General features: G+C 50.5%; 60 protein-coding genes (1 of these 60 cut by a window edge). 40 read left to right on the top strand and 20 right to left on the bottom strand.

The genetic code is table 11. The annotated features are described in order from the left end of the window. The 6 genes from KQX66_RS30085 to KQX66_RS30110 all read left to right on the top strand — a co-directional run. Positions 1–1,495 (top strand): serine hydrolase domain-containing protein (locus KQX66_RS30085; protein ID WP_216796924.1); only part of this gene is annotated, 1,495 nt, incomplete at its 5' end. A gap of 298 nt (positions 1,496–1,793) precedes the next feature. Continuing rightward, positions 1,794–2,483 (top strand): response regulator transcription factor, encoded by a 690-nt coding sequence (locus KQX66_RS30090; RefSeq protein ID WP_157261554.1) that lies wholly within the window; start codon positions 1,794–1,796, stop codon positions 2,481–2,483. A gap of 1 nt (position 2,484) precedes the next feature. Continuing rightward, entirely contained in the window at positions 2,485–3,420 is a 936-nt protein-coding gene (locus KQX66_RS30095; protein WP_216796932.1) for a HAMP domain-containing histidine kinase, read from the top strand. 155 nt (positions 3,421–3,575) lie between these two features. After that, entirely contained in the window at positions 3,576–4,499 is a 924-nt protein-coding gene (locus KQX66_RS30100; RefSeq protein WP_054973046.1) for an ABC transporter ATP-binding protein, read from the top strand. Next, positions 4,492–5,184 (top strand): ABC transporter permease, encoded by a 693-nt coding sequence (locus KQX66_RS30105; protein WP_216796934.1) that lies wholly within the window; start codon positions 4,492–4,494, stop codon positions 5,182–5,184. Before KQX66_RS30100 ends, KQX66_RS30105 begins: the two co-directional genes overlap by 8 nt. A gap of 53 nt (positions 5,185–5,237) precedes the next feature. Continuing rightward, positions 5,238–5,990, top strand: a complete 753-nt coding sequence (locus KQX66_RS30110; protein ID WP_216796936.1) for a DUF4097 family beta strand repeat-containing protein — start codon at positions 5,238–5,240, stop codon at positions 5,988–5,990. A 137-nt stretch (positions 5,991–6,127) separates the two neighbouring features. On the opposite strand, the gene KQX66_RS30115 is transcribed toward KQX66_RS30110, so the two are convergent. The 6 genes from KQX66_RS30115 to KQX66_RS30140 all read right to left on the bottom strand — a co-directional run bounded on the left by KQX66_RS30115 (position 6,128) and on the right by KQX66_RS30140 (position 9,902). Next, entirely contained in the window at positions 6,128–6,382 is a 255-nt protein-coding gene (locus tag KQX66_RS30115; RefSeq protein ID WP_216796945.1) for a hypothetical protein, read from the bottom strand. A 279-nt stretch (positions 6,383–6,661) separates the two neighbouring features. Continuing rightward, entirely contained in the window at positions 6,662–7,174 is a 513-nt protein-coding gene (locus tag KQX66_RS30120; protein ID WP_216796947.1) for a hypothetical protein, read from the bottom strand. A gap of 309 nt (positions 7,175–7,483) precedes the next feature. After that, complete coding sequence (locus KQX66_RS30125; RefSeq protein WP_063185423.1) at positions 7,484–7,723, bottom strand: hypothetical protein; 240 nt, start codon at positions 7,721–7,723, stop codon at positions 7,484–7,486. A gap of 50 nt (positions 7,724–7,773) precedes the next feature. Continuing rightward, positions 7,774–7,977 carry a hypothetical protein gene (locus KQX66_RS30130; RefSeq protein WP_216796949.1) on the bottom strand — a complete coding sequence of 68 codons (204 nt, stop codon included), beginning with the start codon at positions 7,975–7,977 and terminating at the stop codon, positions 7,774–7,776. Positions 7,978–8,256: 279 nt separating this feature from the next. After that, positions 8,257–8,709: a hypothetical protein gene (locus tag KQX66_RS30135; RefSeq protein ID WP_216796951.1), complete on the bottom strand. Its 453-nt coding sequence runs from the start codon at positions 8,707–8,709 to the stop codon at positions 8,257–8,259. A gap of 527 nt (positions 8,710–9,236) precedes the next feature. Then, the gene (locus KQX66_RS30140) at positions 9,237–9,902 is read right to left on the bottom strand and encodes a hypothetical protein (RefSeq protein WP_216796964.1); all 666 of its coding nucleotides are present in this window, start codon (positions 9,900–9,902) and stop codon (positions 9,237–9,239) included. Positions 9,903–10,208: 306 nt separating this feature from the next. Here KQX66_RS30140 and KQX66_RS30145 point away from each other — a divergent pair, with 306 nt between their 5' ends. From KQX66_RS30145 to KQX66_RS30165, 4 genes are all read left to right on the top strand, one after another. Further along, positions 10,209–11,510 (top strand): helix-turn-helix domain-containing protein, encoded by a 1,302-nt coding sequence (locus tag KQX66_RS30145; RefSeq protein WP_216796966.1) that lies wholly within the window; start codon positions 10,209–10,211, stop codon positions 11,508–11,510. Positions 11,511–11,992: 482 nt separating this feature from the next. Beyond that, positions 11,993–12,280, top strand: a complete 288-nt coding sequence (locus tag KQX66_RS37585) for a hypothetical protein (protein WP_253957543.1) — start codon at positions 11,993–11,995, stop codon at positions 12,278–12,280. A 309-nt stretch (positions 12,281–12,589) separates the two neighbouring features. Beyond that, on the top strand, positions 12,590–13,168 hold the full coding sequence (locus tag KQX66_RS30160) for a TetR/AcrR family transcriptional regulator (RefSeq protein WP_216796968.1): 579 nt from the start codon (positions 12,590–12,592) through the stop codon (positions 13,166–13,168). After that, positions 13,165–14,580, top strand: coding sequence for a serine hydrolase domain-containing protein (locus KQX66_RS30165; protein ID WP_216796970.1), 1,416 nt, complete (start codon positions 13,165–13,167; stop codon positions 14,578–14,580). Before KQX66_RS30160 ends, KQX66_RS30165 begins: the two co-directional genes overlap by 4 nt. A gap of 39 nt (positions 14,581–14,619) precedes the next feature. On the opposite strand, the gene KQX66_RS30170 is transcribed toward KQX66_RS30165, so the two are convergent. The 3 genes from KQX66_RS30170 to uraA all read right to left on the bottom strand — a co-directional run bounded on the left by KQX66_RS30170 (position 14,620) and on the right by uraA (position 17,658). After that, positions 14,620–15,627 carry a hypothetical protein gene (locus tag KQX66_RS30170; protein WP_216796972.1) on the bottom strand — a complete coding sequence of 336 codons (1,008 nt, stop codon included), beginning with the start codon at positions 15,625–15,627 and terminating at the stop codon, positions 14,620–14,622. Positions 15,628–15,712: 85 nt separating this feature from the next. Then, positions 15,713–16,201 (bottom strand): hypothetical protein, encoded by a 489-nt coding sequence (locus KQX66_RS30175; protein WP_216796974.1) that lies wholly within the window; start codon positions 16,199–16,201, stop codon positions 15,713–15,715. A gap of 182 nt (positions 16,202–16,383) precedes the next feature. After that, complete coding sequence (gene uraA / locus KQX66_RS30180; RefSeq protein WP_216796976.1) at positions 16,384–17,658, bottom strand: uracil permease; 1,275 nt, start codon at positions 17,656–17,658, stop codon at positions 16,384–16,386. A 200-nt stretch (positions 17,659–17,858) separates the two neighbouring features. On the opposite strand from uraA, the gene KQX66_RS30185 reads away from it, so the two are divergent. After that, the gene (locus KQX66_RS30185; RefSeq protein ID WP_308647301.1) at positions 17,859–18,479 is read left to right on the top strand and encodes a TetR/AcrR family transcriptional regulator; all 621 of its coding nucleotides are present in this window, start codon (positions 17,859–17,861) and stop codon (positions 18,477–18,479) included. Positions 18,480–18,497: 18 nt separating this feature from the next. Beyond that, a complete protein-coding gene (locus tag KQX66_RS30190; protein ID WP_216796978.1) occupies positions 18,498–19,730 on the top strand; it encodes a cytochrome P450 family protein in 1,233 nt (410 codons plus the stop codon). A gap of 73 nt (positions 19,731–19,803) precedes the next feature. Here KQX66_RS30190 and KQX66_RS30195 read toward each other — a convergent pair whose 3' ends face one another. Genes KQX66_RS30195 through KQX66_RS30205 form a run of 3 tightly spaced genes read right to left on the bottom strand, consistent with a single transcriptional unit; the run spans position 19,804 to position 21,157 of the window. Beyond that, positions 19,804–20,208, bottom strand: coding sequence for an ester cyclase (locus KQX66_RS30195; protein WP_438804217.1), 405 nt, complete (start codon positions 20,206–20,208; stop codon positions 19,804–19,806). A 22-nt stretch (positions 20,209–20,230) separates the two neighbouring features. Beyond that, the gene (locus tag KQX66_RS30200) at positions 20,231–20,578 is read right to left on the bottom strand and encodes an ester cyclase (protein WP_216796980.1); all 348 of its coding nucleotides are present in this window, start codon (positions 20,576–20,578) and stop codon (positions 20,231–20,233) included. 27 nt (positions 20,579–20,605) lie between these two features. Continuing rightward, positions 20,606–21,157, bottom strand: coding sequence for an NADPH-dependent FMN reductase (locus tag KQX66_RS30205; protein ID WP_216796983.1), 552 nt, complete (start codon positions 21,155–21,157; stop codon positions 20,606–20,608). 163 nt (positions 21,158–21,320) lie between these two features. On the opposite strand from KQX66_RS30205, the gene KQX66_RS30210 reads away from it, so the two are divergent. After that, a complete protein-coding gene (locus tag KQX66_RS30210) occupies positions 21,321–22,088 on the top strand; it encodes an ArsR/SmtB family transcription factor (RefSeq protein WP_216796985.1) in 768 nt (255 codons plus the stop codon). Positions 22,089–22,171: 83 nt separating this feature from the next. On the opposite strand, the gene glpT is transcribed toward KQX66_RS30210, so the two are convergent. Then, positions 22,172–23,539 carry a glycerol-3-phosphate transporter gene (glpT, locus tag KQX66_RS30215; RefSeq protein ID WP_216796987.1) on the bottom strand — a complete coding sequence of 456 codons (1,368 nt, stop codon included), beginning with the start codon at positions 23,537–23,539 and terminating at the stop codon, positions 22,172–22,174. Positions 23,540–23,877: 338 nt separating this feature from the next. Here glpT and KQX66_RS30220 point away from each other — a divergent pair, with 338 nt between their 5' ends. The 12 genes from KQX66_RS30220 to KQX66_RS30275 all read left to right on the top strand — a co-directional run bounded on the left by KQX66_RS30220 (position 23,878) and on the right by KQX66_RS30275 (position 36,115). Continuing rightward, positions 23,878–24,219, top strand: a complete 342-nt coding sequence (locus KQX66_RS30220) for a zinc ribbon domain-containing protein YjdM (protein WP_216797135.1) — start codon at positions 23,878–23,880, stop codon at positions 24,217–24,219. A 173-nt stretch (positions 24,220–24,392) separates the two neighbouring features. Beyond that, positions 24,393–25,850 carry a HAMP domain-containing sensor histidine kinase gene (locus KQX66_RS30225; protein WP_253957535.1) on the top strand — a complete coding sequence of 486 codons (1,458 nt, stop codon included), beginning with the start codon at positions 24,393–24,395 and terminating at the stop codon, positions 25,848–25,850. Positions 25,851–25,887: 37 nt separating this feature from the next. Continuing rightward, positions 25,888–26,553: a response regulator gene (locus KQX66_RS30230; RefSeq protein ID WP_216796995.1), complete on the top strand. Its 666-nt coding sequence runs from the start codon at positions 25,888–25,890 to the stop codon at positions 26,551–26,553. Positions 26,554–26,804: 251 nt separating this feature from the next. Next, on the top strand, positions 26,805–27,896 hold the full coding sequence (locus KQX66_RS30235; RefSeq protein ID WP_216796997.1) for a hypothetical protein: 1,092 nt from the start codon (positions 26,805–26,807) through the stop codon (positions 27,894–27,896). 167 nt (positions 27,897–28,063) lie between these two features. Further along, a complete protein-coding gene (gene vanY, locus KQX66_RS30240; RefSeq protein ID WP_216796999.1) occupies positions 28,064–28,963 on the top strand; it encodes a VanY-A/VanY-F/VanY-M family D-Ala-D-Ala carboxypeptidase in 900 nt (299 codons plus the stop codon). 52 nt (positions 28,964–29,015) lie between these two features. Next, on the top strand, positions 29,016–29,711 hold the full coding sequence (locus KQX66_RS30245) for a response regulator transcription factor (protein ID WP_216797001.1): 696 nt from the start codon (positions 29,016–29,018) through the stop codon (positions 29,709–29,711). Next, positions 29,704–30,798: a sensor histidine kinase gene (locus KQX66_RS30250; RefSeq protein WP_216797003.1), complete on the top strand. Its 1,095-nt coding sequence runs from the start codon at positions 29,704–29,706 to the stop codon at positions 30,796–30,798. Before KQX66_RS30245 ends, KQX66_RS30250 begins: the two co-directional genes overlap by 8 nt. A gap of 183 nt (positions 30,799–30,981) precedes the next feature. After that, a complete protein-coding gene (locus KQX66_RS30255; RefSeq protein WP_216797138.1) occupies positions 30,982–31,848 on the top strand; it encodes a carbohydrate ABC transporter permease in 867 nt (288 codons plus the stop codon). Between the two features lie 60 nt (positions 31,849–31,908). Then, the gene (locus KQX66_RS30260) at positions 31,909–32,742 is read left to right on the top strand and encodes a carbohydrate ABC transporter permease (RefSeq protein ID WP_216797005.1); all 834 of its coding nucleotides are present in this window, start codon (positions 31,909–31,911) and stop codon (positions 32,740–32,742) included. A gap of 31 nt (positions 32,743–32,773) precedes the next feature. Beyond that, on the top strand, positions 32,774–33,937 hold the full coding sequence (locus tag KQX66_RS30265) for an efflux RND transporter periplasmic adaptor subunit (protein ID WP_216797008.1): 1,164 nt from the start codon (positions 32,774–32,776) through the stop codon (positions 33,935–33,937). 43 nt (positions 33,938–33,980) lie between these two features. Beyond that, positions 33,981–35,312, top strand: coding sequence for an ABC transporter substrate-binding protein (locus tag KQX66_RS30270; RefSeq protein ID WP_216797010.1), 1,332 nt, complete (start codon positions 33,981–33,983; stop codon positions 35,310–35,312). 125 nt (positions 35,313–35,437) lie between these two features. Continuing rightward, positions 35,438–36,115, top strand: a complete 678-nt coding sequence (locus KQX66_RS30275; protein ID WP_216797012.1) for a stalk domain-containing protein — start codon at positions 35,438–35,440, stop codon at positions 36,113–36,115. Positions 36,116–36,117: 2 nt separating this feature from the next. On the opposite strand, the gene KQX66_RS30280 is transcribed toward KQX66_RS30275, so the two are convergent. The 3 genes from KQX66_RS30280 to KQX66_RS30290 form a co-directional block, all read right to left on the bottom strand. Beyond that, on the bottom strand, positions 36,118–36,717 hold the full coding sequence (locus KQX66_RS30280) for a short chain dehydrogenase (RefSeq protein ID WP_216797014.1): 600 nt from the start codon (positions 36,715–36,717) through the stop codon (positions 36,118–36,120). Positions 36,718–36,839: 122 nt separating this feature from the next. Then, positions 36,840–38,969, bottom strand: a complete 2,130-nt coding sequence (locus tag KQX66_RS30285) for a cadherin-like beta sandwich domain-containing protein (RefSeq protein ID WP_216797017.1) — start codon at positions 38,967–38,969, stop codon at positions 36,840–36,842. A 110-nt stretch (positions 38,970–39,079) separates the two neighbouring features. Continuing rightward, positions 39,080–39,646 carry a beta-class carbonic anhydrase gene (locus tag KQX66_RS30290; RefSeq protein WP_010502386.1) on the bottom strand — a complete coding sequence of 189 codons (567 nt, stop codon included), beginning with the start codon at positions 39,644–39,646 and terminating at the stop codon, positions 39,080–39,082. A gap of 220 nt (positions 39,647–39,866) precedes the next feature. Here KQX66_RS30290 and KQX66_RS30295 point away from each other — a divergent pair, with 220 nt between their 5' ends. From KQX66_RS30295 to KQX66_RS30305, 3 genes are all read left to right on the top strand, one after another. Further along, positions 39,867–40,814, top strand: a complete 948-nt coding sequence (locus KQX66_RS30295) for a helix-turn-helix transcriptional regulator (RefSeq protein WP_216797019.1) — start codon at positions 39,867–39,869, stop codon at positions 40,812–40,814. 65 nt (positions 40,815–40,879) lie between these two features. Beyond that, the gene (locus KQX66_RS30300; RefSeq protein ID WP_216797021.1) at positions 40,880–41,419 is read left to right on the top strand and encodes a DinB family protein; all 540 of its coding nucleotides are present in this window, start codon (positions 40,880–40,882) and stop codon (positions 41,417–41,419) included. 32 nt (positions 41,420–41,451) lie between these two features. Then, positions 41,452–41,937: an EVE domain-containing protein gene (locus KQX66_RS30305; RefSeq protein WP_216797023.1), complete on the top strand. Its 486-nt coding sequence runs from the start codon at positions 41,452–41,454 to the stop codon at positions 41,935–41,937. A 345-nt stretch (positions 41,938–42,282) separates the two neighbouring features. Here the strand turns inward: KQX66_RS30305 and KQX66_RS30310 are convergent, their stop codons facing one another. Next, positions 42,283–42,474: a hypothetical protein gene (locus tag KQX66_RS30310; protein ID WP_036684566.1), complete on the bottom strand. Its 192-nt coding sequence runs from the start codon at positions 42,472–42,474 to the stop codon at positions 42,283–42,285. A 426-nt stretch (positions 42,475–42,900) separates the two neighbouring features. Here KQX66_RS30310 and KQX66_RS30315 point away from each other — a divergent pair, with 426 nt between their 5' ends. Both KQX66_RS30315 and KQX66_RS30320 read left to right on the top strand, forming a co-directional pair. Continuing rightward, on the top strand, positions 42,901–43,620 hold the full coding sequence (locus tag KQX66_RS30315; protein WP_216797025.1) for a hypothetical protein: 720 nt from the start codon (positions 42,901–42,903) through the stop codon (positions 43,618–43,620). An 81-nt stretch (positions 43,621–43,701) separates the two neighbouring features. Continuing rightward, complete coding sequence (locus tag KQX66_RS30320) at positions 43,702–43,992, top strand: hypothetical protein (protein WP_216797027.1); 291 nt, start codon at positions 43,702–43,704, stop codon at positions 43,990–43,992. A 320-nt stretch (positions 43,993–44,312) separates the two neighbouring features. On the opposite strand, the gene KQX66_RS30325 is transcribed toward KQX66_RS30320, so the two are convergent. After that, on the bottom strand, positions 44,313–45,053 hold the full coding sequence (locus KQX66_RS30325; protein WP_216797029.1) for an SDR family NAD(P)-dependent oxidoreductase: 741 nt from the start codon (positions 45,051–45,053) through the stop codon (positions 44,313–44,315). Positions 45,054–45,182: 129 nt separating this feature from the next. On the opposite strand from KQX66_RS30325, the gene KQX66_RS30330 reads away from it, so the two are divergent. Both KQX66_RS30330 and KQX66_RS30335 read left to right on the top strand, forming a co-directional pair. Beyond that, positions 45,183–46,061 (top strand): LysR family transcriptional regulator, encoded by an 879-nt coding sequence (locus KQX66_RS30330; RefSeq protein WP_216797031.1) that lies wholly within the window; start codon positions 45,183–45,185, stop codon positions 46,059–46,061. 140 nt (positions 46,062–46,201) lie between these two features. Next, a complete protein-coding gene (locus tag KQX66_RS30335) occupies positions 46,202–47,032 on the top strand; it encodes an undecaprenyl-diphosphate phosphatase (RefSeq protein WP_216797033.1) in 831 nt (276 codons plus the stop codon). 43 nt (positions 47,033–47,075) lie between these two features. On the opposite strand, the gene KQX66_RS30340 is transcribed toward KQX66_RS30335, so the two are convergent. After that, positions 47,076–47,423 (bottom strand): spore coat protein, encoded by a 348-nt coding sequence (locus KQX66_RS30340; RefSeq protein ID WP_216797035.1) that lies wholly within the window; start codon positions 47,421–47,423, stop codon positions 47,076–47,078. A 24-nt stretch (positions 47,424–47,447) separates the two neighbouring features. After that, complete coding sequence (locus KQX66_RS30345) at positions 47,448–47,753, bottom strand: ferritin-like domain-containing protein (RefSeq protein ID WP_216797037.1); 306 nt, start codon at positions 47,751–47,753, stop codon at positions 47,448–47,450. A gap of 437 nt (positions 47,754–48,190) precedes the next feature. On the opposite strand from KQX66_RS30345, the gene KQX66_RS30350 reads away from it, so the two are divergent. From KQX66_RS30350 to KQX66_RS30385, 8 genes are all read left to right on the top strand, one after another. After that, positions 48,191–49,201: an ABC transporter permease gene (locus KQX66_RS30350; RefSeq protein ID WP_216797039.1), complete on the top strand. Its 1,011-nt coding sequence runs from the start codon at positions 48,191–48,193 to the stop codon at positions 49,199–49,201. 47 nt (positions 49,202–49,248) lie between these two features. After that, positions 49,249–50,127: an ABC transporter permease gene (locus KQX66_RS30355; protein ID WP_308647303.1), complete on the top strand. Its 879-nt coding sequence runs from the start codon at positions 49,249–49,251 to the stop codon at positions 50,125–50,127. A gap of 44 nt (positions 50,128–50,171) precedes the next feature. Next, positions 50,172–51,761: an ABC transporter substrate-binding protein gene (locus KQX66_RS30360; protein ID WP_216797044.1), complete on the top strand. Its 1,590-nt coding sequence runs from the start codon at positions 50,172–50,174 to the stop codon at positions 51,759–51,761. A 30-nt stretch (positions 51,762–51,791) separates the two neighbouring features. Continuing rightward, complete coding sequence (locus KQX66_RS30365) at positions 51,792–53,051, top strand: M20 family metallopeptidase (RefSeq protein ID WP_216797046.1); 1,260 nt, start codon at positions 51,792–51,794, stop codon at positions 53,049–53,051. A gap of 33 nt (positions 53,052–53,084) precedes the next feature. After that, positions 53,085–54,062 carry an ABC transporter ATP-binding protein gene (locus tag KQX66_RS30370; protein ID WP_216797048.1) on the top strand — a complete coding sequence of 326 codons (978 nt, stop codon included), beginning with the start codon at positions 53,085–53,087 and terminating at the stop codon, positions 54,060–54,062. Then, positions 54,059–55,024 (top strand): ABC transporter ATP-binding protein, encoded by a 966-nt coding sequence (locus tag KQX66_RS30375; RefSeq protein ID WP_216797050.1) that lies wholly within the window; start codon positions 54,059–54,061, stop codon positions 55,022–55,024. Before KQX66_RS30370 ends, KQX66_RS30375 begins: the two co-directional genes overlap by 4 nt. Before the next feature lie 47 nt (positions 55,025–55,071). Beyond that, entirely contained in the window at positions 55,072–55,860 is a 789-nt protein-coding gene (locus KQX66_RS30380; RefSeq protein ID WP_216797053.1) for an IclR family transcriptional regulator, read from the top strand. A 97-nt stretch (positions 55,861–55,957) separates the two neighbouring features. Further along, positions 55,958–56,533, top strand: partial view of a DUF1177 domain-containing protein gene (locus tag KQX66_RS30385; protein WP_216797055.1) — the 5' portion only. It continues 372 nt past the right edge of the window; 576 of the gene's 948 nt are visible here — the first part of the coding sequence; it begins with the start codon at positions 55,958–55,960; its stop codon lies off the right edge, out of view.

Below are 56,533 nucleotides of genomic sequence, written 5' to 3' on the forward strand. Positions count from 1 at the left end.
GTTTGGTCTGCTTGAAATCATGATTGAACGAGTGAGCGGTATGAGCTATACCGAATTCCTTGCGAAATATGTGAGCACGCCTCTGAATTTAAGCTCAACTAAAACACCACGTGATCAATTTGATAGAGAAAGGTTAGCCAAAATTTACTTCCCTACGATGAATCAGGCTTTACCCATTGAGAATGTTAACACCCTTGGGGCAGGCGGGCTCTACTCAACTGCAGAAGACGTAACTAAGTTTGCAGAAATATTAATGGGTGATCGAACAGACGTTCTATCTAAACAATCAGCCAAAGCCATGCAAAGTCCTGAATATAAAAGAGGAATATGGGTTCCTGAAAAAACGAACGCCTTTAACTATGGTCTTGGTTGGGACACGGTTAGCTTGCCAGAGTTTGATGATTACGGAATAACGGCATTATCCAAAGGTGGAGACACCACTAATTATCACGGTTTCTTGATTGCACTACCAGAACATCATATTTCTATGGCTGTGCTTTCTTCAGGAGGGTCTTCAGGATTCAATGCTACATTTGTAACTAAAGTTTTATTAGAATACTTAAAAGACCAGGGGCATATTAAGGAAATTCTACCCGAGAAAACATTTAAACCTGCCTTGAAGGTGAACATGCCGTCTGAATTGCTTTCTTATGCTGGCTTTTATGGTACAAAGGATTCAACCATTAATATAGAGATTAAGGACGGAGAGATTGAGTTACCTGCACAATTCGGAGGGTTGATACCCGCACAAACCTATGTGTATACGGGCGATGGACAATTCAAAAACAAAGATGGCAGTGTAACAGTAAGCTTTGACAAACAAACAAATGGAAAAACATATGTGAAGCTTAAAGCCTATACGAATGAAGGATTAGGTCAGTCCATGATGGTGTTCTATGCCTATCAAAAGCTGGATTCCAATCCACTCCAACAAACAACTAAAAAGGTATGGGAAAATAGAAACGGAAAAAGTTATTATGCGGTGGATGAAAAGATAAATTCTATATTTTATCTGGCCGCGCCACTGATATCTAAGAAAATATCCGTTGATATGGATCATGGATACGCAAATGGAACTAAAATTGTTAATGAGAATCAAGCAGTAAATGCTGTCCAAATTCCGATTATGATGGGAAGAGATTTATTTGATCTCAACTTTTATAAAGAGGGGCATACGGAGTATTTAAAGATTGATGGATTCTCTTATATCGATGAAGATGCTATTCAACCCATTTATGAAGGGAATGATTCATTCTGCATCATACCATCCAATGGTCAGGCTATATGGTATAAAATTGATGAAAAATCAGCCAATCGAGTCATGAACGTTAAGACTCCGGTAAGTGGGGGATTTGCCGTTTACGACAAGAATGGAATGTCTGTAAACCTCTCAAAGGTAACTAACAATCATTCGGTAGTACTGCCTGAAGGTGGGATGATCGTTTTTGGCGGAAAAGCGGGTGATGTATTTAAAATTGAATTGAAGAATAAATAGATTTGGAGCCCTGAATTTCATGGCTTAATAGGGTCCTCCGTACATTTAAAAAAACAATCCTTAGACAATATATTGTTTAGGGATTGTTTTTTTCGTTTCAGGGCGTTTTTTAATACAGCAGCCCTCTTCCATGTATGATGAATTCAGTAAGTCTGTGAATGATGTTTTTTTTAATGTAATCGGTTCAGTTTTGGGATGATCGGATTATAATGAGCTTGCTTTTTTGTTATACTAATGAAATAAAAAGTCATAGCAAGCGTAGAGAGGATTGTTCGTTATAAATCATTCGATATTCATTATGGAAGATGATCAAGCCATTGTAGAAATGGTTGAGACTTATTTAACGAAAGAAGGATATGCGGTGACCGTTGCCGGGGATGGCGACGAGGGACTTCGGAAATTCGAGCAGGCGCAGGGGCAATTTGATCTGTTACTCGTCGATCTTATGATGCCCAAGATCGATGGAATGGAAGTCATCCGCCGCATTCGGGCTTACAGCCATGTGCCGATCTTGATTATGTCCGCGAAGGACAGCGACATCGACAAGGCGTTAGGCCTCGGGTTCGGTGCAGACGACTACATTGAGAAACCTTTCTCGATGATCGAATTGTCTGCGAGACTGAAGGCGATCATCCGGCGGGCGACGCAATACGCGAGCGTTGAGACGAAGGTTGCGCCGAAGCATAACATCCTGAGCATGGGCGATTTACGGATCGATTTCGATAATTTCGCCGTCTTCAAGCACGAGGAGCCGATAAAATTGACATCCAAAGAGTTCGAGATTCTGCGACTATTCGCAGCGCATCCCAATCGCGTCTTTACGAAAGCCCAAATTTACGCGAAGGTATGGAACGATGAGTATTACGGCGACGAGAACGTCATTAATGTTCATATGAGCAGGCTGCGGGACAAGATAGAAGATAACCCGTCAGAGCCGCGGTATATTAAGACGCTATGGGGTATTGGCTACAAGTGGGAAGGTCGCTAAGATGACGCTCATTCTATTGATGATAATCGCGATTCTTATCTGTTTAGTCATATATCTGGCTGTTAATCGCGCGGGCCACCGCAAGCAATTGCGCCGGTTGCGATCAGAGATCGAACGCATATCATCCCTCGCTACCCATGAGAAGTTATTGCTCATGACGAACGACCGGGAGTTCAAAGCGCTGCTGATGGAGATCAACCGGCTCTTGGAGGCGCAGCATCAGATGTACTCTAACTATGCCAAAATGGAAATATCGATGAAAAAGATGGTATCGAATATTTCGCACGATCTGAGGACCCCCTTGACCGTCATACTGGGTTATATTGAGATGCTCCATCTCGATCCGGCGATGCTTGCAGAGGAGCGCGAACGTTTGCTGGGCAAAGTGTATGTCAAAACCCAAGAGACGTTGGTGCTCATTCATGATTTCTTCGATTTGGCTAAGCTGGAGTCCGGGGATCAAGATATGCCGATGACCCGAATTCTCATGAATGAACGTTGCGGCACGACGATTCTGGCTTATTACGACATTCTTGCGGAGCAAGATTACCTCGTCCATATCGAGATCCCGGATCACCCGATTTATGGCTTCGGTAATGATGAGGCGCTGCACCGCGTGCTGAACAATCTGATCTCGAACAGCATTCAATATGGCAATCACGGCAAGCAGCTCGGTTTGACGCTCCGGGAAGATGAATCTTCTGTCTATGTGGATATATGGGACCGGGGAAAGGGCATTGATGCGATGCATATCGATCATGTGTTTGAACGGATGTATACGCTGGAAGATTCGCGGAATAAGTTCTATCAAGGCAGCGGATTGGGTCTTACCATTACGAAGCGGTTGGTGGAGAGTATGGGCGGGTCCATCCACCTCCGCAGCAAGCCTTATGAGTTAACAGTGTTTACCGTTCAATTGAAAAAAGTACAATACTAGCTCATGAATTGAGGAGGGTTAACTCATTTCATGAGTTTTTTCATGAGCATCATCGCACATAGAGTTCGCTTAAGAAATTCGTAAGAGTGAAGTAAGAAAAAAGAAGATTACGTCCTGTAAGATATAGTTATGAGAGAGCGAGAGGAGAAAAGAATATGGAGCATATCGTACGAACGAATCGATTGACAAAGGACTTTCAAGGGCAGGAAGTCGTCTCGAATGTCAATATGAATATGAAGAAAGGCGAAATCTACGGATTCTTGGGTCCCAACGGCGCAGGAAAAACGACAGTGATGAAGATGATTACGAATCTCGTCAAGCCGACGAGTGGGGAGATCGAAATATTTGGAGAGAAGCTAATGCCGAATTCCTATCATCTTCTGGGACGCATGGGAACAATTATTGAATACCCGGTGTTCTATGATAAGCTGACAGCCCGCGAGAATCTGGAACTGCATTGCGATTATATGGGGTACTACAACAAGAAGGCGATTGATGAAGCGCTGGAACTTGTGAATCTGGTCGATACGGGCAAGAAGAAAGTAAAGACCTTCTCGCTCGGGATGAAACAACGCCTGGGGATCGCCCGCGCTATTACGACCAAACCGGAGCTGCTTATTTTCGACGAACCGATCAATGGACTCGATCCGCTAGGGATCAAAGAGTTAAGAGACGTATTCCGCATGTTGTGCAAGGAATATGGCACGACGCTATTGATCTCCAGTCACATTCTAGGCGAGATCGAGCAAATTGCGGATACAATTGGCGTCATTCAAGGCGGTCGGTTACTGCAAGAGATTGCGATGGACGAAATTCGCCACGAGACGACGAATTACATCGAGATCATGACGACGGATTGCAGCCGAGCTGCTTATGTCTTAACGGATAAACTTCAATTGAACAATATCCGAGTCATCGACAATCAATTCATACGAATCTATGACCAGCATATGGCGCAAAGCGAAATTACTAAAATCTTGATCATGAACGAAGTGGTTATTGATTCGATTCATAAACGAAGCGGCTCGTTAGAGGATTACTTTTTGCAAGTGTTGAATGGAGGTGGAGTACATGCTTAATTTGATGAAGCTGGAGCTAAGAAAATTTAAGATTATGGGGTATATTCGCAGCGCTGTGATCGCTACTCTGATCATTTTCGGATTCATGATATTGGTAAGCTATTCGCCGAAGATGCACGGCATAAACGTATTTGAAGATTATAGCAGCGTGCTTTCTAAGATAGGTGTACTTGTGAGAGGGACATTTACTATTTTCGCGGCCGTCTTGCTGGGGCGATTCGTCATCGATGAGTTCAATCATAAGACGATTACCGTCTTGTTCATGTACCCGATCAAACGTCATAAAATCATTGCGGCTAAGCTTATGGTCGTGATCGCGTTCACCTTTCTATGTATCGTGGCTTCCACGATTATTTTAAGTACGTTGTATTTTGTCGTCAACTCATTCACACATTTCGTATCGGATGAACTGACGCTGACGCTCGTGTTGCAGCATGCTGCGAAATCAGGCTTCTATGCGCTGGCAGCAAGCTTCACGGCGCTGATTCCGCTCTACTTCGGGATGCGCAAATATTCTATTCCGACGACCATTGTATCCTCCGTCATCATGGTATTGCTGACCAGCTCGGACGGTGGCGGATTCAGCTTGAATGACATTATTATTGTTCCAATTCTGCTAGCCGCGATTGGCATAGCGGTCGGATACATGGCGATTCGCAAAATTGATCAAATCGATATTCGTTAACTTGGGAGAGTATATTCAACACATCTCATGCAGAAGAAAGGAAGATAAACATTTTGAATAACAACATGAAGTTAGCTATGGTTCTCCTGGCCGCTGCCAGTATCGTACTCGCCGGATGTACGAAAGAATCCTCCGTCACTAGTACACCAAGTTCGTCCCAGCAAAACTCTTCAGTAAAAGGGGATAATTCTCAAATTGATGTAAATAACATTCATTCCCTAAAAATCAAGAGTGACGTTGCTACAGTTACAGTCATAGGCGACAAACAAATCAATCAAGCAGAATGGGAACTATCCAAGGACAATTCAAAAGATACCGACGTGACTACGTCGATCCAAGATGGAACATTACTGATTATGCTTAAACAGAAACAAAAGATAAGCATAAATACGGGGCCATTGCCATCGTTAACAATCCGTCTTCCTTATAAAGACTTCAACTCCCTTGAGATAGATAACGGACTTGGCAACATATCCGTTGAATCAGAACTGTCGGTCCAACACTTAAATGTGAGCTCCAGTACCTCCGGCGACATCACTGTAAAGGATGTAATTGGCAAGAAAAGCAGTAACATATCTACTAACCTTGGTAAAGTCGAATTCGATCTACCTAATCAACTAGCACCTCTAAATGTAAGTCTATCAGCAAAACTAGGGAATATTGATAATCAGGTTTCTCTTGAAAAAGCAACAAATACCAAAACGGTTGTTTCCAATGAACTTCATGGATATGTGGGTGAGGCTCAATCCGAGAGTGCAACGCTCAACATTTCCACAGAGACGGGCGAAATTCTGTTCAAAAAATGAAAAGAGGCCTCACCCGACCTTACCATGCAGGATATATTTTGTACTTGGTGTCCAAATTATCGGAACCGCTACTAGAACAATAGAACAGCCTGGGGAAAGCAGACCAAAGTCTGCCTTCCTTTTTTCTTTTTCATTCATTACTTCGATTTTTGTTTATAAGTTCTTGTTCCAATCACAATTAACGCAATTGAGAGTAGGAAAATTGGAATTCCTGTATTGAGTTTCTCATAAAAAGAAGAAATTGCAGCCGCAATTATGAAAAGGAATGTTATGCCTAACAATACCAAGTCAGCTTTCTTTGGACTACTTCTTAGCACAAGCTTTACACCAAGTACGATAACCAATGCAGACAATAAAAGAAATCCGATGATTAGCGCTGTTGGTCCAAACATGTTCCATCCCTCCTTTTATTGTCATTATATTACATTAATTGTTTGGTGTCGCTTCATAGTAAACAAATGGAAACCAATGGAGGTTTAGTGTTACTCCTCTCCCTTGATTCCAATATGACATGGAGTTTGCCATCATGAGCACTCCGGCTGAAATAACAGCGGCGGCGATTGCTCCAGCCTGAGCACCGGGAACAAAGGCTAAGAGTGCCGTAAGAAAGGAATCGGATGCAAAGCGACAAGAAGCAGAGCAGGCTTTTCCTTCGATTTTGATCCAAGGTACTAGGGCAGTGTTTTATAAACGATGTTCCCGTCTTTATCTTTGGCTTGAATATCAATCGGTTCTCTAATATCCTCCGACAAACTGTAGAACATTTTCTCATGATTATATTGTATTATTTTTAGGTCTTGTGGTTTAGATCCATTTACCTCAAGAGATTCGATCGCATCGTTCAATCTCCCGGATAATAGCAAATAATTTAACTGCGGGTTCTTAGAAATTTGCCAATCGACCTTCTTTTCATTCAAGGGTGCATTTACAAACGAAGTGGAAGTAAGAACTTTATTGTTTTTTAGTAGAAAAATGTGAGTTTTTTGCGTTTTATCAGTACAGAAAACAACTTCAAGTTTATCTTCCGGATACGTCTGAAGAGAGTCTTTGTCAAAGGTTACGTTATTGTTAACATAGGTGGAAATGATATTGAATTTATCGTTCTCGTTGAATTTTAAATACAGTATGGTGACAATGCTCAGGATTAAAAGGCCCAAAATAATCCATGTTCTTCTTTTATTCATGTGCCCTCCTTAAACTTGATTTTTATAGTTGTAGCTTACATTCCTAAGTCCTGTGTCAAAAATCGTAAACAAAAGACCGCTCGACCAGAGCAGTCTTTTGTTTACTTTTGTTTACTTTGGTTCACCTAGAAGCTTTTATTTACAGTCCCTGGTTTTTCCCAATGATCCGATCCAGTTGTCCATTGGAAACCAATAGACCATTGGATTTGTACAAAAAACCATTTATTATTTTTAAGGTTTTCAATGGGAAATAACCTAATAAGTTGAGATGAAAATTTTAAAAACGCGCGCATTACTCAACGAATAAGCTTATTTTTTGTCGAAATCATAAATCTCAGCAAGAATCAGGTAAATAATTCCGACGATTAGAGTGATTATACTGTAAGTGGTTAAATTCCCCCCTACATAATCTAACCATTGTTTGAAAGAATCTGGGCCATAAACAGTGCCAGGTGATGATGTTGAATAAATGGATGCAGTTAAGTATTTGACTCCTGTAAGAAAAGCAGAAATAGCTAAAAGAACAACCCCGGCCGTTCTCCTGCTCATATCATCATTTCCTTTCCTTATACACAGTAATACCATAATATTGATAATAATTAAAAAACTCCTACGCATAAAGGTGGGGAAATAACAATTTTCTTAATTTGTATAGCTGTTGAGCGTGCAACCTTTATGAAGGATGCACGCTGTTTTGTTTTATCAAGGACGTTGATTACCTGGATCGCGCCATCCATTGAAGAAGGCAACATGAAGTTTTGCTTTAGAGTAATTAACAAAATCTCCATCACCCAAAGCTTCAAAGCAGTGAACCCCTTCATCGTATTGACCACTGATTACAACGTAACCCAATTGTCTACCGTTTTGTTTCCAATTTGAGCTTTCTTAGATGTGCCAGAACCGAGGTCATCAAGAGAGCGCTAATCGTTTGGTTTATCGTGTCGCCAGCAAAAACGCCCAAACTGAAACGAACAATGTTCCAAGACACATGTATTCAGTGTCGATTTGTACAATAACCTTTTATATTTTTTAAGGTTTTCAAAGCGATGAAACGGCACCTAAAGGCAGGCCAGACGCTACATTCAAGATAGCGGCCCATCTTCTATAGTTCCGTCTGGTTTTACGACGTATTGATGAACTTGATTATCTGATCCCTGTACATAGGAAACTGAATACAAATGAACCTTTTTGCTTTTCCACGCTATGAATAAATCAGCGCCTACCTTTCTCTCCTTCAGACCCTCTTTATCGACTACATAATCAGGAAAAGCGGATTTATAGTCATTTTGCTTAAAGAAACGGTATAGCCAAAAGATGTCGCCCCCGTTTTCTAAATCTCCGTTATCCTCTACGTCGATGAACCTATCTCCAAATAATGATGTAACCTCTTCTTGCGTCATGCCTAATTTCAGACTGCTTTTAATATAGTTTACCTGTTTCGATATTTTTTCATCACTTGCAGTCGCTTCTTGCTTCACTGGTTCTTTTACATCCTTAGGTGTTGGGAGCGAAGTTTGACATGCCGAAGTTAACATGACAATAACTCCAAGAAACAAAACAATAAACTGATTTGAACATCGGAAATCTCCCTTCAATTCAGGAAAAGTAAATGATTATTTTAAAACATAGACGAGTGAAAGTAAACATTTGTTTCGAATTCCTTTAAATAGGAATATTATATGCGCTGAAAAACAAAAAGGTCCAGAAAAGCGGAAAGCATCGGGGCAACTGGAGCAATAGTAAAAAACCCCGTCACATAGCGACGGGGGAAAGCAAGTTCTTAGCCCGATTTTTTAGATTGCTTCGAAACCATGTCCAATACAAATGCAGCAATTAAAACCATAATGAATATGCTGCCCATTATCACTCTTCCTTGATAAACCTGTTGAAAGAGCAAAATTCCCATGAGAATGAAAGAAGCAACAATGTAAGGGACGTTTACCGAAAACCTTTTGAGCAAGAATCTTAGGAACAGAAGCCCCAAAATCGCATACCCCAGCATCATGCATGACATGATCACTGTGACCGAGAATATCACCTTGTCACCCCCTTTTAAAAGGGATTAATTGGACGAAATTACAAAGTATGCTGCATAGTGTATGTTTATTGTAACACCATTCCCATTATTTTTAAAGCTTATGTCATTGGCAACAGTGTGATAACCAGCAGAAATTACAATTGAGATGGCCCGTACAAGCTGCGTCGGCGGGGTTGGGATGAGTCCAGAAATTGCAGCAGCGGCAGCTATCGTAGTACCGGCATTCCTCAAGTTAAAAGCGAGTTGTTTCGATTCCTGATCGCTCAAAGTTAACGCGTAACCCCACCAATAAAAATTGCCGTAAACCGTTGGGGAAATCTGGGGAGCGCTTGGATTAGATAGCTGGGACTTATCAACTTGGAGGATTCCGTCCTTCACCTTGATATCTCCGGCACTGATAGCAGTATTCAGTGAAGCAACACCCTTTGCATAGACATCAAAAGTTTCTTTTCCAACCACATTAACAGCGTTTTGGTCAATGTGAACCAAGCCATCTTCCCCTGTTGTAATATATGCAGACATGGCAGAAATGTTCTCCAAAACGTTTGTCTTCAGGTTCTTGTTGACTTGGCTCACTTGGCTTGTTTCTTGCGACACAGTAGCAGCTTGTGCAGGTGTCACCAAGGCGACGGAGCTGACGAGCGCAGCGGCGAGAACGGCGTTTGCAGATACTTTCCAAAACTTTTTCATGGATATTCCTCCCTTTTTTTTCTGAACAATTTGTGCGCATCAAATTGAACAATCTAAAAATATCATAATGTTACAAAATATGGGATAGGAATTGGTGTTTATTTTTTATTCTCTTGATTACTTGATATAAGCAAAGTAATTACAGTGATTACCAAACAATCGCTTCTACTTTGTAAAATTTTATCGAATCGCTGTATTTCATGTAAGAATTAGGCGATTATCGAAAAACAGTTCATTGTCAGATGAAACTGACTTTGCTATAATTAACAAATGTAAAATAATAGAATAAAAAGGAAGGTTGTGTATATGGCTGATATTTTAAATCACATCAAAACTATCTCCGATATCATCTTCCAACTTAGAAAAGAGAAAAACTTGACATATGCAGAACTTGAGGAGTTAACGGGTGTGGGTAAACCTGTACTTCATAAACTCGAAAAAGGATCGACCAAGCGCCCTGAATTTAAAACACTAAAAGCGATCACGAGTGCTTTCCCTGAAATTTATCAAGAACTCATAGAATGCTACATCACAATAGAAAATCGATCGGAAGTTTTATATGAAGTTCTGCAAGATGTATTGTCAAGCGAGAAGCCATCGCTAGCTTCCAAAGTCGCGTTGCGTGTTCTTGAAAACCCTAGCAACGAAACGGAAGACTCTTTGCAACGACTTTATTACTTTACGCAAGAGGTTAGTGATTCTAGCTTAAGATTAGGATTGTATAACGTCATTGTGAAATATTCGAGAAAACATGGCGTTATGAACTATATTGCAAAAGGCTTACTACAGAAGTATTTGATCGAAAGGGCTGATCTCAAACGTATTGACCAATCCTTCCAACAAGGTCTAGAAATAGCACATTATACCAACTTCTTAACTAACGATGAAAACGTAATCTATCACTATAGGATGGCTTTACATGCTTATGCTATAAAAAAATATAGAGAATGTATTGAGTTTGCTGAAAATGGGATGGTGCTTGAAAAAAATGAATCAGAATTAAAGGCAAGAGCGCATCTGTCCATGATAAATTCTTATTCGGCTTTGAAAAACTATGATAAGGTTGAAGAGTTATTAGACGGTTTTGAAAAATACAAGTACGATTTTGTTTACGAGGCGGTTAAGCATACACGTGCAATAATAAAAGCAAGAAAAGGTGAGTACGAAATTGCAGTCCCCTTACTTGAAGAGAATCTTAGGCTGTTTAGTCCGCGGTTTCGTTTACATATAGTAGACGAACTTTTTGAGATTTATTTAAAGGTAGATAATTTTGATGCGTGCTCGAAACTTTTAGAAAGAGAGAATGAAATAATAAATACGTGTCCTGATGGCCCTAATGTTTACAGAGCTCTAGCGAAATATTTTCGACACAAAGGATATTATCAGGTATCTATTGGTTTAATAGATGAAGGAGTAAAAAGCTTCGTTACTAGTGTACAATATTTAAAAAGGATTAACGCTTTTGAAGAAAAGGATATATATGTATTTTTATTATTTATCCAAAACTCAATAATACTTAATCAGGGGCTTTATATATATAATTTCAACGAGGCATATAAAAACGTGGTGCAAAAAAATCTCTTATTGTTAAATGAGGGAGGAAAGTGATTTGTGAAAAAAGCTTCTCTTTTTCTATTTGCTGATTCGATAATATAGATAGAACAAATGAACAGGCATATTTGCCTGTTTTTTTCTTTTTAAGAGTAAAAACGTTTCTCATTTGTTGGATTAAATGGAAAATGAGAAAAATGTTTTAGACTTATATTATGAAAAATATTTTTAGGAGGAGGAACGGTGAATAGTCCAGTAGCAGATTGCAGCGACGAGATATTACATCACGCAATGAAAGCCATCCTACAGAAAATGGACAGGGCAGTGCAACAAGGCGAAAGCTTAACGAGTGAATCGATGGTTCGATTGAGTCAACAATTAGATACATACGTGTTAATTGCTCAAATTCGAAAAATGCGGTGTGCGAGCTAGAAATCGTTATGGTTTGAGGTGTGTTTATGCAAGAGGGTAGAAGAACAGGAATTGTTAGAGTGGTGGACAATTTAGGTAGAATCGTAATTCCTACGGAGCTTAGGCGTATGTTGAATCTTAATCCCGACGTGAAGACAGAGTATTTCTGCGATGACAAGAGAAAGGCGATTATGGTTTATAGATATCACTGCAATGAATGTTTGTTTTGCTCTGGTAAGGAACAAACGATTTACTTCAAAAAATTTTATATTTGTATGCCCTGTATCCAAAGCCTTCCGGCGCTTCAAGTGTTCTTAGCACGGGTGGAACGTGAACGTGTCAACGAGAAGAAAAAGGTAAAAAAAAAATTACCAAAAGAAGAAAAGAACTATTGGATCGGCTGCATAAAGCGATGAAGGAAAATCCGGAAGCTTCGCAGAGAAAACTAGCCGAAATCTTAGGAGTGTCACAATCATGGGTTAGTCAATTGATTAGGAACCAACCTATAGATGGGTCGGGTGTCGGGTGCTAAACACCATATAAAAAAGGAGTCCTGGATGTCGGTCCGGGGCTCCTATTATTTTCTCGAAAGATATGAGATTTTTTCGCAAATGGATGCAAGGAAATCCGTCAAACTGCCTTGCGGCAGCGTCCAACGATTGACATTGCGCCACACCGTCCTTATAATTTGGTTGGTTGACCAACCAAGAAAAGGGCGGGATTGGATGAGCACACAGGAGAAAAGACAACGATTAATCGACGCGGCTTATAAAGTATTCGTCAAAAAAGGGTATCTCAACGCATCGATCAAAGATATTGCAAGCGAGGCCGGGATGACGTCGGGGCTGGTTCATTATTATTTTAAAAATAAAGAGGAGCTGCTGCTTTCCGTACAGGAAGAGGTCCAGCAGCGTTACCAAAAGCAATATGACGGGCAGCCGGAAGATGCCGTAACCCCCGAAGCTACGCTGCTTGAAATCAAATCCAGAGCGGAGGAAAATCCCGACTGGTACCGCTGGCGGTATGAGCTGTATTCGCTCGGGCTGAAAAGCGAGAGCGGTCATCTGGAACGGGAAGTCGCGTCGATTCTCAAGAGCGGTAGGGAGAGTCTTTCTGAGCCGCTGCAGCACTTGGTGGGCGATTCCGCTAACGCCTCGGCCCTTGCAAGTATCCTATTGGCCTGCTTCGACGGACTGGCGCTCCAGAAAATCGTCGACGACGAGTTTGACCTTGACCGGTCGTATCGATTGTTGATCGAGCTTCTTGGGCTTTATGTAAGCAAGACTGAAGGGGAGAGCCGATGAAAAGGATCGTCATCAGTCTACTCCTCTTTCTGCTCGCGGCTCCTTCTTTTTCTCTAGCCGCCGAAGAGCGCGATCGTGATACGGCCCGACAAATCAACGCATTGATGAACGAAGCGCTGGCGAAATATCATATTCCGGGGGCTTCGCTGGCGATCGTGCATCGCGGGCAGACCGTCTATCAAGAAAGCTGGGGGACCATGAGCGACGGATCAGCTGTCACGGCAGACACGACTTTTCTGATCGGCTCGGTCAGCAAGCCGCTGACGGCTCTTGCCATGATGATGTTGGCGGAGGAAGGCAAGCTCAAGCTGGAGGAACCGATCGAGACGTACCTCCCTTGGTTCACGTATCAAACAGATAGCGGCAAATCGATAACGGTGCGCCATCTATTGGAGCAAACGAGCGGGATCGACGCTTATGACGGCATGAAGGTGACGGACCGGGAAGATCGCGATCGGGAAAAGGGGATTGCGCAAGCGGCTGCTGAGCTGAGCGGGGTCAAGCTGAGCCGTACTCCGGGCGAGGCCTATGAGTATAATTCGGCGAACTATTTGCTTTTGGGAGCTATTGTTGAGGCGGTATCGGGCCAGTCATTCTCTGCATTTATGGATACCCGAATCTTTTCGCCGCTTGGCATGAACCATACTTCTGCCGATTATGAAAGCGCGGTTAGCAAAGGATTCGTGCCGGGCTATCGTTCATGGTTCGGCAAACCGGTGAAAGGCGACGGGCTGTATGACCCATCGGGAGCTCCTTACGGGTATATGTCGTCAAGCTCTGGTGATCTGGCCAAATTCATCAAATTCATGCTGTACGGCGGGGAATTGATATCGGAACATGGTCTGAAGCAATTGCGCACGCCCCCGGAATCTAACAGACGCTATGGTCTGGGCTGGCACTTCCCGAGATCGGGGGAGAAGTATCCTTATCATACAGGGGCAACGCCGGAATACCGCTCGGAGCTGTTTATTATGCCCGAGCAGGAGCTGGGCGCCGTTCTACTGATGAATAAATACCATGAAACGGAAGCCGTTGCGTATTTAAGCATCATGGAAGGAATCCGCTCCATCATGAAGGGTGAGAAGCCACAATTGGCGGAAATGAACGCCAGCACGCAGTGGATGACGCTCGGGGTTGTCATCTTGTTTGCTGCGGTAGCCGTAATCAGTTTCATCCGCCTGCAGCGCAAAACGGCGGTAAATAAACCATTGTGGGTATGTTCGGGTGCGCTTTCTGTGATCATTGCCGCTGGGCTGGTCCCCTTATTTACTTATAGTATGGGCGTTTCATGGAGAACAGTAGGTCTTTTCCTTCCAGACATCGCATTTCTTGTGCACTGTCTCATTGGGGTATTGGCCGTCCATGGTCTGTTAGCCATTATCTTCATTGCAGCGAAACAAAACGTAAGTTAAGAGTATGAAACACCTGGCGCGGGCCCGCATGCTAGGTGTTTATGCCCTGTTCTCTTGATGTTCCGTAATCTTACTTAATTTAGTAAATTCATCATCAATAGAGTTCGTTAATTCGATAAATTGAATCTGTTCGTCGATTTGCGCTAATACTGCTGAAGCTTCCTCCAACTGTTGGACAAGGTTATGATATACGTTAATTTGAAGCTTGTTCTCTGTGAGTTCAATATTGTCCAATTGTTTTTCCAAAGTTAAGGGAATCATGGCTGCGGAATCCATGCTTTGACTTAAAGTTGGCTGATATGGCTGTTCATTAGCAGTAAACGAAGCTGGAATATTGCTCGGAATCTGACTATAAGAAAAAGGCTGTACGTTGGTTTTGGCTTTGGCATCGACCTTAGGCGTAATAGTCTGCACGTTGGTTTTAGCTTTCGCGTCGACCTTAGGCGTAACAGGTTGCACGTTGGTTTTAGCTTTCGCGTCGACCTTAGGCGTAACAGGTTGCACGTTGGTTTTAGCTTTGGCGTCGACCTTAGGCGTGACAGTCTGCACGCTGGTTTTAGCTTTAGCATCGACTTTAGGCGTAACAGGTTGCACGTTGGTTTTAGCTTTGGCGTCGACCTTAGGCGTGACAGTCTGCACGTTGGTTTTCGCTTTGGCATCGACCTTCGGCGTAGCAGGTTGTACGTTGGTTTTAGCTTTGGCGTCGACCTTCGGCGTAACAGGCTGCACGTTGGTTTTAACTTTAGCATCGACTTTGGGCGTAACAGGTTGCACGCTGCTTTTCGTCTTACCTTCCCGGATATCGGGCACAACTTGAAGGTGACTTCTGTTTTTGTCCGGCTCAATCTTACTATGAGCAATACGTTTTGTTTCTTCGAATGGGTGAAGCTCCTGAGCCGCTTCTATACTCGCCGCTTCCTTCAGGCGATGAGGATGCTCCCAATGCGAACGATCCTCGTGATCGACTACTTGCTTGGCAAAGTTTCTCAAGAAAATAATACCAATGACAACAGCAATCATGATAAAGATAAAAGCCGTAATTAACATCCCCATCATTTCCCCTTTGTATTCGACATTCTCTAAAAAAGAGGGTTACGTCGCAACGCAACCCGCATAAATGCAGAAGGAATGATTAGTGAGTTTGATTCATATTGAAGCTGCTTTGGTTGAAGCTTTGTTGATTCATTTGATTCATTTGATTCATTTGATTCTGTTGATTTTGTTGGTTCTGCTGATTCATTTGATTCGCTTGCTGCTGAGATTGTTGGATCAGCTGCTGCATTTGGCTCAGCATTTGGAACGATTGAACGGTTTGGTTCGCTTGGTTCAACGTTTGGTTAGCTTGCTGAATGGATTGTTGAAGCTGTTGAATGGCTTGCTTTTGCTGGCTTTGCACTTGTTGGTTGAATTGGTTCATTTGGTTGACCAACTGCCCAAGCTGCTGCTGGTTTTGATTGGAGCTCGTCGAAGCGGAGCTTTGGGAAGAAGGGTTTTGGACTTGAGTTAAAATTCTTTGGATCTGGTTAAGCTGGTTTTCCAGCGGAGTCAATTCACTAGCCACTTCAGCCTTAACCTTATCCGCGATTTGTTCTTGAGTTACGGCTTCTTTTTTGGTAGTCATTCGAAATCAGGCCTCCTTAGGAATGAGTGTTGTTCAAAGAACACAACCGTATTGTGCCTTTGTCCGGAACTCTCTATCCCCTCGGGAGGCTTTGTTTATAATGGGAAACGTCGCACCGCAAAACAAAAGGGCCTGTCCGAAGGTCTAAGCAAACCTTTCGGGCAGCGCCCTTTGCGCGTTTCTTAATCTGTATCGTTCGACCACTTCAGAACATCGAACAATTTGAACACCAGGCTGAGCAGAATCGCCACGACTGTGGCAAGCGCCATGCCCTTCAGTTCAAGATGCCCCCATTTGAACGTCGCCCCGCTTAGACCGACGACCAGCACAACCGTAGTCAGGATCAGGTTCGCTGGCTTGGAATAGTCGACCTTCGTCTCGACCAGCATGCGGATGCCGGATGCGGCAATGACGCCGAACAGCAGCAGCGAAACGCCACCCATTACCGGGACGGGAATCGTTTGGATCAGTGCCGACAGCTTGCCGACGAAGGATAGGACGATAGCCATGATCGCCGCCAGACCGACGATCCAGACGGAATAGACGCGGCTGATCGCCATGACGCCGATATTCTCTCCATACGTCGTATTGGGGGTGGAGCCTACCGCCGCGGAGATCACGGTGGAGACGCCGTTGCCGAGCAATGACCGGCTGAGTCCCGGGTCCTTGGACAGATCTTTGCCGACAATATTGCCGGTTACAATCAGGTGACCGATATGCTCGGCGATGACCACCAGCGCGGCAGGGGCGATAATGGCGATGCTCGTCCAATCCCAAGCCGGCGTATAGAAGGTAGGCAGCGTCAGCCAGTGGGCTGCGCCGATCGCCTCTTGTACATGCACAAGCCCGAGCACGTTGGACAGCACATAGCCGACGACGATGGCAATCAGGATCGGAATGATTTTGAAAATTCCGCGGAACAACACCGAGCCAAGCACGCCGACCAGCATCGTGACCACGGAGACTGTAACGGCCGTGGTATCCGGGGACCAACCGGCGGGCGCTCCATCCGGAGCGATGAAGCCGGCCATCTTGGCAGCCGTCGGAACGAGCTCGAGCCCGATCACCGCGACAATCGCTCCCATGGAAGCCGGAGGGAATACGACATCGATCCAGGCCGTTCCCGTATAACGGATCAGCAGGGCGACGATGGTGAAGATGACACCGACCACCAGAAAGCCTCCGAGCGCGGCGTTATACCCTTTTTCCGCCAGGACGACAAAAACGGGCGATAGAAAGGCGAAGCTGGAGCCGAGGTAAGCGGGAATTTTCCCCTTGGTAATGAAGAGGTACAGCAAGGTTCCGATACCGTTCATCAACAGGATCGTGGCCGGGTCGACCTTGAACAGGATGGGCACAAGCACCGTCGATCCGAACATGGCAAATAGATGCTGCAGCCCCAGCGGCAGGCTCTTCCAGAAGGGCGGTCTCTCATGAACTTGGATGATTCGCGACATTGAAGTTCCCCTTTTGATCGTTTGAATTATTGTTATCTACCGTATTATAGTGCATGCAAAGAGGCATGAAAAGCCGAATTTGCACGAACGCAGCATAGAGGAGAGGCACGTTAGAAAAGCTGGGCATTCAGACATATTGACCAACTGGTCAGCATATAATACAATGTTACTAACCAATTGGTCAGCAACGTTGAAGGGAAGTGAAGCATCTGCCTTTACAGCTGTACGAACGGGAAAAAATCCTCGAGGCCTGTTTGTCTGTTTTTGCGCGCTATGGGTTTAAAAGCACTTCGACGGAGATGCTGGCGGAGGCAGCCGGCATTTCCAAGGCGTTGATCTTTCATCATTTCACCAGCAAAAAGAAGCTGTATCTCAGCCTGCTGGAGCATTGCTTCGAGAAGGTCAGGACGGCGATGCGATTTGACGTGATTTTGGAGTATGACGATTTTTTTGAAGCGATCGACAGACTTGGACGCATCAAGCTCGACTACTTTCGCAAGCATCCCGATGAATTGAAACTAGTATACGGAGCTTTTTATTCGCCGCCGGATGAATTGAGACAGGAGATCGAGGAAAAGTACGGCCAAGCGATTGCCGAGAGGAATCGAGTGTTGGAGCAGTTATTTGAAGCCGTTCCCCTTCGGAACGGGGTAGACCGAAAGCAGGCGTTCGAGCTGATTATGATCACATCGAAGCATTTCGAAAATAAGTTCTCAGCGGCCTACACGGGTATCAGTATGATGGATGACGAGGCTTCTGAACGTCTGTTCGATGAGATGAACCGGTTTTTCAGCATGATCCGGCATGGAATTGCAGAGTAAAGGAAAGGGGTAAGTGATATGGAGAAGATCACTGGCGGCGATTTTGCCTCACCCGAGACGATGCGTGAATTCATTGCGTTCTATAAGCGGCTTGCCGGGCAGCAAGAGCCTCTCTACCGTCTTGATGACTTTTTCGGGATGGGAGCGGCATGGGTCGCTTTCCGTCATGACGATGTCGTTGCGATCCTCAAGGACCCTCGTTTTGTCAAAGATATCCGGAACCTCGCTCCACCGCAGGATCAACGGAAATCCGTTCAGGAGAACGCGTCCCTGAACAAATTCATGGAATGGACGAAGCAGATGCCGAATATGCTGACGGTCGATCCGCCGGATCATACCCGCTTGCGCAGGCTGGCATCCAAAGCCTTCACGCCTCAAACGATCGAGAGCCTGCGTCCCCGTATCCAGCAGATTGCCGACGAGCTGCTGGATGCTGTGCAGGAGCGGGGGAGGATGGACCTGATTACGGATTTTGCCTATCCGCTCCCTATGACCGTCATTTCCGAGATGCTGGGTATTCCCGCTGCCGATCGGAACCCATTCCGCGAATGGACCCGTGAGCTCTTGAGCGCTTCCTTGGATCCGAATCAAGCGGATGACGTTGGTGCTGCTCTCGATAAGTTTGTTGAATATATCAAAACGTTGCTGGCCGAAAAGCGCGTGCATCCCGGCATCGACATAACGAGCGGCCTGGTTCAAGCTTACGATGAAGGAGATCAATTAAGCGAGAACGAGCTGATTTCGACCATTTGGCTGCTCATTGTCGCCGGGCACGAAACGACGGTAAATCTGATCAGCAACGGCATCTTGGCTTTGCTGCAGCATCCCGAGCAAATGGGCTTACTCCGCAGCGATCCGTCCCTGCTCCCCTCCGCCGTCGAGGAGCTGCTGCGCTATGCGGGACCCGTCATCATCGGCAGCCGTTTTGCCGCAGAGGATCTCACGCTGCACGGCAATAAAATCCGCGAAGGAGAGATGGTTCTGGTCTCGCTGGCGGGCGCCAATCTGGATCCGCATCGCTTCTCCAATCCCGAGGCATTGGATATCACGCGGGAAGAGAACGAGCATCTTGCCTTCGGCAAGGGCATCCATCTCTGCTTGGGAGCTCCGCTGGCACGGCTGGAGGGCCAGATCGCTTTCGGCACGCTGCTGCGGCGTCTGCCCCATCTGCGCTTGGCCGTCGCGCCGGAGCAGTTGACGTATAACCGCAGCACATTGCGGTCTCTTACGAGCCTGCCGGTGCTGTTCTAGGCTATAATGCGTATCTTTTGAGGTCACGAGCCAGGGGCGCCGCTATAGGCGCCCCTTAACGTGTAGTCCCTATTTAGCCGGCTTGAAGCTGACGCCACATGGTCACCATATCGATCCAACCGCGGTGCTCGGCAATCTTGCCGTCGACGACGCGATACTGGCGGTACAGCGTAACATCAATGGAGTTGCCCGTTGGGGCGGTTCCGAAGAACGTCCCGGTATGCGTGCCTTTCACGGTCATTCGGACCAGGACCTTCTCCCCTTGGGCGATCATCTCTTCCACGGTGTAACGCTTATCGGGAAAGGCCTCCAGTATTTTGCCGGCAAATCGCTTCAGCCCTTCTTTGGATTCATAAGCGAGCTCTTGATAATCGTCCGATAAAAACCGGTCCGTACATTCCATGTCGCTTTCATTCCAGAACGCCTCGATAAACGCCGTAACGGTTTCGATATTTTTCTGCTCCATCGTTTGCATCATCCAACATCTCCTTCCTTTCGTTTTAATTGGCTTGAAGCTGGGGCAGTAGCGTTCCGGTATCGAACCACCCGCGATGCTCTACAATCTGGCCGTCGACGACGCGAAATTCACGGAACTGCGTAATTTTCACCGACCGGCCTGTAGGTGCTTTGCCGGCAAACGTGCCTTGATGTGTGGCTGTGATTGCAATTCTGGCCGTGACTTTCTCCCCTTGAGCCAGAATTTCGTCCACCGCATAGTGCCGGTCCGCAAAGGCCTCGCCAAGCTGCTCCGCAAAAAATTGCTCCGTGCGATCCAACTTGCTTCGATTTTCAGCCGCTTCGATAAACGCGGTGACGATTTCGACATTTTTCTGTTCCGCCGTTTTCATGGCAAACCAACTCCTTTGTTTGTTCGATTATATGGCAGCCTTGACTCCAGCAGTGAGCTTCCGGGTAAGTTCTACGAATTTCCCGACCGCGCTTTCGACCCTTCCCCGCATTCCCTCGTCTGACGGATGACCGTCCGAACCAAAGCTGTGGAACCCGGCTCCGATGGAGATCCACTCGGGGCTGTTAACGCCGTGCAAATTGCGTACAATACTCTGGAGATGCAGCAGCGAGCTAACCCCCATCGGACCGCCGGCGGCGCTTACGGAAAGCACCGGCTTCCCGGCAACCAGACCGCCATGCAAGTAGTCCAGGGCGTTCTTCAGCACTCCCGATATGGAGCCGTGATATTCCGGGGTCGCAAGAACGAGCCCCTCGGCATCCGCGACCGCTTCTGCCAAACGCTGGACATTGGGGTGGATCGCTTGGGCATCGGGGGAATACAGCGGCAAGGGCAGCTCCCGCAAATCAACAAACGTGACCGATATATTTTGGGCGTTCAGCAGACTCTCGATGGATCGAAGAATAGAGGTACTCGTAGCGCCTTCGCGGTTACTGCCGGCAATTAGGGTAATTTTCATATAAAACATCACCTTTCACTCTCATTTTGAGGTTGCAAACCGATTGGTTTGTGATAACATGTGACTATATTGTCACCCTTATAATATGTGACCATATGGTAACGTGTCAAGGGGCAAAAAATAAAACTCTGCAGCCAAGCTGTCTCAGAAGGAGGTGTTCTTATTGGAAAATGAAATCTTCAAGGCATTGGCCGATCCCAGCCGGCGCACGCTCCTCGATCTGCTTCACGCCTCCGATGGGCGGACGCTGAACGATCTCTGCACCCCTCTGCAAATGTCGAGATTCGGCGTCATGAAGCATCTGAACATTTTGGAGGAAGCCGGTCTCATTACGACCCGCAAAGTCGGCCGAGAAAAGCTGCATTATTTGAATGCCGTGCCGATCCGGCAAATCTACGACCGATGGGTCAGTAAATATGCCGAGCCTTGGGCCATCGAACTAACATCCCTTAAAAACGAACTGGAGCGTGAAACGACTATGGAGAACAAACCCCGGCATGTCAACCGGATTGCCATTAAAGCGACACCCGAACAAATCTGGCAAGCCCTCACCGATCCGGCCAAAACCTCGAAGTTTTGGTTCAATTGCTCGATCCGATCCGATTGGGAGGTCGGCTCTCCCTTCGAATTATTGAACCCGCAAGGGAAGAAGCAAGTCGAAGGCACCATTCTCGCTCTGGACCCTCCGCACAGGCTGACGGTGAGCTGGAAGTTTCTTTCGTTCCCCCATACGGCCGGCGATTCCCCGTCCCGCATGACATGGGAAATCGATCCGCATGCCGAGCTGCAGGGGGTGACTCTCGTAACGGTCGTGCATGATGAATTCGAGCAGGCTTTACCTACCGCCGCCATTCTTGAAAATGGTGTGCCGATTGTCCTCTCGGGCATGAAGACATTTCTTGAAACTGGGGCAACCCTGGCCGGGAATTAACAGCAGGCGGGTGGGGTATCCGCTGGAGAAAACACAAAAAGAAGGAGTAAAAATCACGCGGATTTTTACTCCTTCTTTTGCAATTAGTGCTGGTTCTTCACGACTTCTTGCCCGCGAACATTCCAAGTCAGGGCAAAGAGCACGGCTGCAATCGCGCACGAACCGACCAGCAGCGTAAACCCTGCATTCCATCCGGAGGCACTGACGATTACGCCCATCAAAGCGTTCGCCGTTACCGTACCTCCCAGGTAACCGAACAAACCGGTAAGTCCGGCTGCCGTCCCGGCGGCTTTCTTCGGAACGAAGTCCAGCGCCTGCAGACCGACCAACATCACCGGACCGTAGATCAGGAAGCCGATCGCGATGAGGCAAAGCATGTCGACCGTCGGGTTGCCTGGCGGGTTAAACCAGTACACCAGAACCGCGATCAATACGCCGATCATAAATACGACGCCTGCCGGTCCGCGGCGGCCTTTAAACATTTTATCCGAAATCCAGCCGCAGAGCAGCGTTCCCGGGATTCCCGCCCATTCGTACAAGAAGTAAGCCCAGCTGGATTTGTTCATGTTGAAGCCTTTTTCTTCGCTCAGATACGTCGGCGCCCAGTCCAACACGCCGTACCGGACAAAGTAAACGAAGATGTTCGCAAACGCAATTGCCCAAACCCACTTATTGTTCAACACATACTTGAAAAGAATTTCTTTGGTCGAGAGCTCGGTTTCGAACGTTTTCTTCGTAGCGCTCGGATAATCGTTGCGGTATTCCTCGATCGACGGCAATCCGACCGATTGCGGCGTATCGCGGATTAAAAAGTAAGAGACAATCGCGAAAACAATGGCTACCAAAGCAGGCAAAATAAAGACGCCTTCATACCCCGATTGGGAGAAACCGGACATTCCTGCGAAAATCGCAACGCCTGCAACGGCAAGCGGCGCCATGACGCCTCCGCCCACGTTATGAGCAACGTTCCAGATGGCGGTTTTATTCCCGCGTTCATTCAAGCTGAACCAGTGAACAAGAACCCGGCCGGACGGCGGCCATCCCATCCCTTGGAACCATCCGTTTAAGAAAAGCATAATAAACATGATGGCAACGGACGAGGTGAAGAAAGGAACGACCCCCATCAGCAAACTGACGACTGCGGAAAGGATCAGGCCCGCCGGTAAAAACATTCTGGCATTGCTTCGGTCGGAAATGGTCGCCATCACAAATTTACTGATGCCGTAAGCAATCGAAATGGCCGATAACGCAAAGCCGAGCTCCGCTTTGGAGAAACCTTGCGCGGTTAAGTAGGGCATGGCCAGCGAGAAGTTTTTGCGAAGCAAATAGTACGCTGCGTAACCAATGAAGATACCGAGAAAAACCTGAAGTCTGAGCTTCTTATACTCGGAATCGATTTGGTTGTCCGGTAACCTGTCGATCGGCGGAGCAGGCTTGAAGAGATTAAACATCGTTGTCCTCCTTGATGTAATTGATAACAACGGAAACCATGAAAAAAAAACCATACTTTAATAACACTTTCTTTAACGAAAGTGCCACAAAGTATGAGTCTCAGCGTCTCCATCATCGTTTTTTACTTGTAGGCAATATTTTAGTATTCGATGTAAACGTTGTCAATAAGTTTTTTTTATAAATTGTCCTTAGAGGGGAGAAGCAGTGGAACAGGTTGGAAAAAATGAGGCCTGAAGTCCTCATGGAAAAAATTCAATTTTATTTCGAAAGTTTGCAAATAGGAGAAGACTATGACAGTATAAGTCTATCTAATACGAACGAATGGAGCTATAGAAATATGTCTAATTTGCCAAGTTGCCCGAAATGTAATTCAGCGTACACTTACGAGGACGGAAGCCTTCTGATTTGCCCGGAATGTGCTCATGAATGGACGTTAGAAGCAGAAGCGGAAAATCGCGAAGACCACAAGATTGTCAAAGACGCGAATGGAAATGTTTTGAATGATGGCGATACGGTAACGGTCATCAAGGACCTGAAAGTAAAAGGAAGCTCATCGGTCTTGAAAATGGGAACAAAAGTAAAAAATATCCGTTTAGTTGTCGGAGATCATGATATTGATTGCAAAATCGACGGCTTTGGAGCAATGAAATTAAAATCGGAATTTGTAAAAAAAATCTAGTGCGGTTTATAGGAAACCGGCGGATTTATATTCGGAGGCCCTCTGTTGCGGAGGGCTTTTTTGTCGTAAAAAACAATGATCGTTTTGTCATACACAGACAGATCCGCCGGGTAGATGATAAGATGGAAGAAGGGTAAAAGATTACTTTTATGTCAGGAAGGAAAAGAAAAAACTTGAGATTCCTATCCCGTTCTGTCCAGCGCTTTCGTCGATTGCAATGGAAGCTGACCTTATTTTATATTCTCACAACGATGGTTGTTCTGATCGTGCTCGAAATGGCGGGTATTCTGATTATGTTTGGCATAGCCAAATATAATGTCAGACAAACGCTTGCCTACGAAGTGGGAGTGGTGGCGCAGAACGTAGGCTCCAACTTCACGGGGCCCTTCATCAACCGGAATCGGCTGAATGAAGCTCTGAGGGATTGGCGCCTGGAAAACGGCACCGAATTTCAGGGGTTTTCTGCCGTGGTCGATCCCGAAGGGCAACTGATCGCCGTAGCAGGAGAGGATTGGGCCGAGGCGGGCGGATTCGGGGCAGGGCTGCCCGCAATCGTGCAGAGGCACATTCGGTCTGCTCTGGCTTTGGAGCCCGGCTCGATTCCCCTTATGAATACGTCTACCTACGAGGAAAAGGGCACCATCTATATTGTGGCTCCGATTGTCAGTGCGAAGGAGATCAAGGGGGCCTTGGTGGTGAAAGCCGGACAGGTTCGGACGTCTGCGAACAATTTGTGGGAGTTTATACCGAAGGCCTTTCAATTTTTCGGCTTCAGCATCATTGCCTTTTTTATAGGCGCGGCGATTGTCGGTCTCGCCTTCGGAATCGTGACGTCGCGAAGTCTTGTGCGGCGGTTGCGAAGGATTCTGACGTCGGCTGACCGATGGAGTCAAGGCGATTTCACGACTTTTGTTGACGATCCCTCCGGCGACGAGTTAGGGCGGCTGGCGCAACGGCTTAACCAGATGGCGAAGCAGCTTCAGCATCTGCTCCGGACGCGGCAGGACCTTGCGGCGCTGGACGAGCGCAACCGGCTCGCCAGAGAACTGCACGATAGTGTGAAGCAGCAGATGTTTGCCGTCTCGATCTGGGTGAATACGGCCAAAACGTTGATCGGCCAGGATGAGCATGCGGCTCGTTCGCATCTGGTCGAGGCGGAAAAATTGATACGCCAAACGCAGCAGGAGCTGCGTGCGCTCATTCATCAGCTGCGTCCGGTTGCTTTGGAGGGCAAGAATCTGGCGCATGCCTTGGAGGATTATGTGAAGGTCTGGCAGGAGCAAACGGGGATTGCCGCAGAGGTGGAGGCGCCCGGTGGCCAACAACAGGTGTCTCCGCTTATTGAAGAAGCCTTCTTCCGCATCACCCAGGAGGCGCTGGCCAATATTGCCCGCCACAGCCAGGCCAGCGCGATGAAGCTGTCTCTGGCATGCGGCGAGACGGTGACGCTCTCCATCCGCGACAATGGCTGCGGATTCGATGTCCGCCTCGCAGACCGGCAGGGCGTCGGTCTGTCCTCCATGCGCGAGCGCGTTCAGGCGTTGGGCGGCCATATCGATATCCGCAGCGAGAAGGGACACGGCACGACAATTGTCGTCCGCTGCAAGCAAACGGAGCTTCAAGCGGTGTAAAAGAACAAGATTACTTTTTTCGAATGGAGCGGGCAACATGACAAAGACGGAACCGATCACAATTCTGATTGTCGACGATCACTCGATTGTGCGTCAGGGCTTGTGCGCATTATTCAAAATTCAGCCGGATTGCCGGGTCGTAGGCGAAGCCGATGCGGGAGAGAGTGCCGTCCGCTTGGCCGCCGAGCTAGTGCCCGACGTCATTCTCATGGATCTGGTGATGCCCGGGATGGATGGCGTAGAAGCTACGAGGCAGGTCAAGCAAGTCAGCCCCCGTTCTCAGGTGATTGTACTGACCTCTTATCATGACGACGAGCATATCTTTCCGGCTTTGCGCGCCGGAGCGCTCTCCTACGTGCTCAAGGATATCGAGCCGGAACAGTTGGTCGAGACCGTGCGCAGAGCCGTACATGGCGAGTCGATGATGCATCCGCGCGTGGCTGCACGGGTTGTTCAGGAGATACGCGATACGCAACGGGCGGATGACAGCCCGTTCGCCGAATTGAGCGACCGCGAGCTCGAAGTGCTGCGCCTGATCGCGGGCGGGCTTACGAACGCGGAGATTGCGGAGCGCCTGATCATCAGCGAGAAGACGGTGAAAGGCCACGTCAGCAATATTTTAAGCAAGCTGCATATGCTGGACCGCACCAAGGCAGCCGTTTTCGCTTGGCAGCAGGGACTTATGCGCCCGGACGACGAGTAAAAGCTGTTTTTTTCATTCGTTTTCCTCAGCATGCACCTATTCATTCCAATGCCGGCTCTCCTGTTAAGGGGAGCCGGTTCTGTGTATAACGGACCTCTGGTCGGGGGGATAAACAGATCTGCAGACGCGTCCCAATTCAGCGTGACTGCCCTATGATTAAGGAGCAACAGGTCATATTTTCCATATCGCGGAAGGGTCCGCTATGGAGGGCCGTTCGCGATTCGATTCTTAGAAATAGGGAGTTGTTCTTGATGGATACCTTGAAAAATCCTCTGCTGCAAACAACCGGCAATCCGTCCTCGCGGGTCGGACGGTGGCCGTCCTGGATCGGCTACGCTGCGGCAGCTTGGTCTTTGGTTTACGGGCTGCTTGGCTTGTACTGGGCTTTAGGGGGCAGCGGCTTTCCCTTCGGCGAAGGGGATTCCCAGCCCAATATGTCGTTCTTGGGCGGCTTGCAAGCGAAGAGCGGAGCGCCGTGGATAGCCGTTCTTGGTTTCGTCGGCGCGATATTGGCAGCAGCGATGACGCGGCTGCCAGGGAAGGGCATTCTTCGCGTGGCCGTTCTGGCTTTCGCTTGCGCTGCTTCGGCCATCCTGTTGATCGCCATTCCGGACGCCAGAGTCATCATGGCCGTCGGGTATGCGCCTATATGTCTGGTCGGCGCTCCCTTCGGTTGGCCACCGGTCAATTATTTGGAGAAAGCCCTCCCTTGGGAAGTAATCAACCAGTTCATTTGCATGGCCGGCGGGTTCCTGTGGGTCGGGACGGCCCTTGCTTATTACCGCCGATCCCGGCAAGCCTGCGGGAGCTGCGGCCGAACTGGCAGCGCGGCAGCTTCCGGTTGGACAACACCCGAAGCTGCGGCGTGTTGGGGGAGATGGGCCGTCTACGTGGCATTCATTTTACCGTTCGGCTATGCCGGGATGCGGTGGGCGTGGGCATTCGGCATCCCTCTCGGAATTGACCGGGAACTGCTTCAGGAGCTTCACACCAACGGCTTATGGCTAGCCGGTGCGGGCTTGGCTACGGTAGCGGCCGGCGGCTCGGTGCTGACCTTGGGGCTCATCCAACGCTGGGGCGAGATCTTCCCGCGTTGGACGCTGGGACTGTCCGGCAAACGGGTCCCCCCGGCGCTTGCGATTGTCCCCGCCTCCTTTATCACCGTCGTGGTGATGACCGGCGGGCTGACGGTCATCCGCATGAATTGGTCTGCTTTTCTGAGCGGCGCTTTTATAACGAATCCGATGATGTGGTGGCCGGTTTGGGGCATCTCGCTGGGAGCGGCTACGCTCGCCTATTATTACCGCAGGCGCGGGCAGTGTACGGTGTGCGGCCTTGAATAATCGCTTTGAACGAGGAGGAAGATCGGTATGGATAGGGTATCGCCCCGCCCAACTGCGCGGTAGAGCGCGACCATATCAAATGTTAATAAAATCTTTATCTTTACCTTACTTCTTTTTAAACGTTACACTTTATCCTTACAGAATGAAAGCGTAAGGAGGAAACGTAGATGAAGAAGTGGTTTTTTTTGCTTGTCATGCTTTTGCCGCTGGGGTGTGAAGCCATTCAACAGGAGCCGCAAGCCGCAAACGTGGAATACAGCAAGGAGGTCGACCAAGCTCAGGAGGCGGCTCACCAAAAGAAGGCTCCAACGAAGACTCAAACAAAGACTCAAACAAAGGCTCAAACGATAAAAGTAACCAAAAACCAGATTTACCAAGGGAACCTGCTGCTGGTTAACAAGCAGTATCCGGTGCATGAAGAGGGCGTTACGGCCGATGTGGTCAACCTGTTTCGGGATAAGGAGCTGTCCCAGGGATACGTGGTGCTCGATAAGACGATCCGGCTGTCGAAAGGCGTGGCGCAAAAATTTCAAACGATGGTCAATGCCGCCTCCAAAGAAGGGGTGAGCGCTTTTATGATCAGCAGCGGCTACCGGGACAACAAAGAACAAAGCCAGCTGTATAAAAGTATGGGCGCCGATTATGCGCTGCCTGCGGGCCACAGTGAGCATAACTTAGGCTTATCCCTTGATATCGGATCGACGCAAACGGAGATGAACCGCGCTCCGGAAGGAAAATGGCTGCAAAAAAACGCTTGGGCTTACGGATTTATTTTGCGCTATCCCAAGGACAAGACGGAGATCACGGGCATTCAATACGAGCCGTGGCATTTTCGCTATGTCGGCTTGCCGCATAGTGCGATCATGCAGGAGAAAAACTTTACATTGGAGCAATATTTGGATTACCTGAAGGAACAAGAGACGGTTTCGACGACGGTAGAGGGCAAATCCTACGAAGTCTCGTATTATCCCGTGTCCGGCAATACGTCGATTCCGGTGCCGGCCGGCCGCCGCTATGAACTATCGGGAAACAATATGGATGGCGTCATTGTAACCTTGCTTCCTTGACCGGAAGTTCTGGTACAATGGAATGGTTAACTCTATGCAGAGGGTGAATGCGATGAAACGGATCACGATTTTGATCGCGGATGACGAGATGGCGATTGCCGATTTGATCGGACTGCATCTAACCAAAGAAGGCTACCATGTGATTAAAGCGGCGGATGGGCAGGAGGCCATTCAAGCCGTTCAGACGCATTCGATCGATCTGGCGATTTTGGATATTATGATGCCCAAAGTGGATGGTTACGAAGTGACCCGGCAAATCCGGGAAACGAATCATATGCCGATCATTTTCCTGAGCGCGAAAACGTCCGACATGGATAAAATCGCAGGCTTGGTGAGGGGCGCGGACGATTATATGACCAAGCCGTTCAACCCGATGGAGCTGATCGCCCGCGTGAACGCCCAACTGCGCCGTTCCAGACTGCTCAGCCAATCGTCGGAGGAGAACAAGCCCGTGCTGGAAGCGGGAGGCTTGGCCATTTATCCCGATAAGCGCGAAGTTACTTTATATGGCGAACCGGTCGATCTCACGCCGAAAGAGTTCGATATCCTGTATCTGCTGGCCAGCTATCCGAAGAAAGTGTTCAGCGCGGAAAATATTTTTCAGCAGGTATGGGGCGAAGATTACTATGAAGGCGGCAATACGGTGATGGTGCACATCCGGAAGCTGAGGAAAAAATTACAAGAGGATGAACGTAAACATAAGCTGATCAAAACGGTATGGGGGGTTGGATATACATTCAATGGTTAGCATGATGCGCAGCTTCCGGTCCAGAATGATCCTGCTGCTCGGTTTAAGCATGCTGTTCGCGGGCACCATTACGTATTTGTTCTATAAAATCCTTCAGTTTTATTACCGAACGTTCGTGAAGTTTCAGGATCCGCTGGCTTACGTGCGCATGTTCATCAACATTGTCGGAGATATTAACTTCTTTTTGCTGTTTTTCATCCCGCTTGCGACGTTGTTTTTCTTTGTCCTCACCAAGCCCTACGCCACTTATTTCAATAAAATTTCCAAGGGCATTCATCATCTGGCCAACGGCGATTTCAAGCAGCGCGTTCATATTTCCTCCCGCGACGAGTTCGAGGACATTGCGACGGACATCAATCTGGCGAGCGAAAAGCTGCAGCAGGCCGTCGAAAGAGGAGACTTTGCGGAAAGCAGCAAGGATCAGCTCGTCCTGAATTTGGCGCACGATTTGCGCACGCCGCTGACTTCGGTGATCGGCTATTTGGATTTTATTCTGAAGGACGAGCAGTTGACCAAGGAGCAGGTCAGACAGTATGCGGATATTGCTTTTCAAAAGTCGCAGCGTCTGGAGAAGCTGGTCGACGAGCTGTTCGAAATTACGAGAATGAACTACGGCATGCTGGCCTTCGAGAAACAAACCATCGATCTCAGCGAGTTGTTGGTTCAGTTGAACGAAGAGCTGTACCCTGCCTTCGAGAAGCATCAATTGACGGCCCGGCTGCAGGTGGCTCCCGGTTTATCGGTATCGGGCGACGGAGACCTGCTGGCGCGCGTCTTCGAGAATTTGCTGACCAATGCCATCCGTTACGGAAAAGACGGCCGGTTCGTGGACATGAACGCTTATTCCGAAGCGGAAGCGGTCGTAGTTCAAGTGATCAATTACGGCGTCCCGATCCAGCCCGACGAGCTGCCGCACATCTTCGATATGTTCTATACCGGCGACAAGGCACGCACGTATCAAGAGGGAAGCACGGGTCTCGGCCTCTATATCACGAAGAACATTGTGATGCAGCATGACGGAACGGTGACCGCCCAGAGCAGCACGAACCGCACCATCTTTGAAGTGCGTTTGCCGCAAACAAATTAAGAAAAACTTTAAGATTACCCTACTTCTTTTTAAACAGTATTTCCTATCCTAGGATTGAAGGATAGGACAGAGCTGGGGATGAAGAAGCGGGGTTTTTTTGTTATCACGCACAGAAAGCGGGAGTGATCCGATGAATAACAACGGCCAAACGGCGGCGATTGCCGATTCATGCTGAAGCCAGGAATGAAACGCTGGACCCGGAGCGATGCGGCGGCGGCCCTGCTGTTTCTCGCACCCAGCGTCGCAGGCTTCGCGCTGTTCTACCTTATTCCATTTGCTGCGGGGGTGTACGACTCCTTCCTGGATCGCCCGGTCGGGGGCCGGTTCGTTGGGCTGGCGAATTACGGCGAGCTGCTCGCGGGCGGTTCGTTTCGGAAAGCGGCGTCCAATACGTTCTATTTTACCGCGGTCAGCGTGCCGCTCATCGTGGGGCTGTCTTTAGGACTGGCGCTGCTGCTGAACCGGAAGATGTACATGCGCAATATGCTGAGAACGGCTTACGTGCTGCCGCTTGTCGTTCCCGTAGCCTCGGTTGTTCTCATCTGGCAGATGCTGTTCGACTGGAACGGTTCGCTGAACGCGTGGCTCGGTTATTTCGGGCTCGAACGTGTGGATTGGATGAAGACGGAGGCGGCCCGGCATGTGGTCATGGTCATTTATTTATGGAAAAACGTCGGCTATAACATGATTTTATTTCTGGCCGGGCTTCAGCAGATTCCGAACGATTACTACGAAACCGCCCGGCTGGAAGGCGCCGGACGACTCCGACAGTTCTTCGGCATTACGCTCGTATATTTAACGCCGACGATGTTTTTCGTCGTCATCATGTCCATCACCGGCTCGTTTAAAATATTCCGGGAGACGTACTTGATCGCAGGCGATTATCCGCACGACAGCATCTATACGCTGCAGCACTATATGAACAATATGTTCATGACGCTCGAGATGCAGAAATTGACTGCGGCGGCGACATTGATGGCGGGCTGCATTCTGCTTGTAGTTTTCGCGTTGTTTGCGCTGGAGCGCCGTTTCCGGCAGTTTATGGAATAGCGGGAGGAGAGTCGGCTGCAAAGGTCAAGAGCTTGGCAAAAAGGAGCGTTAACGGCCGTCATGGCCGTGATCGCGGCGGTACTGCTAATGCCCATCGTGATTACTTTCACAAATTCGTTGATGACCGAATGGGAAATCGGCAGCAATTACGGACTGATCGGGAAAATGACCGACGCTGCCGCAGGGAACGCGAACCGGTTTGTGAATTTAAAGCTGCTGCCGAATCTGGCGTCGCTGGAGCAGTACGCGAGCGTGCTGGTCCTCGATTCAAGCTTTCTGAGGATGTTTTGGAATTCGGTCTTCCTGGTGGTGCCGATCATTGCGGGACAGACCGTCGTCGGCGCGCTGGCGGCCTATGCCTTCGCCAAGCTGCGTTTTCGGGGCCGGGATGCGCTGTTTCTCGTCTATGTCATGACGATGCTTATGCCGTTCCAAGTGACACTGGTGCCCAACTATATGATGGCTGATAAGCTGGGGCTGCTGAACAGTCCGTCTGCGATCATATGGCCCGGCGTTTTCGCGGCATTCGGCGTATTCATGCTCAGGCAGTTCGCGCTGCATATTCCGTTTTCCTATATCGAGGCGGCCAAAATGGACGGGGCCGGGCATGTGCGGATTTTCAGCGAGATCATTGTCCCGATGCTCAAGCCGGGGCTGGGGGCGCTCGTTGTTCTGCTGTTCGCGGATTATTGGAACATGGTGGAGCAGCCGCTTGTTTTTCTGGACGATTCGCTCAAGCAGCCGCTGTCGGTTTATTTATCGAAAGTGCACGAAGGCGAACGGGGGATTGCTTTCGCCGCGTCCATGCTTTATATGACGCCGATGGTGCTGCTGTTTTTGTATGCGGAAACTTACTTCATCGAAGGCATCGAGCTGTCCGGCATCAAGGGGTAGCTTGTACGGTTAGGAGGCGGGGGACGCGGAAATGGGACCGAACGAAGAGCCCGTAGAACGTAGTAGCAAAAGAAAGCTTCGCGCGGTGTTCGGCAGCTTTATCGCGCTGCTCGTGCTGTTCACCTTATTCGGCAATACGCTGCAGTCGTTGACCTTGCCGAAGGTCAGAACGGAGAAGCCGACGCGCGAGGGCTTGGTCTATACGCTTGAAGGAAGCGGGAACCTGAAGCCGATCGCGGAGGCCAAGCTAACGAATCCCGGCGGCTGGAAGGTCAAAGCGGTTCACGTGAAGGAAGGGGACCGGGTGGCGAAGGGGCAGGCGCTTGTCACCTATGACAGCTCGTCCGCTGAGCGGGAACTGCAGGATGAAAAGGCGCAACTGGAAAAACAACAAATCGAGCTGCAAAATACCCAGGACCGCTTCATCGTATCGGCACAGGAAGCGGACGAGATGAAGAAGCGGAGCGTTAGCCGCGATCTGGAGAAGCAAAAAATCGATTTAGGCATCCAGGAACGCAAAATCAAGCAATTGGAGGACCGTCTGGCCAGCCAAAAAGAAATTCCCGCCCCGTTCGACGGGATGGTTACGAAATTGAATGCCGTCGTGGGCTTGGCTTCCGCGGGAGAGCCAGATGTTGTGATCACGAACGAAAGCCGGGGCTACCGGTTCGAATTTATCGCCGATGCGCCGCTGTTGACCAATCTGGGGATTTCCCTGGAGGACAAGGTGCAGGTCGAAGTTCAGGCCATAGGGGATCAGCAGCCGACCATGCTGGAAGGTGCCATTCTGGAGTTGGCGGATGCCGAGCCGCGCACGGCGAGCTCGTCCGATAAAAAGGCCAATCAGACAGCTACGATCGCCCGGAAAGCGGTGCGCGTGAAAGTGGCAGCCTCAGAACTGAAAGGAGGTGAGCAGGCATGGATCAAACTCACGAAGCGCTCGCAGCAAGAGGGGCTGTTGATTTCGAACGAGGCCATACATGAGGATCGCGCAGGCAAGTTCATCTATAAAGTGGAAGAACGGAAAGGCGCTTTGGGTGATGTGTTTATTGTGCGCAAGGTCCAAATTCGTGCCACGGAAACGAATGACAAAGTAACGAAGGTTCCGGAGGATGGCAGCGTGTACGAGGGCGATCCGATCATTCTGGAAAGCAGCGAGCCCTTGCAAGATGGCAATCGGGTGCGTTTGCAGTAGCCGCGCACGAATATAATCATTTGATAGAAGAGAGGAATCTACGATGAAAAAACGATTAGGGCTTGGATTCGCCTGCGCGATTCTTGCCACGACAACCGCATGCGGAAACGGCAATGAGACGACGGCAAGCAAGGAGCAGCCGAACTCGAAAGAGGGAAAGAAGGTCGTGACCTTATCTCTAAAAGAGCCGAACCCGTACTACGAGGCGGCTGCGAAGAAATTCAATGAGAAATATCCCGACATCGACGTGCAAATCAAGAGCTTCAAGCAACCGAGCGAGAAGCATGCCGATAACGAGAAATATATAAAAACGACGAACACGGCGCTGCTATCGGGAAAAGGCGCGGATATTATCGCAGTGAACGGCTTGCCCGTCAGCAAATATGTGAATCAAAAGCTTCTCCTGAACATGAGCGATATGCTGGACCAGGACAAAACGGTGAATAAAAGCAACTTGCAGATGAACGTTTTGGACGCGATGAAATTGAACGGCGGCTTGTATACGATTACTCCCAGTTTCATCTTGGTGGGACTCGTAGGGGACGGAGACGTTCTGGAGAAGGCGAACGTAAAGTTCGACGACAAAAGCTGGAATTGGAAGCAATTTGAAGAGGTAGGCCGAAAGCTGGTGCAGCAGACAGCGAGCGGCAAGGACCGCCGCAATTTCTTGGGGGGTAATCCGCCGGAACTCATCCTGCAGGAAATGGTGTGGAACAGCTACGGAGAATTGGTCGACCGCGCGAACCGGAAAGCCAAATTCGACTCCCCGGCGTTCACGGACATGCTGCGGCAAGTTAAAAAGCTGTATGACGACAAAATCATGACGGCCGAACCGACGGATAACGAAAAGCCGCTGTTCCACACCGAGCGGATCTTCACGCCGGCCCAATTTATCAAGGGCCCCTATTCGAAATTCTCCAATCCGAAGCTGCTGCAAAATCCGCACCCGGAAGGAAAAACCGGCGGAATCAGGATCGCTACCAGCTCGGAGCTTGCGATACAAGCCAAATCCGAGGTCAAAGAGGAAGCATGGAAGTTTATGGCCTTCTTGCTATCCGAAGAAGTACAGTCGACTCCTTACCGGGACGGATTTTCCCTCCTGAAATCGGTGAACGAGAAGAAGCTGGACGAGCTTCAGAAGCAAACGAAAGGCGGAGCGTATAAGCTTGAGGATGGAAAAACGGCGAAGGTGTCGGAGGCGGATTTTACCCGATTCAAGCAGTTCCTTAACTCGGCCGATCGTTATGCTGACGTGGATGTTAAAGTGAATAACATCATCTATGAAGAGTCCGAAGCGTTCTTCAGCGGCCAGAAGTCCGCGGAGGAAGTCGCGAAGCTGATCCAGAACAAGACGACAACTTACTTGAACGAATAAGGAAACATCACGGCGGGAAGAGCCGACGTATGCCGCAACCGTAACGATTGCAGTCGCAGCAGCGGCAAAAAGCCGCTCCGCGTAATATAATGGATCAAGATGCAGAAAAGGAAGGACGGTATCTTTTGAGAAAATATATTATAGCTTCGATCGTCTGCGTATTCGTAGTGATTACCGTTGCGGCTTACGGAGCAAGCTCCTCTCTGGACTTTCTAACGTCCGAGAAATTCGTCATCAACGGGGTAGACAAAAGGTTGTCCGTGATCAACTATAACGGACACGCCTATGTCCCGCTGCGCTTCGTGGCGGAACAGATGGCTGCGGACATTGATTACCGGGAGGCCGAGCGGACAACGTATATTCAGCAACAAAGCGTCAAATTTGACGGACGGGACTTCGCGCCCGTTCCCTCCGTTGCCTATGAGAAGAAAACCGAGAGCGGAATCGTCTGGATGCAGGAGATTCCGCTGCTTGATGGCTACGCATGTTGGACGGATTGCTTCAATCCCTACAAGGGGTCCATCCCGGCATCGGAAATGATCAAGCAAGCCGAATACCCTCCGGTGTCCGTGAAGCCGGAATCGGATATTGTCATTACATACCCGAAGGGCATGCAGCCCTTGCACCTGGAGGTTACTATGGCGTCCGAATCGGACGCCGACCAAAAAGAGGGCAAGACGGTGCCCTTGGACGGTGATCGGCTGCACTTACCCAAACAACCCGAACGCTACACGATCTCGATCTATGCCTACTGGAATAAAAACCAAATAACAAGATCTATTTTTGCAGTCGATGTGAAATAGAGTTAATAAACTTCGTAGCACTGTCCGGTCTGTTTGCCTTCGATGCTCTTCTGATACGCGGCGGCCGCTTTGCTGGCGGGAACGGGCACGAATCCGGCAAAATAACCGGCATAATCGTTCCACGATTCTTCCAGCACATTTGGACTGACGGTGTTAATCCGGATGCCCCGCGGCATTTCGATCGCAGCCGACTTGACGAACGCCCGGATGGCGCCGTTGGCCATCGCGGAAGAGGTTCCTTGCGCGATAGGATCGTCCATCAGAATGCCTGACACCAGCGTAAAGCTGCCGCCGTCATGGACATAATCCAATCCGAGCAGAACGATATTGACCTGGCCTTTGAGCTTGCCGTCGATGGCAACCTGATTATCCTCCGGGGTCATATCGGTCAGTGGAAGAAACTTGGCGCTTCCCGCCGTGACAACGACCGCATCGACTTTTCCTACCGCTTCGTACATCGCTGCGATGCTCTCCGTTGATGTCATATCTACGGTCACATCGCCACCGCTCCGCGCCGCTTTGATAATCTCGTGGTTATCCTTCAATCGGTCAACGACAGCTCTGCCAAGCGTCCCCGTAGCGCCAACAACTAATATTCTCATTCGGTTAACCACCTTCCCAGTCATATTGATACAAATTTTACCATGCATTTATGTCCGGTTCAATTGCGCCTCCGGATGAGCGAAAAAGCAGCCGTCCCCCGATGCCGGGAAACGGCTGCTTTCTATGATTGCTGCGGCGAAACGAATTTCGCCCCGACCTGTTTCAATACAATCGCCACATCTTCACGGGTAAATTGACCGTCTCCGTTCAAGTCATTGTGCCCGTACGGCGAGTTCAGATAAGCGAGAACTTCACGGATGCCAATCCCGTCATGGTCGGTATCGAGATCGGCCAGCCTGCGCTGCATCTGCTGAATAGGGTCTCCGTAGACTACCTTGAGGCTCACGGCCGCGTTCGTCTCCCCGCTAAGGCTGCTTACCGCGCCGGCTTGGATACGGAATTCCAGATCATCCCCCGGCTGCAGCGGGCCGCTCGCGGTGAAGCCTGCTTCGGCGGCCCCCGGCGTGTAGACGAGATCGGTTACCGACAGCGCTGCGCTGCGGCTCATATTGGTGACGCTGAAGTAGGTCGCATCCGCGACGGACTGCAAGGGCTCGGAGAAGGTCAGCCGCACCTTCATCCCGTCCATGACCAGCTTCGTCAGCACCGGCGTTCCGGCTTGAGACACGCGAATGGTGTACACCCGGGTCGTCCCGTCCTGTGCGGTGACCAGCACTTCGATGACATTTTGTACGCCGGAGACTAAGGGCAGCGCCGGGCTGTCCGTGCCGCTCTGAACGGGAACGTAGCTGCCGCCGTTGACTCGGACCTGAATCTTAGCGACGGGGTTGCTATCCGGCAAGACAGGTTTCACCGTGAGCGATGGGACGGATCGGCTCACCGTTAAGGAGTAGTCCGTCACCTGGCTGGAAAAGTCAAGGTATCCGGGCGAGACGGTTAAGGCGGACAAGCTGGCGTCGCTATTTTTTAATCTCGTGACGGCGAGCGTATATATTTTTTCCTCGGACGGGTCCTCGGCCAATACTTTGATCTCCAGCGTATTGCTGCCCACCGTCAGAGGCAGGATGGCCGGGGAACCGCTCGCTGCCAGCATGAAGCTTCCTCCGTTGGCACGGACGTAGACGGTGGCGTTCGGATCGGATAGCGTAGGCGTTACGGTCAGGCTGGACGTAGCATACGGGACGTCAGCCATCGTATAGGTCTGTCTGTCTTGCGCGAACGGTTCGTTCAAGGTTCCCGGGGCAACGTCCAGCCCGCTTAACCATGCGTTGTTGTTTTTCCGTTTCACGGTCATCGTATAGGTATTCGTTGTCATTCCGTCTTCCGCGACCACTTTGACCTGGATGCGGTTGCCCCCGACGTTCAAGGCAAACGGCTGGCTGGGCAAGCCGCTGCTAACCGTTGTGAAGCCTCCGTCGTTTACCTGAAGCTGTACGGTCGCTGCCGAATCGGCTGCCGTCGGCGTCACCGTCATTTCTCGGGTCGCATAGCTGACATCCGCCAGAACATATCCCATAAGATACGGTTGAAAAGGCGGACTTAGCGTGTTCCCGGATACGGTTAAAGCGCTCAACTCCGCATTCGTGCCCGGCTCAGCCCGCATGACCGTAATCGTATACGTTTTATTGGCTGTCCCATCGTACGATGTCGTACGTACGGTGATCGTATTGCTCCCGACGTTCAAAGGAATGGGACCGAATGGAGTTCCGTCGGACCCCAACGTTCCATTAACGACGAAGGAGGCGGCGGGGTCGTCCAATACCCCGGTAAGCGACACGCTGCTCGTGGCGTAAGGAACGGTGCTTGCCGTGTAGCTCGTCGTCGAAGGCGCGAAAGGCGGGCTTAGCGTCGTTCCGCTTATACGCAGATCGCTTAAATCGACATCGTTCGTCGACGGAAAATACACATGGATTGTATACGTTTTAATCGTTGACGAATCGGCCGAGGTGACTTTGAATTGAAATTTGTTCTCTCCCCGGTTCGTCGCGATATAACCGGTCGACGTATTTTCGGGCAGGGTGATCCAGGCGCTTCCATTCATCGAGTACGCCATCTTCGCCCCGGAATCCGCAGGGATGGCGGATGTGTAGAAGCCTTGTTCGGAGCTGCGCATTTTCACCCAATATTCCGTCACGGACGGCGAAAAAGCGGGCGAGAGCGCCCCTGCGCCCTGATGAATACTCGTCAGATCGGCATTGGCATCGCTGCCTGCCGCCCGCGCGAGCCAAGGAAAAACGGCAATAACCATTAAGGCCGTAATCATGGTCATGAAAAATTTTGAAATTCGCACAAAACGTCCTCCTTCATGATGATAACCACCATTGTAAGAAAATGTATGGCGTTCTCGCTGCCGCGTATATGAGGTTTGGATAAGCAGGAGGTTTCAGTGCCCGAACGGGGTCATCCTTCTCTGTAATCCTCGACAATGACCTCGACCGCCCCCGTCTCAGGGTCCATCACGAAGCCGTGAACAGGGATCGCTTGGGGGAAAAGCGGATGTCTGCGGATCATTTTGACGCTGTGCATCACGCCTTCCTCCGCACAGCTAAAGCCGCGCAAAAACTTTTCCATGCGAATGCCGGATCGCTCAAGCGTCTCGATCACTAACGGATCGATGCCATGCTCCGCGAATTTGTTCACCATGCGCGCCGGATCAATCTCTGTCATGCCGCAGCCGTGATGTCCGATTACGATCACCTCGCGCGCGCCGAGCTCGTAGACGGCGACCAGAAGGCTGCGCATGGCGCTGCCGAACGGCTGGGTCAAAATCGCGCCCGCATTTTTGATGAACTTGGCATCTCCGTTTTTGAGGCCCAGCGCCTTCGGAAGCAGCTCGCTAAGCCGCGTGTCCATGCAGGTCAGCACGGCGACTTCTTTATCGGGATATTTGTCCGTTAAGTAATCTTCATACCGCTTCTCGGCAACGAATTTCTTATTGAATTCCAGTAAGCTCGGGACAATGGACATGGTGTGTGACCTCCTTGCTGCACGCTAGATTCTTATGTTTAAGTCTAGCATCAAATGCAGGAAGATGAATAGTAAAAATCTGTTTAACATTGGTGCAGAGGAGCACCTGCTCCAAAAACCTTATGTTTTTCGTCGGGTTATTGTAATAAGATGAGGATAACAATGAAGGCTGCGGCGAATTCGTACAATTCGCTCCTATAGAAGAGAGGAGGCGGCAGAGATGAACAAAACGGATCGTTTGTTAGCCATCGTCATCGAATTGCAGCGCAAAGGGGTATTGCGGGCAGAGGATTTGGCGGCCCGCTTCGAGACGAGTACGCGGACCATCTACCGGGACATTCAGGCGCTTAGCGAGGCGGGGGTCCCGGTTGTCGGCGCTCCGGGGCAGGGCTATTCCTTAATGGAGGGGTATTTTCTGCCTCCGGTGAGCTTTACGGTGGAAGAAGCGGTGGCGCTGCTGATCGGAACGGACTTTGTCGAACAAAAGTTCGATACCGGGTATGGCGCGAAGGCGCAGAGCGCCCGGGGTAAGATCGAAGCCGTCTTGCCGGAGAGCGTCCACAGCGAGGTGTCCCGGGTCCGCGCAACCATGCGGCTGCTGGCAGCGGGCGACGCGCCGATCAACGGGCGGGAGAAGCAATACTTGGAAGCTCTGCGGCAAGCGATATTGGAGCGAAGGAAGGTTAAGTTCCGTTACTTGAAGAACAGGCCGGAGGTGGATGGGAACCGCCATAGCCACCGCACGACCGCCCCTTACGGGCTTATCCTTGTTCGCGGCTCCTGGATCTTGCTGGCGCATTGCGAGCTGCGGCAGGAGCTTCGCCATTTCCGGTTGTCCCGAATGAGCGGCTTGGCCGTTCTGGAGGACCCGTTCTCGTTTCCTCCGGATTTTCAATTGGAGGATTACTTGCCTGCGGATGACCGGAACGTGCGGGTGCGTATTCTGGCAAATCCGGCGATCGCGGATCGGGTAAAGGAAACGTGCAGCTTTTATCTGGAAACCTTCGAGGATCGGGAGGAAGGCTTGGTCATCACATTTCGCGTCCGGCAGCCCGAGGAGCTGCTGCATTGGGTGCTCGGCTGGGGTGCGAATGCCGTGGTGCTGGAGCCTGAGGCGCTACAGATCCGGGTCCGGCAGGAAGCCGAAAAGATGTTGGAGCGCTACTGACATACTGTTGTCAGTAGCGTTTTTGTATAGTAAGAGCAGATGATGAAAAGGAGCTGGGATAAGCTATGAATACAACGGAAGTTTTGCGGAATTTTGAGGAAATTACGGAGCATTACATTCAGGAGCTGGAAGGGTTCAGCATGGAACAGTTGAAGCGGCAACCGGGGGAGAACGAATGGTCGCTCGGACAAATGTACCAGCATTTGATCAATGCTGCATTGTACATGCAGCTTGCCAATGCGGAGCGTTGTCTGACGCCAGCCGGGGATGACGCCGTATCCGCAGGAGAAAAGACGGAGGTGGGCGAGGCCGTATTCGAGCAAGGAGGCTTGCCGCCGGTGCGTATCCAGGTCCCGCCTTCACCACAATACACGCCTCAGGAGCCTGAAAGCAAAGAGCAGCTGGTCGAAGGGCTGAGTTCTGTCGTGCGCCATATGAACGAGATTGCGCTAAAGCTGGAAAATGCGCCGCTGCACCATACCGTCGCCCATCCCCGGTTTGGAGGACTGACCGCGGAAGAATGGTTCAGGCTCGTCGAAATGCATTACCGCCACCATCTTCTCCAGAAGGACCGTTTGAAGCAAGTTCTCGCGCCTAGCGTTTAACTGCGGCGGGAATGAACAGGAGGGATCGCCAGATGCCGGACCAATCGGGACCTGGGCAGGAGCGTTACTGGATCGGCGTCGTTTCCGCTTCCCATGTAAGCCGGGGCGTATGGGGCGGGTTCGCCCAGCTGTGCCACGGCAAGTCCGCGCCGCTTCGGAGGATGCGCCCCGGAGACTGGCTCATTTATTATTCTCCGCGTACGGACATGAAAGAAGGGAAACCGCTGCAAGCTTTTACCGCTATTGGACAAGTGGCGGACGACCGGGTTTACGAATACCGGATGTCCGATTCCTTCGTGCCGTTCCGCCGGGATATCCGCTATGTGCCCTGCAGCGAAGTGAAAATCGCCCCGCTGCTGGATCGGCTCAGCTTTACGCGCGAGAACCGGTATTGGGGGTATAAGCTCCGCTCGGGCCATTTCGAGATCGCGCGGGAGGACTTTCTGACGATTGCCGGAGCGATGCTGGGCGAGGCGGGAATTCTCAACATAGAGGCAGGAAATATATCTGTATCTTGAGGCTGGACTTGCCCAAGCGACGAGCTTGGGACGGTCCGGCTTTTCTTTTTTTTAGCAGACTGTAACTTATCCCACCGACGTTCTTGTTCGGGAAAGCTAAGGGCGAATTTTTTACCTTGCCCGGATGGGCGCAATCTTCGAAAAGCTTTACGGCATAAAGGATTACATGACGCGGTATACAGAGCATCAACAAGCGGAGGGTTCTTCGCCCGAAGATTGGCAGAGCTCGGCTATAGCGACGAGCAAGTTGAGAAACTGTTACGGAGCGATTGTTTTTTCTTAGTCAGTACTACCTATTATCGACGTGGTGGTTTTTTTAGCCCTTCTATTTAATTTTTTGATCAACTATTTTCGTCCCCACAGTGCCATTGCAATAATTTCTATTAAACCCACTACGATAAAAACTATTGATCCTACCATAAGAGATGTTTGAAGATCTACGTTTAAAATGCTAGGCAAAATTGTGAATAGAATAATAAAATTCAAAATATTCCATGGCAGTCTTTTTTTAAAAAAATTAAGTAGTACTTGCTTCATTGTACAATTTCTCCCTTTTAAGTTTGTTTAAATTTTACCATATTATCGAATTTCTTGCGCTATGCTAACTACTGCATCTGTTGCAGGAACAATTGCTGCTATGCAAGCAACTATGCTTTTCTTTTCGGTGACTCCTCCTGCTTGGTTTGCTTCAGCGGTGACCGCCGTTGCAGCAGCAGGAGCATGGATGCTTATAAACACAGACAAAGGAGCAGGCACTTACGTAGACTTTTATGGATGGTATGGAACTTTTTTTAGATTAAAGGTTTAGACAGCTTTCCCCGTCGTCACTACGGCGCGCTAATGCTGCTTAATATATGAAATAAGCTTCCCTTGACAGGGAAGCTTATTTCATAACATAAACGATTAATATGGTTTAAAGAGAGCTTCCAAAACAGCCAAAGCTTTCTGTTGGTCGCTCTCGCTTTGTTCAAGAAGCAGAGAAATCGCGTTCCAAACAATATCATGCCGCCGTATGTCTTCGAACTGATCGAAGTCAAACAAAGCGAATGTGCTGACCTCCAGCGCCTCCGCGATTTTTTCAAGAGTCTTGGTTCTGGTCTTGAGGGGAACATAAACATAAGCCCATCTTATTTAGAGCAACCGAAAAAAGACTTCCCGGATGCGAAACAGATTACAATTCAGAGAATTGATTCCAATCAGACTGATATTTCTTCTCGTTTAAATCAAAATCCTGAAACAACACCAAATGCTGCTCTTATCGACTGGGGGACAAGAGACGAACTGACCTTATGGCAATTAATCCAAAATGATAGCAAAAGGGATCCATATATTCTTTACGCATCAGTAGCAAAGGGACAACAAATCAAAACTACACAAGCCATAGAAAAAACAACGCAAACCACTTATACGGCTGAAGTTTCAGGATCGATTAAAGGTCTCGTCAATTTAAAAGGAACTGGCTCAGTTCAGGGTACTGTTAAATCTACGGTTACTAATGAAACTACTTTATCCGGACCTCCTGAAACAAGCAGCTCAAACAGTCGGTTTTTTTATATGCAAGCTGCCTATAATCTTTATTCATGGGGAGTCAAAACTTATGGTGTTCCAAGCGGCAATGAGATAAAAGCATATTTAGGCGGAGTATACGTTCCTGTTTGGTTGTACTTTTCTGTCGACAACTAATTGATATTTTTTACTCTTTTGTTGACGATTAACTCTTCTTCCTTACATAATGCATTAAGACAATAATTACTGGGAGGAAGAATGAGAAAAGAAAATTATGCAGTCCTGTTATCTTTGTTAAGTTTGATTATCAGTGGTTGGTTAGTGATTTCCGATCTTACCCATGAAAAGAAAATTGAAACTCCTCCAGTTCCAGCTTCAACTTTGCGTGGGGACTTCTCTTTGAATCAAGGTGGAGTCTATACATCGGTGACACAAAATGGTGATTTGTGGATTTATATTTCCAACCAAGATAAGTTCTATTTTATCTCTAAGCCAGATGCCAATGGAAAGTTTAATGTTACTTCAGATACTCTGTTAAAAAAACAGTAGTATGCATTCTAGTTCATCCTAATTACCTCGATTTTGGCTTGAATGGCGATTTTGATTTCGTGGAACAATGCAAAAAAAAACGACTCTTGTTCGCATTACGCGGCAAGAGCCGTTTTTTTTGGTTTTTCTTCGAATTTATTATCAAGTCCTTGGCTTCTCAAACGATAGGTATGGGTCCCCTGGTTCACCAGCTCTAGAACCCAAGCGACTACAGTACCAGGTTCCATTGGTATTTTTTACGGACCTCGTAGGGGAATCTTTTGCGGGTATGGCTCTACGGAGCAGGGCACGGCCTACCCCCGAAGAGCCGCGCACTCCCATTACAGCGTCTGCCCGCTGTCCACCGTAATGATCTGGCCGGTCATGGCCTCCTGCTCCAAGGCGGCGCAGATCATGCGGGCGATATCCTCGGGCGTGGAAATGCGCTGCAGCAATAGCTGCGGGGCCAGCCGCTTCATTTGCTCTTCCTTGCCGTCCCACCAACGGGTCGCGACGGCTCCGGGAACGATGCAGGAGACGCGGATATACGGCGCCAGAGCGCGTGCCAAAGATTTCGTCAGGCCGTGAACGGCCGCTTTCGATACGGCATACGGAAGCGAAGAGCCTAATCCGGTGATCCCGGCGATGCTGCCTACATTCACGATGGCTCCCTGCTTGTTGCTCTTCATGAAAGGAGCCACGGCTCTCGCGCAGAAAAACATCCCCTTCACATTGACGTTGTAAAGCTCGTCCCATACCTCGTCCGTCGCCGCTTCCAGATCGTCCATCGGAATATGCCGGGTGATTCCGGCATTATTCACGAGCAGGTCCACCGTCCCGAACTGCCGGACCGCCTGATCGACCATATCCCGCACCTCGCGGTCTTGGGAGACGTCGGCCCGGATCGCCACCGCTTGTCCGCCCATGTCCTTGATGCTCTGAACCGTTGTTTCCGCGTCGGCAGCAGATCGCGAATAATTGACGATGACCGTCGTTCCTCGCTCAGCCAATGCAAGACAGGCCGCTCTGCCGATCCCCGTACCTCCGCCCGTTACAAGTGCTACTTTATTACGCAAATTCATTGAAAATGCCCTCCCTATCCTTCGTTGCTTACTATAAGGCGATTGTACGTCAAGAATCGAATTCTGTATAATTGAATTAAGTGAATAGAGAGTTCATGAAAATTGAATTTGATAGCTCGAGGGATGAGAATGGACCTAAAAATGCTAAAAACGTTTCAGACGATCGTGCATCACGGCAGTTTCATCCGCGCCGCCGAAGAAATGAATTATGCCCAATCGACCGTCACGATGCAGATGCAAAAACTGGAATCCGACTTGGGCACCCAACTGATCGAACGCGGGAAAAAAATCCGGTTAACCGAAGCGGGGCGGCTGCTTTACGAGCAAAGTCTGCCTATTGTCAGAGACATGGAGCGGGTACAGCAAAATATGTCCGAGCTGCAATGGGGCATGGCGGGCAGCCTTCGTTTGGGCGTGACGGAACCGACGGCAAGCTACCGGCTGCCGGCCATTTTGAAGAAGTTTTTGACCCGGTATCCGAAGATTCGCATTGCGGTGGAATTCGGAAGTACGCCGTCGCTGAGCGAGCGGCTGCTTCAAGGCGACATCGACTTGGCCCTTTGCTCGGCGCCGGATTTGGGAACCGAGCTCTACTTCGAGCCTTTGTTCAAAGAGCCGTTTCTCGTCTTGATGCCCGAAGACCACCCGCTGACGAAGCAGGAGGTCGTCGAACCGGATCAGATCCGGGAGCATCCGCTGCTCATCACCTCAAGCACTTGTCCGTATCGGCGTAAGCTTGAGATGGTCATGCAGGATTCCGGGGGCATGCCGTTAAACACGATGGAAATCGGCAGCATGACGGCCTTGAAATATTATGTCGCCGGCGGATTGGGCATTGCGCTTGTACCAAAGATTACCGTAGATTCGCTGCCGGAAGGAACGACGGCCCGGGCCATAAGCGGCGAACTCATCGAGATGACCTTCGGCTTGCTCTGCAAAACGTCGGAGGTTCCTTTGAAGCTGGCGGGAGCGAAGCTGTATCAATTTCTCAAGCAAGAGCTCCGGTAGACAAGCGCAGGGACGGGCGCGCTCCTGACGGACGTTCTTTAAGAAACAGTTAAGAACGGGATAAGAGGCATTTAAAATCTCCTGCCTATACTTAAGCACAGTAGAATTTGAAAAACAGTACTGGCAGGAGTGATTGGAACTTGTTCGTTTTATGGGATGCCTTTGTCGCGTTGGTTCTAGGGTTAGTCGAAGGAATGACCGAGTTCGTTCCGGTGTCGTCTACCGGGCACATGATTATCGTGGACGATTTTTTGTTTCAAACGAAGCGCATGTTTTCACCGGAAGCCGCCGTCGCGTTCAAGATCGTGATCCAGTTGGGCTCCATCCTGGCGGTCGTCGTTCTGATGTGGGACCGATTTATGGACCTGCTCGGCCTTCGTAAAAGCCAAGGACAGACCGCTTCCTGGCCGCGCCTGAACCTGTGGCAAGTACTGGTGGGGCTCCTTCCGGCGGGGATTTTGTACTTGTTGCTGGACGATTACATCGACACCTACCTGTTCTCCACCGAGACGGTCGTAATCGGCCTGGTAGCGGGAGCCGTGCTGATGCTCGTGGCGGAGTGGCTCCGGCCGAGCAAGCCGAAGACGGAGACCGTCGATCAGATGACCTACAAGCAAGCCGTCGCCGTCGGCTTATTTCAATGCTTGTCCATATGGCCGGGATTTTCCCGCTCGGGATCGACGATCTCGGGGGGCGTCCTGACGGGGATGAGCCATCGCGCGGCGGCGGATTTTACCTTCATTATGGCCGTACCGGTTATGGCCGGCGTGAGCTTTTTTTCGCTTTTGAAGCACTGGGAATATTTTACCCCCGACGTTATATCGTTCTGTGCCGTCGGCATGATTAGCGCGTTCGTCTTTGCGCTGCTATCGATCCGGTTCTTCTTGAAGCTGATTCAGCGCATCAAGCTCATTCCGTTCGCCATTTATCGCTTGGCGCTGGCCGCTCTGATCTATTTTGTGTTCCTGTAGACAAAAACAGGCTCCTGCCGCAAAGGACAGGAGCTTTCCCAACTCACTGATAAGGGAACTGCGACGAATACCCGCTGAATTGCTGCTGCGCTTGCTGAACCTTCTGCTGCTCCTCGGCCTCCAGCTTATACCATCCGTTTTGAAACATCAGGTTAAACAGCTCGCGGGCGCTTTGATGCGTTTCCGTCAAAATCTGGAGCATATCGGTATGAAGCTGCTCGTGGCTGGCCTCGCGGACGGCCACGTTGAAGTTGTCGGTCAACAATTTGCATGTGGCCAGTCCGTCGTTGAGGAAGTCGCGGTCGTTCATCTCCGGTCCTTTGACCTGCGGCAGCTGTCCGCTTTGCGGATTGGCGATTTCGTTAGGGTTCTGGGCTTGCTGGCCTGGCATCGGCTGCATCCTCCTTCCTTGGAATTATTGGGACGCCTGCTGCGCCTGCTGCGGACGGGGCAGGTTGGCCATAGCGGCGTTATTGTCTACTTGCAAATGCGTGAGCAGCTTTTCATAATGGCGTTGATGCATCTGTCCGGCTTTGTCGAGCGCTTGTTTAATTTGCGGGTTAGTCGCCTGCTGGGCAAAAAAATGAAATTTCTTAAAAGCCGACAGCTCCCATGACAGCGCATCCTTCAGGTAGAGCAAATCTTTCGTGGTGATCACGCGCGGCGGAACGGGAATCGGCGGCTGCGTCTGCTGAGCGGGAGGGGTCATCGTCGCTGGCATAAGATCGCTCCTTTTCAAGTGAATTGGCGTACATGGTATAGAATGAGCTATTCCGGGCCGAATATGCTTGGCGGAAAATGGAGAAGAGGTACAGCCTTACAGGATCGAATCGATCCCGTAGGGCTTTTTTTAACCAATGGAAAATTTTTGTGTCACCTTAACTCACATTGGTAGTCAAAAAAGCTGTGAAAAACGATTGATTTTTTAAGAAAAGTGAGTATAATCGAAATTAACAAAAAATTTAAAAAAGAACCACTGTACCGATAATCGGTACAAAGAAGGGAGAGGTCTTATAAGCTTCCATCATCTTGGAGCCCGAAAGTGACGCGGGAAGGACCTATTTGGGATGAACGGACGGCGCTACATGAACATCTCCTTCCATGCGCACAATAGCTACGATGCCGTTACTTATTTTTACAAAAAGGGGGTAAGAGATGGTGGTTAACTACATCCTTCGGCGAATCGTGTTTATGATTCCGGGGCTGATCGGGATTGCACTGATTACGTTTATTATCTCGCGAGTCCTGCCCGGCGACCCGGCGGTGATGCTGGCAGGCGAACAAGCCCCTCCGGCTGTAGTCGAGAAAATTCGTCAAGAGATGGGGCTGAACAATCCGCTCTACGTACAATTTGTCGATTACGTCAAGCAGCTGCTGCAAGGGGATTTCGGACTGGCCTGGCATACGGGCAATACGGTGCTCGGTGATTTTGCCACGCGCTTCCCCGCTACGCTGGAGCTGACCATTGCGAGCTTTATCATTGCCGTCCTCGTCGCTGTTCCCGTCGGAATTATCGCCGCTACAAAGAAAGAATCGGTCGTCGACCACATTTCGCGCATTTTCTCGCTTATCGGGGCCTGTGTTCCCGTCTTCTGGCTCGGAATGATCCTCATTTCCATTTTTTATTCCAAATTAGGCTGGGCCCCGGCGCCGCTGGGCCGCATCGGTGAAGACATTAACCCGCCTACGCATGTTACCGGATTATACTTGATCGACAGCTTGCTTTCGGGTGATTTCATCGCCTTTCAGAAAACGCTTTCACATCTGATTCTGCCTGCCATCTGCCTAAGTACGGGGACTATGGCGATCATTGCCCGCATGATGCGCTCCAGCATGCTGGAAGTGATCGGACAGGACTTTATCCGAACGGCTCGGGCCAAAGGGATTTACGAGCGCACCGTCATTCTGAAGCACGCTCTCGTGAATGCGCTGATTCCCACTTTGACCGTACTCGGCTTGCAGTTCGGCTATCTGCTGGGCGGCGCGGTCATTACCGAAACGATCTTCGCTTGGCCGGGGATCGGCGGCTATGTGACCGAATCGATTCTGGCGACCGATTATGCGCCCATTCAGGCGTTTACACTGATCAGCGCCATTCTGTACAGCGTCATCAATTTGGCGGTGGACCTGCTTTACGGGTTCATTGATCCGAGAATTCGCTACGAATAACTGCCGCGGAAAGGAGAGTTCGACACGTGAGTAAATTTACAGCTTCCATTCTGGCTGCCAAGGCGAAGACGCGGGAAGGCAGCAAGGCGGCGGCGACGCTCAGACTGCTGCTTCGCAACCGGCTGGCCGTAATCGGCCTTGCGTTTATTGTCATCTGGTCCGTTTTTGCCTTGATTGCGCCGGCCATCGCTCCGTACGGGCCGAACGAGACGAATACGGCAGTCAAGCTTCAGGCTCCGAGCGCGGCGCATTGGTTCGGGACGGACAATTTCGGCCGGGACATCCTCAGCCGGGTGCTCTACGGAGCGCAAATTACGATCTGGTCCGGCCTGATCGCCGTTGGCATTTCCTTCTGCGTCGGCGTTCCGCTGGGCGGGATCGCCGCTTATTACGGCGGAATGCTCGGGAATATCATCATGCGGATCATGGACATGCTGCTTGCTTTTCCTTCTCTGGTGCTGGCGATGGCGATCGCCGCTTCCATGGGGCCGGGACTGACCAGCGCGATGATTGCCGTTGGCATCGTCGGCGTCCCCGAATTCGCGCGGCTGATGCACGGGCAGACCATCTCGCTGCGGGAGAAAGAGTTTGTCGAAGCGGGACGGGCCATCGGTCTGAAAGACTCCGTCATTTTGTTCCGGCACATTTTCCCCAATGCCCTGGCTCCGCTTATGGTGCGGGTAACGCTCGGCATGGGCTTCGCGATTCTGACGGCGGCCAGCCTGAACTTCCTCGGGCTTGGGGTCAAGCCGCCGACGGCGGAATGGGGCGCCATGATCTCCGAAGGCCGCGGCTACATTATTTCCGGCGACTGGTGGATCGTTACTTTTCCGGGACTGGCCATCGCCACCTCAATTCTCGGTTTCAACTTGCTTGGCGACGGTTTGCGCGACGTGCTGGACCCGCGGCTTCGCTCAAGCAAATAACTTGATATGCTGGACCATCTGACAACTTTGAGGGGGAAGAACACATGAAGAAGCACCAATGGTTAGCCGGACTTGCCGCAAGCGCATTGCTCTTGACGGCCGTGGGCTGCAGCCCGAATGCGAACCAGAAGCCGGACGCCTCCGCCGCGCCGGAGCAAAGCAAGAAGGACAAGATCATCACGATTGCCTACTCGGACGGCGGCACCACCATGGACCCGGCCGAAGCGAGCGACCTGACCTCCGACACGCTGGTCGTCGCCGCGTACGATCAATTGGTGACGTACGGGGTTAAAACCGTGGACGGCGGGCAGGTGGCGAAGACCGATGAGATCAAGCCGATGTTGGCCAAAAGCTGGACCGTATCCGACGATAAGCTGACCTACACCTTCAAGCTGCAGGAGAACGCCAAGTTCCAGAGCGGGAATCCGGTAACGGCCGATTCGGTTGCCTTTTCGCTCGACCATCTGAAAAACTCCAAAGCGGGCAGCTTCCTCTATCAATTATCCGGCATTAAAGCTTACACCGTGAAAGACGCGCAGACGATCAGCATCCAGCTGGAAAAAGAAAACCATACGTTCCTGCAAATGCTGGCATTGTACAACTTCTCCGTTCTGGATGAAAAAGTGATCAAAGAGAAGGGCAACGACTTCCTGACCAAAAATGCGGCCGGCTCCGGTCCGTTCACCATTGAGAAATGGGACCCGGCCTCGGAAGCCGTCATGACGGCGAACAAAAACTACTGGCAGGGCGCTCCTCAAGTGGACAAAGTAACGATGAAGTTTTTGAAGGAAGCTTCGAACCGGGTCATGCTGCTCGGCAAAGGCGATGTCGACCTCGCGATCGAGATTCCTCCGAAGGACGTCGCTGATCTGAAGAACAACGCCAACCTGACGGTCAAGTCCGATGCGAGTAACCGTATTTTGTATTTTGCGCTCAACACGACCAAGAAGCCGTTCGACAACGTAAAAGTCAGACAAGCGCTCGCTTATGCGGTTCCTTACGATCAATTGGTGCACGATGTCATGTACGATCAGGCCAAGCAGCTGAAAAGCTCAGTGCCGAGCAACACGCCGGGGTACTCTGATTCCGGATTTATTTACAAGCATGACTTGGACAAAGCGAAGCAGCTGCTGAAAGAAGCCGGTTACGAGAACGGGCTCAGCTTCGACCTCACGCTTGGATCGGGCTTCCAGGACTGGGAGGACGACGCCGTCCTGATGCAGGCCGAATTCGCCAAAATCGGCGTCACGATGAACATCCAAAAGGTCGCGCGCGCCCAATTCCTGCAAATGCAAAGAGAGCGCAACCTGACGGCGTACATCTCCAAATGGACGTCCTTCGTCAACGATCCGAGCTACCATCTGGGCTTCCTGCTGTACGGAAAAGGCACCTCGAACTACGGCAACTACAAGAACGCGAAGGTCGACGAGCTGTGGGAGAAAGCCAACAACGAGCCGGATCAAGCGAAGCGCAACGAGATGTACAAGCAAGCGCAGGAGCTGATTACGGCGGACGCGCCTTGGCTGTACCTGTACGAATACAACCGCATTGTGGGGATGAACAAGAACCTGAAGGGCTACGTGTACTATCCGGATGAAATTCTCCGCTTCTATCCGATGAGCAAGGGGCAGTAACAGTTCCAAGCAGAAGGGAAGGCTAAAGCGATGGATTGGAAAAAGACGGTACTGGAAGAAATCGATAAACGTCAGGACGAGCTTATAGACTTGTGCTGTAAATTGATTCAATTTCCAAGCGAAAATCCGCCGGGCGATACCCGCGACATCAGCAAGTTTATTACCGATTATTTGAAGGAAGCCGGAATCGAGACGGCCGCGCACGAGTCGGAGCAGCATATGTTCAATCTGCTGTCCACTGTGGGGACGAAGAGCGACAAGCATTTGCTCTTCTGCGGGCATACCGATGTCGTACCGGCGGGCGACTTGTCCCGCTGGGACTTCCCTCCCTTTGCCGGGGAGGTGAAGGACGGCTACATTCTCGGCCGCGGCGCTTCGGACATGAAATGCGGCTTGGGCGGACTGATCTTCGTCACCGCATTATTGAAACGTCTCGGCGTGCCGCTGGCGGGGGAGCTGTCCTTGTTTATCGTACCGGACGAGGAAACCGGAGGACACTTCGGCGTGCCGTGGGTGCTGGAGCGGGGATTGATTACGGGGACGGCGGCGGTCATCGCCGAGCCGTCCTCGCCGGAACATCCGACCATTGGTCAAAAAGGCAGCAGTTGGTTCGAATTTACGGTCGAGGGCACGCCGGGGCACGGAAGCTTGTCGCCGTTCAAGGGCGATAGCGCCATCGTCAAGGCGGCCAAAGCGATCGAAGTGCTGCAGCGGCTGACGGACATGAAGCCGAACATTCCCGAAGAGATGCGCGACATTATCGAGATTTCGAAGAACTATGTCCGCGAGCGGGAGAAGACCGATGTCAGCGCCGTTTACGATCACGTAACGATCAATATCGGAACGATTCACGGCGGGACGAAAGCGAACGTGGTCGCGGACCGCTGCACGATCGAAGTCGATTCGCGCGTGCCGTTCGGCATCGACTACCGTGATGTATTGAACGAGGCGAAGCGTCTGCTGCTTGAAGTCGGAATCGAGGCCGAGCTGAAGCCGATCGGCTTCCGGGGCAATGCGAACTGGACGCCTTCGACGGAGGAGATCGTGCGTTACTTGGTCGAAAGCATCACCGATGTCAGCGGGAAGGAAGCTTACGGCGTGCTGCAATGGGCGTCGAGCGATGCCCGCCACTTCCGCAATCACGGGATTCCGGTGCTGCAGTACGGGCCGGCGGAGCTGTCCACGATCCATAACTTCAACGAGCGCGCGCCGGTTTGGCAAGTCGTTCAAGCGGCCAAAGTGTATGCGCTGACCGCGCTCAAATATTTGGGCACGACCGACGGCAACTAACGGTAAAGCCAGCCAGAAAAGGAGGACGGGGCAATGAACGCTTTACTAGAGGTGCAGGGACTGCAAACGGAGTTCGTCACCCGTTCCGGCGTGGTGAGGGCGGTTGACGGGGTCGATCTGGTGCTGCACAAGGGGGAGACCTTGGGGGTCGTCGGCGAATCGGGCTGTGGCAAAAGCGTCACCTCCATGTCGATCATGGGACTGCTCCCCAAGGGCGTCAGCCGGATTGCCGGCGGAGATATCCGGTATAACGGTACAAGCCTGCTCTCCCTGTCCGCCGCCGAGCTGCGGAAAATTCGCGGCAACAAGATGGCGATGATTTTTCAAGAGCCGATGACTTCGCTCAATCCGGTGTTCAAGATCGGTTCGCAAATTGCAGAGACGGTCCGCTTCCACATGAAGGTGAGCAAGAAGGAAGCCTGGAGCAGGGCGGTCGAGATGCTGACCAAGGTAGGCATTCCCCGTCCTGAGCAGATTGCCATGGAATATCCGCATCAGCTGTCGGGCGGGATGCGGCAGCGGGTCATGATCGCCATGGCGATGGCGTGCGGCCCCGAGGTGCTGATCGCCGACGAGCCGACGACTGCGCTCGATGTGACGATTCAGGCGCAAATTCTGGACCTGATGCGCGAGCTGCAGGAGGCGCAGGGGACGGCCGTGCTGCTCATTACTCACGACCTCGGCGTCGTGGCGGAGACGTGCCAGCGGGTCGTGGTGATGTATGCCGGTCAGGTGGTCGAGGAAACCGACGTGAAGACGCTGTTCCGGCAGCCGAAGCATCCGTACACCCGGGGGCTGCTGGCTTCCTTGCCGCAGCTTGCGGGCGAGCAGCACCGTCTGGAGCCGATTCCGGGCAGCGTGCCGAATCCGGCGGAGATGCCGAAGGGTTGTCGGTTCGCTCCCCGCTGCGCCTTCCGGACGGATGCATGCGATACCGTGCCTCCGCAGCTGACGGAGGTCGAGACCGGGCACAAATGCCGCTGCTTGCTCGTTCAGGAGGGACTATTATGAGCGCATTGCTGGAGATTCGCAATCTGAAGAAGCACTATCCGATCCGCAAAGGCTTATTTTCAAAACAGGTTGGCGTCGTCAAGGCGGTCGACGGCGTTAACCTGACCATCGAGAAAGGCGAGACGCTGGCGATCGTCGGGGAATCCGGCTGCGGAAAATCGACGACGGGCCGTTCGATTCTGCGCCTCATCGAGCCGACCGAAGGCGATATTTTCTTCGAGGGAACCGACGTGCGGAAGCTGTCGCCGGAGGAAATGCGCAAGTTCCGCACGAAGATGCAAATCGTGTTCCAGGACCCGTACGCTTCGCTCGATCCGCGGTGGACCGTGCAGCAGACGCTGGAGGAGCCGCTCCGCACGCACGAGAAGCTGTCTGAGGACGAGCTGAAGCGCCGCGTAGCGGAGCTGATGGAAGTCGTGGGACTGTCCTCGTACCATGCTCACCGTTACCCGCACGAGTTTTCCGGCGGGCAGCGGCAGCGGATCGGGATAGCTCGCGCACTCGCGCTGAAGCCGAAGTTCATCGTATGCGATGAGCCGGTGTCCGCGCTGGATGTGTCGATCCGCGCCCAGGTGCTCAATCTGATGCAGGAGCTGCAGGAGCAGTTTTCGCTCACGTACATGTTTATTTCCCACGATCTGTCCGTCGTGAAGTTCATCAGCGACCGGGTCGGGGTGATGTACCTGGGCCGCATGGTGGAGCTGGCGCCGACCGAGGAGCTGTACGACAAGCCGCTGCACCCTTACACGCAGGCACTGATGTCGGCCCTGCCCGTGCCCGATCCCGAGACGAAGCGGGAGCGAATTATTTTGACCGGCGACGTGCCAAATCCGCAAAATCCCCCCGCCGGGTGCGCGTTCCATACCCGGTGCCCGGTCGCCAAGCCCGAATGCGGGAGCGTCCCGCCCGAGTGGAAGGAAGTCTCTCCCGGGCGGAGCGTGGCTTGTCACTTGTATTCATGATAAATTTAAAAGTGATGGGCAATTATGGGTTTGGGGGCTAAGCTGTCATGCTGAAAACATTAGATAATGCGCTGGAGCTTTTGGAATATTTTACAAGGGAAACGCCGTCTTGGGGCGTGCGGGAATTGGCGAAAGAGATGGACATGAGCCACTCGATCGTTCACCGCATCTTGACGACCTTCGAGTCCCGCGGATTCCTGATTCAAAACGACGAAACGAAAAAGTACGAGCTGGGAACGAAGCTGTGGGAATACGGTTCGATTATTAGGGATAACCTCCGTATTTCCGATGTGATCCTGCCCGTTATGCATACATTATCCGAGGAAACGGGAGAATCCGTGTTCCTTACCTGGCTGGACGATCATGAAGGGATCTGCGTGGAAATTGCGGAAAGTCCGCAGCGGATCAAATATGCGATGTCTTCGGTCGGAGACCGGACGCCGCTCTATGCCGGAGCCTCCAACAAGGTCATTATGGCGTATTTGCCGAAAGCCGATCAGGAGGCGATCATCGACAAGGGCTTGAAGCCCAAGACCGGCAAGACGGTCATCGATCCGGAGAAGCTGATGGGGGATTTGGCGGCGATTCGCAAGGCGGGCTGGGCTTACTCCGTTGGAGAATACTCCGACGCGACGTTCGGGATCGCGCTTCCGATTTTTAATAAGCGGCGTGAAATCGTGGCGTCGCTTACGCTCGCCGGGCCGGAGTACCGGATGCCGGAAGCGAAAGTGTCGGAGGTGCTGGATATGATGCGCAGAAAGCGCGACGAGATTGAAGCGTGCTTGCACAAGCTGAGCATTTCGTCGGTCGCCGGAAGGCGTCATCCGATATCCTGACAAGGAATGTAAGTATTCCCGCCCGCTGATCGCCGATCGCCGTCTGCCGATCGTTCGGAAAAACGCAAGTTTTTGAAGAGGAGAGGGGAATGACACCATGTCTTTACAGCAAACGCTGCTTGTTTACGAAACGATGGATAGCGCCTATGTCAACGGGCATCACATCAAAGAGCTGTTCGCAGCCTATCCGGAGGTAGAGGTCTCCGTCCAGACGGTACAGGGCGAGAAGGGCTCGACCGATTTTGTCAAAATTGTCATCCCGGGCATGAAAGGGAAGCGGAGCGGCGGGTCTGCGCCGACCTTCGGGATTATCGGACGCCTCGGCGGCATCGGAGCCCGCCCGTCCCGGATCGGCATCGTGTCCGATGCGGATGGCGCCGTGGCTGCGGTAGCCAGTGCGCTGAAGCTCGCGGACATGAAGCGAAAGGGTGATCATCTCCGGGGCGACGTGATCGTCACGACCCATATCTGCCCGGATGCACCGACCCGGCCTCATGAGCCGGTCGATTTTATGGACTCTCCCGTCGATATACTGACCATGAATCAATATGAGGTCGTGCCGGAAATGGAAGCGATCCTGTCCATCGATACGACGAAGGGCAACCGGGTCATCAACCATAAAGGCATCACGATTTCGCCGACCGTGAAGGAAGGCTATATTTTGCGGATCAGC

Origin of the sequence: Paenibacillus oleatilyticus (genome assembly GCF_018998565.1) — a bacterium.
Taxonomy (GTDB): Bacteria; Bacillota; Bacilli; order Paenibacillales; family NBRC-103111; genus Paenibacillus_G; species Paenibacillus_G oleatilyticus.

Bases quoted from the DNA above. Each gene is read 5' to 3' on its own strand.
- KQX66_RS30090 (WP_157261554.1), top strand. From the start codon at position 1,794: ATGGAAGATGATCAAGCCATTGTAGAAATGGTTGAGACTTATTTAACG.
- KQX66_RS30095 (WP_216796932.1), top strand. From the start codon at position 2,485: ATGACGCTCATTCTATTGATGATAATCGCGATTCTTATCTGTTTAGTC.
- KQX66_RS30100 (WP_054973046.1), top strand. From the start codon at position 3,576: ATGGAGCATATCGTACGAACGAATCGATTGACAAAGGACTTTCAAGGG.
- KQX66_RS30105 (WP_216796934.1), top strand. From the start codon at position 4,492: ATGCTTAATTTGATGAAGCTGGAGCTAAGAAAATTTAAGATTATGGGG.
- KQX66_RS30115 (WP_216796945.1), bottom strand. From the start codon at position 6,382: ATGTTTGGACCAACAGCGCTAATCATCGGATTTCTTTTATTGTCTGCA.
- KQX66_RS30120 (WP_216796947.1), bottom strand. From the start codon at position 7,174: ATGAATAAAAGAAGAACATGGATTATTTTGGGCCTTTTAATCCTGAGC.
- KQX66_RS30125 (WP_063185423.1), bottom strand. From the start codon at position 7,723: ATGAGCAGGAGAACGGCCGGGGTTGTTCTTTTAGCTATTTCTGCTTTT.
- KQX66_RS30135 (WP_216796951.1), bottom strand. From the start codon at position 8,709: ATGTTAACTTCGGCATGTCAAACTTCGCTCCCAACACCTAAGGATGTA.
- KQX66_RS30140 (WP_216796964.1), bottom strand. From the start codon at position 9,902: ATGAAAAAGTTTTGGAAAGTATCTGCAAACGCCGTTCTCGCCGCTGCG.
- KQX66_RS30145 (WP_216796966.1), top strand. From the start codon at position 10,209: ATGGCTGATATTTTAAATCACATCAAAACTATCTCCGATATCATCTTC.
- KQX66_RS37585 (WP_253957543.1), top strand. From the start codon at position 11,993: ATGTTGAATCTTAATCCCGACGTGAAGACAGAGTATTTCTGCGATGAC.
- KQX66_RS30160 (WP_216796968.1), top strand. From the start codon at position 12,590: ATGAGCACACAGGAGAAAAGACAACGATTAATCGACGCGGCTTATAAA.
- KQX66_RS30165 (WP_216796970.1), top strand. From the start codon at position 13,165: ATGAAAAGGATCGTCATCAGTCTACTCCTCTTTCTGCTCGCGGCTCCT.
- KQX66_RS30170 (WP_216796972.1), bottom strand. From the start codon at position 15,627: ATGTTAATTACGGCTTTTATCTTTATCATGATTGCTGTTGTCATTGGT.
- KQX66_RS30175 (WP_216796974.1), bottom strand. From the start codon at position 16,201: ATGACTACCAAAAAAGAAGCCGTAACTCAAGAACAAATCGCGGATAAG.
- uraA (WP_216796976.1), bottom strand. From the start codon at position 17,658: ATGTCGCGAATCATCCAAGTTCATGAGAGACCGCCCTTCTGGAAGAGC.
- KQX66_RS30190 (WP_216796978.1), top strand. From the start codon at position 18,498: ATGGAGAAGATCACTGGCGGCGATTTTGCCTCACCCGAGACGATGCGT.
- KQX66_RS30195 (WP_438804217.1), bottom strand. From the start codon at position 20,208: ATGATGCAAACGATGGAGCAGAAAAATATCGAAACCGTTACGGCGTTT.
- KQX66_RS30200 (WP_216796980.1), bottom strand. From the start codon at position 20,578: ATGAAAACGGCGGAACAGAAAAATGTCGAAATCGTCACCGCGTTTATC.
- KQX66_RS30205 (WP_216796983.1), bottom strand. From the start codon at position 21,157: ATGAAAATTACCCTAATTGCCGGCAGTAACCGCGAAGGCGCTACGAGT.
- glpT (WP_216796987.1), bottom strand. From the start codon at position 23,539: ATGTTTAATCTCTTCAAGCCTGCTCCGCCGATCGACAGGTTACCGGAC.
- KQX66_RS30220 (WP_216797135.1), top strand. From the start codon at position 23,878: ATGTCTAATTTGCCAAGTTGCCCGAAATGTAATTCAGCGTACACTTAC.
- KQX66_RS30230 (WP_216796995.1), top strand. From the start codon at position 25,888: ATGACAAAGACGGAACCGATCACAATTCTGATTGTCGACGATCACTCG.
- KQX66_RS30235 (WP_216796997.1), top strand. From the start codon at position 26,805: ATGGATACCTTGAAAAATCCTCTGCTGCAAACAACCGGCAATCCGTCC.
- vanY (WP_216796999.1), top strand. From the start codon at position 28,064: ATGAAGAAGTGGTTTTTTTTGCTTGTCATGCTTTTGCCGCTGGGGTGT.
- KQX66_RS30245 (WP_216797001.1), top strand. From the start codon at position 29,016: ATGAAACGGATCACGATTTTGATCGCGGATGACGAGATGGCGATTGCC.
- KQX66_RS30250 (WP_216797003.1), top strand. From the start codon at position 29,704: ATGGTTAGCATGATGCGCAGCTTCCGGTCCAGAATGATCCTGCTGCTC.
- KQX66_RS30255 (WP_216797138.1), top strand. From the start codon at position 30,982: ATGAAACGCTGGACCCGGAGCGATGCGGCGGCGGCCCTGCTGTTTCTC.
- KQX66_RS30260 (WP_216797005.1), top strand. From the start codon at position 31,909: ATGGCCGTGATCGCGGCGGTACTGCTAATGCCCATCGTGATTACTTTC.
- KQX66_RS30265 (WP_216797008.1), top strand. From the start codon at position 32,774: ATGGGACCGAACGAAGAGCCCGTAGAACGTAGTAGCAAAAGAAAGCTT.
- KQX66_RS30270 (WP_216797010.1), top strand. From the start codon at position 33,981: ATGAAAAAACGATTAGGGCTTGGATTCGCCTGCGCGATTCTTGCCACG.
- KQX66_RS30280 (WP_216797014.1), bottom strand. From the start codon at position 36,717: ATGAGAATATTAGTTGTTGGCGCTACGGGGACGCTTGGCAGAGCTGTC.
- KQX66_RS30290 (WP_010502386.1), bottom strand. From the start codon at position 39,646: ATGTCCATTGTCCCGAGCTTACTGGAATTCAATAAGAAATTCGTTGCC.
- KQX66_RS30295 (WP_216797019.1), top strand. From the start codon at position 39,867: ATGAACAAAACGGATCGTTTGTTAGCCATCGTCATCGAATTGCAGCGC.
- KQX66_RS30300 (WP_216797021.1), top strand. From the start codon at position 40,880: ATGAATACAACGGAAGTTTTGCGGAATTTTGAGGAAATTACGGAGCAT.
- KQX66_RS30305 (WP_216797023.1), top strand. From the start codon at position 41,452: ATGCCGGACCAATCGGGACCTGGGCAGGAGCGTTACTGGATCGGCGTC.
- KQX66_RS30310 (WP_036684566.1), bottom strand. From the start codon at position 42,474: ATGAAGCAAGTACTACTTAATTTTTTTAAAAAAAGACTGCCATGGAAT.
- KQX66_RS30320 (WP_216797027.1), top strand. From the start codon at position 43,702: ATGAGAAAAGAAAATTATGCAGTCCTGTTATCTTTGTTAAGTTTGATT.
- KQX66_RS30325 (WP_216797029.1), bottom strand. From the start codon at position 45,053: ATGAATTTGCGTAATAAAGTAGCACTTGTAACGGGCGGAGGTACGGGG.
- KQX66_RS30330 (WP_216797031.1), top strand. From the start codon at position 45,183: ATGGACCTAAAAATGCTAAAAACGTTTCAGACGATCGTGCATCACGGC.
- KQX66_RS30340 (WP_216797035.1), bottom strand. From the start codon at position 47,423: ATGCCAGGCCAGCAAGCCCAGAACCCTAACGAAATCGCCAATCCGCAA.
- KQX66_RS30345 (WP_216797037.1), bottom strand. From the start codon at position 47,753: ATGCCAGCGACGATGACCCCTCCCGCTCAGCAGACGCAGCCGCCGATT.
- KQX66_RS30360 (WP_216797044.1), top strand. From the start codon at position 50,172: ATGAAGAAGCACCAATGGTTAGCCGGACTTGCCGCAAGCGCATTGCTC.
- KQX66_RS30365 (WP_216797046.1), top strand. From the start codon at position 51,792: ATGGATTGGAAAAAGACGGTACTGGAAGAAATCGATAAACGTCAGGAC.
- KQX66_RS30370 (WP_216797048.1), top strand. From the start codon at position 53,085: ATGAACGCTTTACTAGAGGTGCAGGGACTGCAAACGGAGTTCGTCACC.
- KQX66_RS30375 (WP_216797050.1), top strand. From the start codon at position 54,059: ATGAGCGCATTGCTGGAGATTCGCAATCTGAAGAAGCACTATCCGATC.
- KQX66_RS30380 (WP_216797053.1), top strand. From the start codon at position 55,072: ATGCTGAAAACATTAGATAATGCGCTGGAGCTTTTGGAATATTTTACA.